Raw genomic sequence first — 57671 nt, forward strand, 5'->3', positions numbered from 1 at the left:
AGCTTGTTTTGCTTATAAGGGCTCAGTCGACTTTTTTTCATGGGATTTATTCTAAATGATTTTGAATAAATCTAGTTATCTAGTACAGCCCCTTAAATTTTCCAGCCATATGCCGGCTGTTTTTCAGACGGCCTCAGATAAACATAAAGGACAAACATGATAAAAGCCGTACTCTTCGATCTCGACGGCACATTGGCCGATACCGCCTTGGATTTAGGCGGCGCACTCAACGCATTGCTGCGCAAACACGGTTTGCCGGAAAAAAGCATGGCCGACATCCGCCCGTATGCCAGCCACGGCACCAACGGCCTGTTGAAAATCGGCGCCGGTATCACTACCGGCCACCCCGACCATGCCCAATGGCGGCAAGAATACTTGGCCGAATACGGCCGCCGTTATGCCGACGATACCGTTTTGTTTGACGGCATTAACGATTTATTGCGCGAATTGGACAAGCGCGGCCTCAAATGGGGCATTATTACCAACAAACCCGCGCAGTTTACCGACCAACTCGTGCCCAAACTCGGCTTTGCCGTGCCGCCGTCGGTGGTGGTCAGCGGAGACACCTGCGATGAAGCCAAGCCCAGCACCAAACCCATGTTTTACGCCTGCGAGCAAATCGGCGTAAATGCCGCCGACTGCGTGTATCTGGGCGATGCCGAACGCGATATGCTGGCGGCAAAAAACGCCGGTATGCAGGCCGTGTTGGTGGATTGGGGCTATATCTCGGCAGAAGACGATACCGAATCTTGGTTGCAGGATTCGCGTATTGCCACGCCATTGGCATTGTTGGATATAGTAGAATCACTAAAAAAACAAACTGAGTAGGTTGGGATTTCGTCCCAACCTACATCGGTTGGATTGACTGTCATTTTTGATGGATAACCAGCCGGAAGGCCGTACCACGGGCAGGCTGCGCACTCTGAAAACGGTATCATTGCCGCCACGCATTTTCCCATATCGGCCGCACCGCCGAAGGCGGGAATATCGGGGTAAAGATGATGTTTTCAGACGGCATGAAACGGCGTAAAATCCAAGCGTTTGACCCGTTTCCCTATTTTCCGTTTTGAAAGCGAATATCATGTTTTTTGACCACATCGAAGCTGCGCCGGCCGATCCGATTTTAGGCTTGGGCGAAGCATTTAAAGCCGAAACCCGTCCTGAAAAAGTCAACTTGGGCATTGGCGTATATAAAGATGCCACCGGCGCGACCCCGATTGTCAAAGCCGTCAAAGAGGCCGAAAAACGCCTCTTAGTCAGCGAGACCACTAAAAACTACCTGACCATCGACGGTGTGGCCGAATACAATGAGCAAACGCAAATCCTGCTGTTTGGCGCAAATCATGAAATTATCGCCAGCAAGCGCGCCAAAACCGCGCAGAGTCTAGGCGGTACCGGCGCCTTGCGCATTGCCTTGGAGTTTGCAAAACGCCAGATCGGTGTTAAAAACGTGTGGATTTCCAATCCGACCTGGCCGAACCACAACGCCATCTGCAAAGCCGTCGGCCTGACCGATAAGCTTTACCGCTATTACAACGCCGCACAACACGGCTTGGATTGGGACGGTATGTTAGAAGACTTGGCGCAGGTGGAAAAAGGCGATGTGGTGCTGCTGCACGGCTGCTGCCACAACCCGACCGGTATCGACCCGACCCCCGCGCAATGGGAAACGCTGGCGAAAATGGCGGCCGAAAAAGGCTGGCTGCCGCTGTTTGACTTCGCCTACCAAGGTTTCGGCAACGGCTTGGAAGAAGACGCCGTCGGCCTGCGCACCTTCCTGCAATACAACCGCGAGCTGCTGATTGCCAGCTCCTATTCCAAAAACTTCGGCATGTACAACGAGCGCGTGGGCGCGTTTACGCTGGTGGCCGAAGACGAAGCCACAGCTAACCGTGCGCACAGCCAAATTAAAACCATCATCCGCACGCTCTACTCCAACCCCGCCAGCCACGGCGCAGCCACCATCGCGCTGGTGTTGCAAGACGAAGCCCTCAAAGCGCAATGGATTGCCGAGTTGGACGAAATGCGCGGCCGCATTAAAGCCATGCGCGAGCGTTTTGTTGCCCTGTTGAAAGAAAAAGGTGCAACGCAGGATTTTGATTTTATTATCGAGCAAAACGGTATGTTCTCTTTCAGCGGCCTTACACCTGAACAGGTTGACCGCTTGAAAAACGAATTTGCCATTTACATCGTGCGCTCCGGCCGTATTAATGTGGCGGGTATTACGGCGGATAATATTGATTATCTGTGCGAGAGTATTGTGAAGGTGCTGTAACCGTTTTGGTTTTTTAAATACGAATGCCGTCTGAAAATGATTTTTTCAGACGGCATTTGTATCGGGTAAGCCTACGGTCTAAGACCTTTGCAAAATTCTAAAAATACGTTTGAAATCCCGCAGTCGTCATTCCCGCGCAGGCGGGAATCCAGAAGCCCGGCATTTCTGCAATGTTTTAAGGCATCAGAAGCTCAAACGTCTGGATTCCCGCCTGCGCGGGAATGACGGCGATGGGTATTTAAACTTTTTTGCAAAGGTCTCGGCCTATTCAAAACCTATGGCGAAAAAAAGCCACCTATACAAGGGGAAGGTATAGATGGCCAAACACATTACGGGGGAAAACGTCTTACTCACTCCTAGGAGTGGCTACTTAGATGATTGAATTATATAAGATTTTGCTATTTATGACGTTAAGTTATGTTAATCTCGGGGGGGGGGAGGGGTAATATCTGCTTGATATTTAAATATTTTTATATTCAGTGCAGTAACTATCAGGTGTGATTTTTAAACCCAAGCGGACACTCCCCATCCGATAAGCGCATAACGCAGCATTTTCCCCGCCACCAACATGACCGCGCATTTGCGCCAGTCCAAGCGCAGCCAGCCGGCGGCCAAGGGCAGGGCATCGCCGATAATCGGCAGCCAGGCCAAGAGCAGCAACCATGTGCCGTAGCGTTGCTGGTAGCGTAAGGTTTTTTCAGACGGCCTTTTCTTGTCCGGCAGCAAGCGCCCCATTGCATAGGAAACCATGCTGCCCAAGCCGTTGAGCAATCCGGCGCAGAGCCATGCACCCCAAATCTGTTGCGGGTAACGGTAGATAAAAGCGGCAAAGGCCGCTTCGGATGTGCCGGGCAGCAGGGTGGCGGAGGTAAAGGCGGAAAACGCCAGCGCGATATAGGCGTAAATCAGGGTCATAACGTCAAACGAAACACAAAGGTGGCTATGGTAGCAGAAAAGGGCGGAAAGGCGGTTGGCGGCGTGTGTAAGATTCCTGCTTGTTTGAAGCGGCGGTGTTAATTAATTACACAGGACGACGGGCAGCAATATGGGCAACGGACATGCTGCGATACGCCATCTTGCCGCGCGGGAAATGATGACCGGATGGGGCAGCGAAATGGCGGAAAATCCCCGCCGATACGCCGGATTCGGATGGTGAACGGCGTGGCAGCCAACCGGCAGACCATGAAAAATTTTCCGTCAGGCAGCAGCAGATGCCGGAATGTTTTGCAACTGACAGAGAAAATGTTGGGCAAAAGTGAGGAAATGACAGTTTGCGTTAAGTCAAAAGGCCGTCTGAAAATTACAACGGTGTGAAAAAAAGTTTTTGGGCATTTGCCTAGGTTTGATACGGGATACGCCGGATATTGGGGGTTTGCGCAGATGACACCGATGTCAGAAATGTAATTTTATATCTTGCAAAAGTGGAAAATATCAGTATCATTCGGTTTGTCCCGCGTTAATGTAAGTTAAGCGAAAAATTTTTTTCCATTGTTTCATCTTCAGAAAGGCACACAATGTCTACGCAAACACAACAGCCAAACCACACCCCCGCGTTGGTTGTGCTGACTTCGTTGTTCTTCATGATGGGTTTCATTACCTGCATGAACGATATTCTGATTCCGCATTTGAAAGCGATTTTCGACCTGACTTATGTACAGGCCATGCTGATTCAGTTCTGTTTCTTTACCGCTTACGCCATCATGTCGATTCCGATGGGTCATGTGGTGCAAAAATTAGGCTATAAAAACGGCGTGATTGGCGGCTTTTTGCTGACCGCCATCGGTTGTTTGCTGTTTTATCCGGCTGCCGGCAGCCATTCTTACGCCATTTTCTTGGGCGCGTTGTTTATCCTGGCTTCAGGCATTACCCTGCTGCAAGTGGCGGGTAATCCGTATGTGACTTTGTTGTCCAAACCGGGCAAAGAGTCCGCCACCCTGACTTTGGTACAGGCGTTCAACTCTTTGGGTACGACCATTGCTCCGCAAATCGGCGCGTTCCTGATTTTGGCCGACGCCACCCAAACCGCCAGCAAAGCCGAGCAGATTTCTTCCGTACAAATCCCGTATTTGGGCTTGGCCGGTCTGCTGATTCTGCTGGCATTGGCCGTGAAAATGATTCGTCTGCCCGACGCGCGTAAAATCGCCGAGGCGGAAACCGAAGCCAACCACGACGGCAAAGAAAGCGTATGGCAATACCGCCATCTGGTTTTGGGCGCAGCCGGTCTGTTTTGCTACGTGGGTGCGGAAGTGTCTATCGGCTCGCTGCTGGTAAGCGTGATGGGCGAACTGAAAAACCTGGATCATGCCAGCGCCGCGAAATACCTGTCGTTCTACTGGGGCGGTGCGATGGTCGGCCGTTTCTTGGGCTCTGCTGTGATGGCGAAAATCGCGCCGAACAAATGCCTGGCCTTTAACGCTTCTGTTGCCGTAGCCCTGATTTTGGTGGCGATGATGGCAACCAACGGCGATGTGGCAATGTGGGCACTGCTGCTGATCGGTTTGTTCAACTCCATTATGTTCCCGACCATCTTCTCCCTTTCGACCAAAGGTTTGGGTCGATTTACCAGTACCGCTTCCGGCGTATTGTGTACTGCGATTGTGGGCGGTGCGGTGGTACCGGTGGTTCAAGGTTGGGCTGCCGACAACTACGGCCTGCTGAACTCTTTCATCGTATCAGCCATCTGCTACCTATATATCGTGTTCTTCGCGGTTAAAGGTTACAAAGCCGACGAAGCATAAGCTGCATACAGCCTGAGGCCGTCTGAAAACCCGTTGTGGGTTTTCAGACGGCCTTTGCTTTGGCTAAAATAAGATCATCTGTCTGTTTAGGGAGTATTTATGGAACGCGTGATTTTATTGCACGGCCTGCACATGCATGCTTGGGCGATGAAGCCGTTTGCCCGCATGCTGGCGCAATACGGCTTTGACACCACGGTGTTCGGCTATTACAGCCTGATAAACACCCTGCCGCAACACGCGGCGGCATTGGCGCAGGCAGTGACGCGGCTGAATCAGTCGGGTGAAGCCTTGCATTTTGTCGGACACAGCTTGGGCGGTTTGGTTTTGCGTCATTTTGCCGCCGCGTATCCTGAGAAGATAAGCGGCCGTATCGTGACCTTGGGCGCGCCGCATCAGGGTAGCTCGGCGGCGCAGCGCATTGATGGCATGGGTTTGCGTACCCCCTTGTTGGGTGGTTCCTACGCCTCGGCGCTCGACGGCCATGCGCCATCCTTGCCGGTGAATATTGCCTTGGGAAGTTTGGCTGGCAACAAACCGCAAGGTTTGGGGCGGATATTGGGTTTGTCCGGCGAACATGACGGTACGGTCAAAGTTGCCGAAACCGTTTGCCCGCATATGCGCGACCATGTGGTTTTGCCGGTCAGTCACACCGGCATGCTGTGGAATCCAGTTGCGGCCTTGCAGACGGCCGAATTTTTACAGCATAGATATTTTCGGCATGATATGGCGTAATTACGGTCTGATATTTTATTTAATAGCATAAAATATCAATAATTATTAAAAATTCCACATATTCATGCCTTTGGTGTGTCTAGGATAAAATGCCTAACTAAATTTAACAAATCCTGCCCATGGCGGTTTTTCAGACGGCCTAAAACAGATAGAATGCGGTGTCTCGATAAAAACGGCGGCAGGAGCAATATCCGTCCGCAGGCCGTCTGAAAAAATAAAAAGGAAATCCGATGTTCAGTTTCAAATCCTTGTTGGACATGCCGCGCGGCGAAGCGCTGGCGGTCGCGCTGGTGATTATCGCCGGAATGGGCTACTCGATTATCTCGCTCGGCTGGCTGCCGCATATGTCGATTATTACCGCCATCGTCGTGCTGGTGTTATACGGCCTGTGTCGCGGCCTGAAATACAACGACATGCAAAGCGGCATGATAGGCGCGGTCGGGCAGGGCATGGGCGCGGTGTATCTGTTTTTTTTTATCGGCCTGATGGTGTCGGCGCTGATGATGAGTGGCGCAATTCCCACGCTGATGTATTACGGGTTCGGCCTGATTTCGCCGACTTACTTTTACTTTTCCGCCTTCGCCCTCAGCTCGGTCATCGGTATCGCCATCGGCAGCAGCCTGAGCACCTGCGCCACCGTAGGCGTGGCCTTTATGGGCATGGCGGCGGCTTTTCATGCAGATTTGGCGATGACCGCCGGCTCTGTGGTTTCGGGCGCGTTTTTCGGTGACAAAATGTCGCCGCTCTCCGACACCACCGGCATTGCCGCCTCGATTGTCGGCATTGATTTGTTTGAACACATCCGCAACATGATGTACACCACCGTCCCTGCCTGGCTCATCAGCGCGGCCTTGATGTTGTGGCTGCTGCCCAATGTCGCCGCCCACGATTTAAACAGCGTGGACATCTTCCGCACCCAGCTCGAAGCCACAGGGCTGGTGCACGGCTATGCGCTGATACCGTTTGCCTTATTGGTCATTTTGGCCTTATTGCGCGTGAATGCTGTGGTGGCCATGCTGTTTACCGTGATTGCCGGTTTGGTGGTCACGTATTTCCACAGCTCGCCCGATTTGCAGCAGCTGGGCAACTGGTTTTACGGCGGCTACAAGCTGGAAGGCGAAGGCTTTAAAGATATTGCGCGGCTGGTGTCACGCGGTGGTCTGGAATCCATGTTTTTCACCCAAACCATCGTAATTCTCGGCATGAGCTTGGGCGGCCTGCTGTTTGCGCTGGGCGTGATTCCCGCGCTTTTGGACGCGGTCAAATCCTTCCTCACCACTGCCGGACGCGCCACTGCCAGCGTTGCCGCCACCTCCGTGGGCGTAAACTTCTTGATTGGCGAGCAGTATTTGAGCATTCTGCTTTCGGGCGAAACCTTCAAACCCGTTTACGACAAACTCGGCCTGCATCCGCGCAACCTGTCGCGCACCCTAGAAGACGCGGGTACGGTCATCAACCCCTTAGTCCCCTGGAGCGTCTGCGGCGTATTCATCAGCCAGGCGCTGGGCGTGCCGGTATGGGAGTATGCGCCGTATGCGTTTTTCTGTTACCTCAGCCTGATTCTGACCCTGATTTTCGGCTGGACAGGGTTGACTTTGAGTAAGCAATAAACGGCAAAAAAGGCCGTCTGAAACGGATTTACCCAATCCGTTTCAGACGGCCTTTTTGTTGGAAGTAAATTTCGCGGGTAGGGTCTGTTCGGTACACGCGCAGTTTCCCAAACATCAAAAATAGCTGTTTTCAGACGGCATAGACTAGACAGGGAAAACGCGTGCGTCTATGCCGCTAAACACAGGCCTTAAGCCGCCGCTTTCAAACCGATTTTGACTTGAAACTGCTTTTCGCCGTTGGCTGGGACAAACTGCATGTCATCGGCCGGGTGCATAAAGCCGTAGCCTTCGGCGGTCGGCTCGACGCAGGTGTAAGAGCCGTTGCGGTCGCTCCACAGCGCGTAAACCGGCAGGTTTTCGGTGTGGATGTTGATTCTCAGGCGGTCAAAGGCTACATTGCTTTCAAGTGGCGAAGTGACGAATTCGGTTTGAGAAATTTTATTACCATCGTAATCGTGGCCGTTGAAATCGAAGCAGTTGTGTTCGGCGGAAAAGTAGGGATGGAAGCCGGGCGAGGTGCGGATGGGCTGGTCGCCGCGATTGCGCACGGTTAAAGTGGCGACGGCTTCTTTTTCATCGGGCAGGCTGTAATCGAGCTGCCACTCCACATGCTCGTAGCCGGGCGTTTGCGCTTGCAAGGTCAGGCTGAGGCTGTTTTCGCTTTGCGCGGCAATCTGCCAATCGGAGGTGCGGCCGAAACCGTGTTGCGCCAGATGTTCGCCCGCGTCGGGGCCGAATTGCGGCAGGCAGACGTGCATGCCGCCGCGCAGTTTGCGGCTGCCGTTGATGTTGAGTTCGGTTTTGGGGAAAAACACGGTTTCACCATTGAGGTGAAGTGTGTTGACGTAAGCGCCGAAGGTATCGACTTGCATGGAAGCGTTTTTGTTTTGTAGTAAAATTTCTGACATAGTCTAAAAACACAGAGTTTGTCTAAAAACGAGTAGGATTATAACAGTGTAGTATTAAGTAGGGCGGTTCACGCAAATGCGCGGCGGCGGGCAAAAAATGTTAGAATGGCAGGCCTTTATGCGGTTGGATATGCGGCGGAATCTGCCGTGCGGCGGCAATGTTGCCGTAAGGTGCACCGCGCCGCCTGAAAATTGCGACCGCTCTTGCGGAAAAATTTATTGATATACATCAGCCAATCGGCTGATTTTAAAAAGAGAAGTGTTGCAGACGGCAGACAGTGTCAGGCCGTCTGAAAGATGGAAAAAGATTATGGCCTATCAAGTTCTTGCCCGAAAATGGCGCCCGAAAACCTTTGCCGATTTGGTCGGTCAGGAACATGTCGTTAAAGCCCTGCGCAACGCGCTCGACGAAGGCCGTCTGCACCATGCCTATTTATTGACCGGCACGCGCGGCGTGGGCAAAACCACCATTGCGCGGATTCTGGCCAAAAGCCTCAACTGCGAACACCCCGACCACGGCGAACCGTGCGGCGAGTGTCAGAGCTGTACCCAAATCGACGCGGGGCGCTATGTGGATTTGCTGGAAATCGACGCGGCCTCGAATACCGGTATCGACAACATCCGCGAGGTGTTGGAAAACGCGCAATACGCGCCGACGGCGGGCAAATACAAAGTCTATATCATCGACGAAGTGCACATGCTCTCCAAAAGCGCGTTCAATGCCATGCTCAAAACGCTGGAAGAGCCGCCCGAACACGTTAAATTTATTCTCGCGACCACCGATCCGCACAAAGTGCCGATTACCGTCTTGAGCCGTTGCTTGCAATTTGTGTTACGCAACATGACCACGCAGCAGGTAGCGGAGCATTTGGCCAAAGTATTGGATAAGGAACAAATCGCTTATGAGCCTGCCGCCCTGCAATTATTGGGACGCGCCGCCGCCGGCTCCATGCGCGACGCGCTGAGTCTGCTCGATCAGGCGATTGCGATGGGTTCGGGCAGCGTGGCCGAGCAGGATGTGCGCCAGATGATAGGCGCGGTCGATAAACAATATTTATATGAACTGTTAAACGGCATAGTGGCGCAGGACGGCGCGGCCTTGCTCGATAAAGCGCAGGAAATGGCCGCGCGCGCCATCGGCTTTGACAGCGCGTTGGCGGATTTGGCCATGCTGTTGCAACGCTTGGCGCTGATTCAGGCCGTGCCTTCCGCCTTGGCAAACGACGACCCCGAACGCGATGCGCTGCTGGCCTTGAGCCAAGGCTTGAGCGGCGAGCAGATTCAGCTGTATTACCAATGCGTGATACACGGCAAAAAAGATTTGCCCCTCGCGCCTGACGAGTATGGGGGCTTTGTGATGACGCTCTTGCGTATGCTGGCGTTTGCGCCGATGGCGGCGGCTGTCGTACCCGCCGACGGGGTAATTGAACATACTCAGTTGCACGACGGCGCACAGGTGGCGGCAAAAAAGCCTGAAGCAGCAGCGCGGCCGTCTGAAACAGCGGCAGTTGGCACGGCTGTTGCGCCGCCAAAAGCGGATATGCCGAAAACGCCCATACAGACAGGGGCGCAAGCCGCTATTGCTGAGGCAGCGGCTGCTCCGCAGGAAAGCGTTGCGGAAACAGCCGTGACATCGCCGGATGTGCCGCCGACTGCCGCCGCAGCAACAGTTGTGGCGCAAGATAGCGATGTGCCGCCGTGGGAAGATTTGGCGCAGGCACAAAATGCGGTTGAACCGAAAGCCGCCGATATTCAGACGGCCTCTGCAAGCTCCGAAAACACGGCGGCTGCGCCCGCTGTGCCGTCTGAAAAAACGATAGATATATCAGCCCCGACCGTGCCATTTGTTGAATCCATGACAGAAGTGCCGAAGCAAACGGATGACAACCGGTACGCAGAAGATGAGTGCGTCTATGCCGATGAGCCGCCCGCCGCATTCGCCGATTATTCAGACGGCGTGACTTATGACACCGATGACGATGAATACGCCGATGTACCGCCGCCTCCCGATTTTGCCGCCGCCACCCTTGCGGCAGAGGATGAAGATGAGGAGGCTGGCGACGATGAACCGCAGTTCGCGCCCTTGCCCGAATTTGCGCCGGAAAACTGGGCGGCGGTGGTGCAGCGTTTTGCGCACAAGCTCGGCGCGGCGCAGATGTTGGCGCAAAATGCGGCGTGGACGCGTTATGATGATGCCAATCACCTGATGGTATTGGCCTTGACCGAAGAAGCGCGCAAAACCACCAATAAAGAGCGTTTGGACAAAATCCAATCCGTCTTGGCCGACGCTTACGGCCTGCCGCTGGTGTTGCAGACCGAAGCCTGGCGCGATGAGGCAGGCTGGGAAACGCCGGTCATGCGCCGTCAGCGTTTGCAGCGGGAAGGCCGCCAGCAGGCGCAGGATTTTTTGGAAGCCGACCCCACCGCGCAGCAGATTATGCAGGCGTTTGACGCGCACTGGCAGCCGGATACGCTGGAATTGCTGGAAAACCGGTAGCGGTATGAGCGGTAGGCCGCGCTACATCAGATTCAACCGTATGATTATTGTCAGACGGCCTCAATGTTTTTATGTCGTCTGAAAAACCTTTTGATTTTTAAACCCCACACTTTTAGGAGTACACCGATGTTCGGAAAAGCCGGATTGGGCGGCCTGATGAAACAGGCGCAGCAAATGCAGGAAAACATGAAAAAGGCGCAGGCTAAATTGGCCGAAACCGAGGTTGAAGGCGAAGCCGGCAACGGCTTGGTTAAAGTCACCATGACTTGCGCCCATGTCGTGCGTAAATTGGAAATCAGCCAAGACCTGATTGCCGAAGCCGCCGATGATAAAGAAATGCTGGAAGATTTGGTATTGGCCGCCGTTAATGCCGCATCCGCCAAAGCCGAGGAAACCAGCAATAAAACCATGGGCGCGTTTACCCAAGGTTTGCCGGCCGGTATGGGCGATTTCTTTAAATAATCCTGTTACATCATCAAGAGGCCGTCTGGAAAATGTATTTTCAGACGGCCTCTTTATATTTAATCTATTGATTAGTCATGAAATTATAGAGTTTAATTCCGTTTGGGCAGCAGCCACTGCCATTGCTCGCGCAAGGTGTTTTCCAGCGCTTTTTGTTTTTCCTGCGGCGTGTTCAGGCCGTCGGTCAGGCGTTGGTAGTCGATGGTGACGGAGGGGTTGAGTACCGCGCCGCTGATTTTGAGCGGGATGGGTTTAATTTGGGGATTGCGTGCGTTGTGAATCAACAGCGCTTCCGACAATTCCTGTTTGTTTAAATCGGTGTAGCCGCTGCTGATGACACGCAGGCTGTCCGACAGCAATTCGGTATTGCTGTGGCGGCTGACGCCTTCGCTGATGGTGCTGTGGAGGGTAAAGCGGCGGAACGGCGTTTGCAGATGTTGCCCGTTTTGCTTGTCGGTGCGGCCGCTGCGCAGGATGTTGTCGATGTCGATGCCGTACCACATGCCGTCTGAAACATTGAGCGAAAGCGTGCCGCCGAGCGTTCGGGTCAGACTTTGGCGGTCGTTGCCTTTGGCGGAGAGGTCGATAACGGCGTCGCCGCGTCCGCTCAGGCTGTGGTAGCCGAACAAATCTTGCAGCAGCGGGCGGATGCTGACGCCGATGGTGTTTTGCTGCAAACGGTAGGAGAGCGGTTCGGTATTGGCCATCACCATGCCGCCTTCGGTGCGGCCGCCGTAAAGCCCAGCGCGGAAGTTGCTCAGGGCGACGTAGCGGCGGTCGGCATGCAGCAGGGCGGCGACGTCGTCCAACTGCAAACCGGGCATTTGGATGCTGCCGATTTCAATCTGCGCGGCGATGTCGGGCAGGTCTTCACGGTTGAGAAAATCGGGATAAATATGGCCGGATTGCGCCTGCAGGTCTTCCCAATAAGGGACGAGCGACAGTTTCTGCAAGGCGATACCGGCTTCCAGCTTGGCTTTTTGTTTGGGTTCGGCGGTGTAGCGCAGTACGATGGCAGTGGGCTGTTTATCGAAAAAACCGTTGAAACTGCCCTGCCAGTGGCCGCTGTCGCGCAGAGCAAATTTGCCTTGCAGCGAGGTGGCAAAACGCGGCTGCGGCGCACGCCCCGGGGCTTCTTGCAGCGCACTCAGGCGCAGCGGTTCGGATTGGAGGCCTTCGTTATGCTGCCAAATCAGCGGGCCGGAAGCGGTCAGGCTGGTTTGGCGGTCGGCATTCTTGTGGCTGGCATTAAATTCGAAACTGCCGATGGTGGCGACGCGCGAACGCAGGCTGGCTTTGTCGATTTTCACCGCGCCGTCCCAGTTTTGCCCGTCTTCTCCGGCGGTGAAGGCGCTGTTGAGGGCGGGAATGTCGAGGCGGTTGTTTTGAAAAACAAATTGCGGGATTTGCGCGGTCAGGTGCAGACTGCGGTAGCTGCTGTCGGCGCGTAGTTCGGTATTGCGGGCGCTTAAGCGGGCATGTTGCGGCTGCCAGTCAAGTATGCTGTCGGCGCGGACGGTCAGGGTCTGCCCGTTCAGACGGCCTTGCGCCTCCAAGCGGAAAGCGGGAATGCGCCAATGTGTGCCGTCGGTTTGGAATGTGCCTTTGCCCTGCCAGGTCAGCGGAATGGCGGCATGGCTGAACGCGCCGCTGATTTGAAACGGCCGCCCGTCGGCGACGGGCGCTTTGATGTTGAGGCCGAAGGCTTCGATGGTGTAGCTGCCTTGCGCGGAGCGCAGGCGCAGGGTGCTGTTTTCCACCACCAGCCGGTTGACGGCGGATTCGCCGCTGTTTTGCCGCCATAAATCGCGCAGGCTCCAACCTTTGTCGGAATGCTCAAGCAGGGCGTCCGCGCCTTTGACAACCCATTTTTCAATCATGGGTTTGCCCGTCCACAGGCTTTTCCAAGCCAGTCCGATTTGGGTTTTGCGGATAAGGAGCGCGGCTTGCGGGCTGTTTGGCTGTGTGATTACGATATTTCTCAGCGTCAGGGTGGGGCGCGGAAACCAGTTGCGGCTGATGTCTTTGTCGTAGCGAATACTGAGGCCGCTGCCGTCAACGATGGCCCCGGCAAAACGGCTGACGCGTTCCGGGCTGAACAGGCGGTAGGTCAAGGCAGACAGGCCGACCACCAGCAAAAGCAGCACCAGCAGGCTGTAACACACCAGTTTCAGCCAGAATTTCCCTGAATTGAGCAGACGGATCATAATCGGAACGCGGTTTCAAACGGCTGTCAGTATAACACAGGCCGTCTGAAAGCCTGCGATGGCTTTTCAGACGGCCTGTGTGCTAATATGGCCGCATACGGAAATTCAGCAATCAAGGAGTGTCGCCATGATTATTATCATGCGCAAGCAGGCAACAAAAGCAGCGGTGGCGCGGGTGGTTGAAACCATCCGCAGTAAGGGTTTGCAAGAACATATTTCGCGCGGCGAAGAACGCACGATTATCGGCGCGGTCGGCGACGAGCGCGTGTTCTGTCCGAATGATTTGGAAAACCTGCCCGAGGTGGAACGCGTGGTGCGGGTGTTGAACGATTGGAAAATCATCAGCCGCGAAACACAGCCGCAAGACAGCGTGATACAGGTGCGCGGCGTGGCTTTCGGCGGCGAAAAAATGCTGGATATTACCACTTTGCCGCAAAAGGCGGATAAGGCCGACGCGGTGTTTCTCGATCCGTTTTTCCTGTCGGTACGCCCGTATGCCGCCGTCGATACCAGCAGCGAAAAAGCGCAGATTAGCAGCATGAAAACCGAGCTGACGCGCTTGCACGCAGCGGGCAAACCGGTGTTGGTGCGTATCCGCGACGTGCGCCAAATTGAAGCGGCGTTGGCGGCGGAGGCCGATATTCTGTATCTCGGCGGCGAACAGATGAGCAACCGCGCCCTGCAAGACGAAGTAGGCCGTTTGAATACGCCGGTGGTGTTGTGCAAAGACAAGCACCACCGCGTTGATGATTGGCTGGTCGCAGCGGAACACATCGCGCTGGGCGGCAACCGCCATATCATCTTGGGCGAGGCCGGCACACTCAGTTTCGAGCCGGAACACGCCTACCGTTTGGATGTGGACGCCATCGTGCGCGTGCGCATTGAAACGCGCCTGCCTGTGATGGCCAATATTACCCGCTTGTGGCACAACGATATGCCGCAGGAGGTGCTGTATAAACTGGCGGCAGCGGCTGGGGCAAACGGGGTAATCAGCAGTTTGGCATAAGGTTTTCAGACGGCCTTGTTCTTTTCTGAGGACAAGGCAATAAAGCAAAAAGCGCACCAAATGGTGCGCTTTTTTTTGAGGGAGGGGGTAAATGTTTAGAATTTACCGCCGGATTGGTTCACCATGTAATCCACGGCAGCCATAACATCGGCGTCGCTCAGGCTGGTGTTGCCGCCTTTGGCCGGCATCATGCCGGTTTTGCCGGTAAAGCCTTCGATTGCATGCTTGTGGACAGTATCTTTACCTTGGGTGATACGCGCTTTCCAATCGGCAGCATCACCTGTTTTTGGTGCACCGGCTACACCGGCGCCGTGGCAGGCCATACACAGGCTGTCGTACACTTCTTTTCCTTTACCGGCAGCGGGTGCGGCGGCCGCGGTTTCCGTTGCAGGAGCGGCAGCAGCCGGTGCAGCGGCGTTATCGGCGGCAGGAGTTGCGCCGGAAGCGGCGGCGTCAGAAGCAGCACCTTCGGCAGGCGCAGCACCGACAGCAGGGGCTTCAAAGTTACCGCCTGCGCTGTTGGCCATAAAAGCAATGGCGCGTTTGAGTTCATCGTCGGTCAGATCGGCGGCGCCGCCTTTTGCCGGCATGGCGTTAAAGCCGTTTAAAGCGTGTTGGAACAGGGTGTCGAAACCTTTGGCAATGCGCGGCGCCCAGTCGCTGGCGTGTTCAAATTTTGGCGCATTGGGGACAACGCTGTCTGCCGCGTGACATTGGATACAGATTTTTTTGAAGATTTGTTCGCCGGTACGCTCGCCAACCGGCGTGCCGTCGCCCAAAGTGAGCTGGCCGGTCGGCTGGATACGGGTTTGGGTGGCGGATTCGGTGGTTTCGGCAACATCGCTGAAGGAGCTGCTGCCGGCCAGTTTAATCAGGAAGAAAACGACTGCGAGCAAAATAACGATACCGCTCACAAGGGTGAACAATGCCGAGCCTTGGGCTTTGTTGTTACTGAGTTGTTTCATTTTGGTAGGCCTCGCCGTTAGGTTGGGTTGTGCTTTGGTTATAGGTATTGAGTTTGTTAATCGTAGTTAACAATATTTTGCTGGATTATACTGAATTTACAGGGGCTTTCCAATCATTGCGGCTGAAAATCTGTGAAAAAACTGTCATCTTGCCTCAATTGTCGGGTGTAATATGTTGTAATCAATAAAGTATTTGTCATGCGGGTAAATCGGCGGCGGTGTGGCCTTTCCCGCACTTGCCAGATAAACTTTGCCAAAATCGGCGAAATACGTTAACCTTACGCCCTTACGCACCCATAGCTCAGTTGGAAGAGCGTCAGTTTCCGAAGCTGGAGGCCACAGGTTCGATCCCTGTTGGGTGCGCCATATTTGAAAAGGCCGTCTGAAAAATATTCAGACGGCCTTTTACTTTGCGCGAAGCAAATCCGGTTATTTCAACACTTCGGCAAACGCATTGGCAACGTATTCGATGTTGGACGGATTCAATCCCGCTACACACATGCGGCCGGAATCGAGCAGATACACGGCAAATTCATTGCGCAGGCGGTGTACTTGCGCCACGGTCAGACCGGTGTAGCTGAACATGCCGCGCTGCTTGATGAAGTAGTCGAAATTTTTGTTCGGAATCTTGGCGGCCAACACTTCGTGCAGACGTTGCCGCATGGCGCGGATACGGTCGCGCATGGCATAGACTTCGCTTGTCCACAAGGCAAAATGCGCGCTGTCGTTCATCACGCCGTCGGCGAGAAAAGCGCCGTGGGCGGGCGGACTGGAATAAATGCGGCGCACGGTAAATTTCATCTGGCCGAATACGATATCCGCTTCTTCTTTATTCGGGCACACCGCGCTCAAGCCGCCGACGCGCTCGCCGTAGAGCGACAGGTTTTTGGAGAATGAGTTGCTGACAAACAGTGGCAAGCCCATTGCGGCGGCTTTGCGGATGGCGTAGGCATCGCTGTCCAAATCGCCGCCGAAGCCTTGGTAGGCGATGTCCATAAACGGAATCAGCCCCCGCGTTTGGATAATGGTTAAAACTTCATCCCATTGCTCGGGCGACAAATCCACGCCGGTCGGGTTGTGGCAGCAGGGGTGTAAAATCAGCACGCTGTTTTGCGGCAGGCTGTTGAAAAACGCCGTCATCTCATCGAATTTTACGCCGACGGTGGCTGGGTCGTAATAGGGATAAGTGCCGACTTCAAAACCCGCGCCTTCAAAAATGCTGCGGTGGTTGTCCCAAGTCGGGTCGCTGACATAGGCTTTGGTTTCGGGAAACCAGCGGTGTAAGAAATCTGCGCCGACTTTCAAAGCGCCCGAGCCGCCGAGGGTTTGGATGGTGGCGATACGGCCTTCTTTCAACAGCGGATTGTCTGCGCCGAATAATAAATGCTGCACCGCTGCGCGGTAGGGCGCATAGCCTTCCATCGGCAGATACGGGCTGAGGTGCGGCTCGGCAGCCAGCGCGGTTTCGACTTGGTGCACGGAATCCAACACCGGCATTTTGCCGTTTTCATCAAAATAAATGCCGATACCGAGGTTGACTTTTTCGGCACGCGCATCGTTGTTATAGACTTCGACCAGACTCAAAATCGGGTCGCCCGGATAAAATTCGACGTGTTGGTACATGGTGCTCCTTTGCTGGGCGGGAATAGACAAACAGACGGATTATTGTGGCATAAAGCGGAATTGTTGACAATCATGCCAATCGGTAAGGCAGGCCGTCTGAATACGGAATACGAAGGCGCACAAAGCCACCGGTAAACGCTATAATCAAGCTGTTTTTTAAGATATGAACAATCATACAGGAGATAAAATGAACCATTCCCCCGTTTGGCAGGCCGGCCGTTTTCAAATTGATTTGAGCGAGCCGAAAATCATGGGTATCGTGAACATTACCCCCGACTCGTTTTCCGACGGCGGTACGTATTCGCACGATATTCAGACGGCCTTAAACCATGCCGAGCAATTATTGAAAGACGGCGCCGACATCCTCGACATCGGCGGCGAATCCACCCGCCCGGGTTCGGATTTCGTGTCGCCCGAAGCGGAGTGGGCGCGTGTCGAGCCGGTATTGGCGGAAATCGGCAAATGGAACGTGCCCGTCAGTTTGGATACGCGCCGCACGGTTGTGATGGAAAAAGCGCTGGCGCAGGGCTGTACCGACATCATCAACGACGTGGCCGGTTTGAGCGATGAAGGCGCGGTGGAACTGTTGGCGCGTTACCCTCAAGCCGGGATTTGCGTCATGCACATGCAGGGTTTGCCCGAAACCATGCAGGACAACCCCAGCTATCAAGACGTGGTCGGCGAAGTGACGCGTTATCTGAACGAGCGCGTGAAAGCATGCGAAGCGGCGGGCATTGACAAACAGCGCCTGACACTCGACCCCGGTTTCGGTTTCGGCAAAACGCTGCAACACAACATCCTGCTGATGCAGCACTTGGGCGAACTGATGGCTGATACCGGCCTGCCCTTCCTTATCGGCGTATCGCGCAAACGCATGATTGGCGAGCTGACCGGTGTGGATACGCCGTCTGAACGGGTGTTCGGCAGCGTGGCCGCAGCCTTGGCTTCCGTGGCACGCGGTGCGCAAGTGATTCGCGTGCATGATGTGAAAGCCACGGCGGACGCGGTAAAAGTATGGCAGGCGTTGGGCGTGTTTGAAAATTAATGCCTTGCCATAGGCTTTGGCCGTCTGAAAACCAGCAACTGCTTGGGTTTTCAGACGGCCATTGTCTTAAATGAGAATATGAACAAGGGGATAATACGAGCGGATATTAGGGTCTGTTGACATTTCATCACGCGGCATCTTTTCGGCAAAAAAAACGCGTCTGCTGCGTTAAAAATGCTTGCAAGGTGTCCAACCTTGCTGCGCTTTTTGCCTTACATCCGCATTTTTTCACTCGAAAATCTGCTTCGCGGATGACACCGCTTCGCTGTCAACAGCCCCTAGGTAAGTTCCGAAATATTTGTTATTATGCAAATTGCAATCTATTTGCAATTTATTTGTAATATAAATTTAAGTATCTGCTCTAAATATTTTTCAGTATTGTCATTTGCTTAACATTTTTCTTCCGTAAAAGGGAAACCAAACCGGCTTCTCCGGGTCAAACAGCCTAACTGCGTTTGCGGCGGTTTACGGCAGATTCTGGGACTGCCGGCCGAAGCGTAAAGGCATGGGCTGCCCCACGGTAAACAGAATAGAAAATGGCAGCTATGCGATGATGATAACAATAGGAAAAAAAATGAACTTGTCTTTTATTGTCCCGATTTATAACGGCAGCCGTTTTATCGACGGTTTGGGACAAAATATCCTTGACTTCCATCAAGCGGTTGAGGGCGTTGAATTTATCTTTGTGAATGACGGTTCGACTGACGACAGTTCTGAAAAATTGCGGCAATTTTTGGCAGAACACGACCAATCGGGCTTGACGTATAAAATCATTGATACTGCAAACGGCGGCGTCAGCCGTGCGCGCAATACTGCTTTGGCAGTAGCCACGGGCGATTATGCCATGTTTATGGATCATGACGACAATATCGACGCGGCGAAATTTGCCGGATTGTGGCGGCAGTTTGTACAAAGCGGTGCCGATTTGATGCATTTCGGTTGCAATGAAAAATATCCGGCAGGCGATAAAGTTTTTACGCGCGATGAGTTTATTACCGATTTTCCATTCATGTCGTATGTGTGGGCGTATGTGTACCGCCGCAGCCTGATGGAAGAGCCTAAACTGCGTTTTACCGAAGGCATGAAATATTTGGAAGATGGCGTTTTTCTGTTGGATTACATTTTGAGAACCCAACAGGTTTTTGTCAGCAACCAAAAAATTTACGATTATGTGGATAACCCCGATTCGGCCATGCGTGCGGGGCGCAATCCCGAGCAGAACCGCCAATTCTTAGACGACATCGGCTTGGCCGTGCGCAGTTACAACCGTTTGGCAGCCACGCCCGCGCCCGCAGCGGTGCAGAAGCGTTTGCGCGAAATCCGCGATTCGTTTGTGTTTATCTATATCGTGAATATGCTGAAAACCCGTACCGACCGCAAAACCCTGTTTGCCCGCTTAAACGAAGCCGGATACGATTTCAAGTTGGCGGATTATCCGAGCAAATTCAACCAACGCCGTCAGGTAAAGGTGTTGTGCGCTTTGTTCCGCAGCCGTTGCGCCTTGTCGCTGCTGGCGAAAACAGGCTTGTTAAACCGAGTCGCTTAAAGAAAATATTGATTCCATGCCGTCTGAAAGACCGCCTTTCAGACGGCATTTAAACACGTTTGGCAGCAGCCGGATTGACCGCAGATAAATCCTGTTATCATGCTGCCCAACAGTATCCAAACGGAGCATTTGATTATGGCTAAAAAATATTTCGGCACCGACGGCGTGCGCGGCGAAGTGGGGCAATTCCCGATTACCCCGGATTTTGTGTTGAAACTGGGCTATGCCGCCGGGCAAGTATTGGTGCAGCATGACGCGGAGCAGCGCCCGACCGTGTTAATCGGCAAAGACACGCGTATTTCCGGCTATATGCTGGAAGCGGCGCTGGTGGCCGGTTTTACCGCTGCGGGTGTAAACGTGGTGCAGACCGGCCCGCTGCCGACACCGGGCGTGGCTTATCTGACCAAAGCGCTGCGCCTTTCGGCCGGCGTGATGATTTCCGCCTCGCACAATGTCTATTCCGACAACGGCATTAAATTCTTCGCCGAAGGCGGCGTTAAATTGTCGGACGAAATCGAGCTGGAAATCGAAGCCAAAATCGACGAAGAAATGAAAACCCAGCCGTCTGACCGCTTGGGGCGCGCCCGCCGCATCAACGGTTCGGACGACCGCTATATCGAGTTTTGCAAATCTACTTTCCCCGCCCATCTGGACTTGCGCGGTTTGAAATTGGTGGTGGATACCGCCAACGGCGCAGGCTATGCCGTTGCGCCGAAAGTGTTCCACGAACTCGGCGCGAGTGTCGTGACCATCGGCGATGAGCCCAACGGCTACAACATCAATGAAAAATGCGGCGCGACCCATCCGAAAGCGCTGCAAGCGGCGGTGTTGCAAAACGAAGCTGATTACGGTATCGCGCTTGACGGCGACGGCGACCGCCTGATGATGGTCGATCGCAACGGCAAAGTGTATGACGGCGACAACCTGATTTATGTGATTGCCAAAGCGCGTGCGCACGAAGGCATTCAAATCGGCGGCGTGGTCGGTACAGTCATGACCAATATGGCGATGGAAATCGCACTCAAAGAGCAGGGCGTAGCTTTTTGCCGCGCCAAAGTCGGTGACCGCTATGTGTTGGAACAGTTGCACCAGCGCGGCTGGCTGATTGGCGGCGAAGCCAGCGGCCATATTTTGTGCATGGATAAACACAATACCGGCGACGGCATTATCTCCGCTTTGCAGGTATTGGCCGCTTTGCAGGTATTGGGTCAGGATTTGGCGACCGTGTGCGCCGACTGGCAGCCGTTCCCGCAAACCATGATTAACGTGCGCATCCAAAAAGGCCAAAACTGGCAGGAAGCCTCCAAAGAGGTATTGGCCGAAGTGGAAAAAGAGCTGGAAGGCAAAGGCCGCGTGGTCTTGCGTGCTTCGGGCACCGAGCCGGTGGTGCGCGTGATGGTGGAAGCCAAGCAGTCCGACTGGGCGAAAAAAGGCGCGGAACGCATTGCCGCCGCCATTACCGGTGCGAAAAAATAAGCCGTATCGTCTGAATCTGAGAAAAAGCGGACTGTTTCAGTCCGCTTTTTTGTTTATGGGCAAAACAATGACGAATATTTGCTGATTCGGTCTTGTTATGCTTTCAGACGGCCTTATCTGTTGGTAAAATACCGTTGTATCAATATTTAAAGGCCGTCTGAAAAATCAGGCGGCATATTCGTTATCTTATTCTGGAACGCCTGCCGATGTATGCATTTTTGGAAGCCTTTTTCGTCCAATACGGTTACGCCGCCGTATTTCTCGTGTTGGTGGCGTGCGGTTTCGGCGTGCCGATTCCGGAGGACATTACGCTGGTAACCGGCGGCGTCATTTCCGGCCTCGGTTATACCAATGTTCATGTCATGGTGGTGGTCGGCATGCTCGGCGTATTGGCCGGCGACGGCCTGATGTTTGTTGCCGGACGCATTTGGGGGCACAAAATCCTCAATTTCCGCCCGATTGCCCGCGTGATGACGCCCAAGCGCTATGCGCAAGTGCAGGAAAAATTTGATAAATACGGCAACTGGGTGTTGTTTGTCGCCCGTTTCCTGCCCGGTTTGCGCACGCCGATTTACATTACCGCCGGTATCAGCCGCAAAGTTTCTTACTTGCGCTTTGTCTTGATGGACGGCTTGGCTTCGCTGATTTCCGTGCCGATTTGGATTTATTTGGGCGAATACGGTGCGAAAAATACCGATTGGCTGATGCAGAAGGTGCACCAATTCCAATCCGGCCTGTTTGTCGCCATCGGCATCGGCGCGGCGGTATTGATTTGGTTTTGGTGGCGCAAACACCAGCGTATCCGTTTTTACCACGAGCGTTTGCGTGAATTACGCGCCCAGCGCAAAGCGGCGCGGGTGGAAAAAGCCGCCGCCAAAAAAGCCGAAAAAGCGCAATCGGCCAAAGATTAATTCGATATAAGGCCGTCTGAAAGCAGACTGACAGTACTGTTTCAGACGGCCTTTTCCCTTATCCGTTTTCTTCCGACTCATCATGAAACAAAAAATCTTCGTTCTCTACACCGGCGGTACCATAGGCATGAGCCAAAGCAGCGACGGCCTGCGCCCCGATACCGCGCTGGCGGGCAAAGCGCTGCAACCGTTTGCCGACCGCCTCGATTTCGACTGGCACATCTGCCAACCGCTGATTGATTCCTCCGCCGTTACCCTGCAAAACTGGTGCGACTGGCTGGCTGTCCTTACTGAAAAAATCCCGCATTACGACGGTATTCTGATTTTGCACGGCACCGATACGTTGGCCTACACCGTCAATCTGCTGGCTTTGGCTTTGCAGGGCTTGGACAAACCGGTGATATTGACCGGTTCGCAATGGCCGTATGACGCGGCAAACAGCGACGCGCCGCTAAACTTGGCCACCGCCGTAGCCGCATTTGAGCTTGGTTTGCAAGAAGTGGCGGTTGCCTTTAACGGCATGCTGTTTCCCGCCGTCGGCAGCCGCAAAGTCAGCACCGAAACTGCCGCCGGTTTTGCCAATCCGCATTCCGGCGCCATCGCCGAATGGAACGCGGCAGCAGGTTGGCAGCACATCGCACCGCGTCCGCAAATCAGAGTCGAAACGCAAGGTTTGCAAACATTGCCGCTAAACCCGCAAGCCAAAGTCGTCTGCCATACCCTGATTCCTGGTTTCAGCACGCAAAACCTTTCAGACGGCCTTGCGCATACGGCCGCCCAAGCTGTGATTTTGCAAAGCTACGGCCACGGCAACGCGCCGAATACGCCTGAATTTATCGCCGCCGTGCAAGCCTTTACTGCTCGCGGCGGCCTGCTGCTCAACATCAGCCAAGTGATGCAGGGTTGCGCGGCGGCGGTGTATGCTCAGGGCAGCGCCTTGCGGCAGGCGGGTGTCATCAACGGCGGTAAATGCAATTTGGAAACCGCTACCGCCTTATTGACGCTGGCAGTTTCCAACGGTTGGACGGCCGCCGAGATACAGCAAAAATTGGCGGAGAACGGGTTGGCGTAATGGAGGAAATCCGCCTGACCGACACCCATTGCCACCTGACCGACCCGGCCTTGCAAGCCGACTTGCCGCGTATTGTGCAAGAGGCGGCGGCGCAGGGCGTGCGGCGCTTTATCGTACCGGCTACGCAGCGCGGCGATTGGCAGCAGGCGATTGGTTTAATGCAACAAAGGCCGTCTGAAAATGCGGCTGTCCATTGCGCCATCGGCATTCATCCGTGGTATGCGCAAGAAGCGGCGGAGCAGGATTTTGCCGAACTTGAAACACTGTTGCACCGCTATCCGCAAATCTGGCTGGGCGAAACCGGCTTGGATTTTTACAACAAAAACCAAACCCAAGCGCAGCGCGAATGGCAGATTGCCGTGTTTGCCCGCCAGCTCGCCATCGCGCAAAAGCTGCAACGGCGCGTGATTGTGCACAATTTACGCGCGACGCAGCAAATCGTCGCAGCGGTGAAACAGCAAAAGTTCACTGGCGGCGGCATTGCGCACGCCTTTTCCGGCAGCATAGAAGAAGCCGAATCGCTGATACGCTGCGGTTTCTACATCGGTATCGGCTCGCTGCTGCTCAATCCCACAGCCAAAAAAGTCCGCCTTGCCGCCGCCGCTTTGCCTTTGGACAAAATCGTCTTGGAAACCGACAGCCCGTTTATGCTGGGCAATACGGTCAATACCCCCGCCAATGTGCGCAAAATTGCCGGAATCGTGGCGGATTTGCGCGGGATAACGGTTGCAGAAGTGGCGCGGCAGATGGAAGACAATGTCAACCGCTTACTGGCAGCGGTTTAGCCGCTTGCGCTTATCTTTTTGAATTATAGGATCTGTTGACATTTCATCACGCGCCATCTTTTCGGCAAAAAAATATGGCTGCTGCGTTGAAATTGCTCGCAAGGTGTTCAACCTTGCGAGCAATTTCGCCTTGTATCCGCACTTTTTTACTCGCAAATCTGCTTTGCGGCTGAAATGTCAACAGACCCTGAAAAAACCTTTATAATAGCGCCCATCAATGCCGTCTGAAAAGTGTTATGCCTGTCCGCTTACGCGAAGGGTAGCGTATTGCCTTATTTTTCAGACGGCCTTTCTTGTGGAAACTTTATGAAACCCTCAATTTTAGAAAAATTACAACAACTTGCCGACCGCTTGGAAGAGGTCACGCACCTGCTCGGACAGCCCGAAGCCACCGAGGATATGGACAACTACCGCAAGCTCACGCGCGAACATGCCGAGCTGACGCCGGTGGTAGAGGTGTTCCAGCAATACATCTTGGCGCAGAGCGATTTGGCCGACGCCGAAGGAATGCTGCACGATCCGGAAATGAAAGATTTTGCCGCCGAGGAAATCGAAGCGGCCAAAACCAAAATCGACACGCTGGATACCGAGCTGCAAAAGCTGCTGCTGCCCAAAGATGCCGACGACGATAAAAACATTTTTATCGAGGTGCGCGCGGGTACGGGTGGCGACGAAGCGGCGCTGTTTGCCGGTGATTTGCTGCGCATGTACAGCCGCTATGCCGAGCGCAACCGCTGGCAGGTGGAAATCGTGTCGGCCAACGAGAGCGAGCTGGGCGGGTATAAGGAAGTTATCGCCCGCATTGTCGGCCTCGGCGCATATAGCCGTCTGAAATTCGAATCAGGCGGCCACCGTGTGCAGCGTGTCCCGGCCACCGAAAGCCAGGGGCGTATCCATACTTCGGCTTGCACCGTCGCCGTAATGCCGGAAGCGGACGAATTGGAAGACATCGAGTTGAACGCTGCCGATTTGCGTATCGACACCTTCCGCGCCTCCGGTGCGGGCGGCCAGCACATCAACAAAACCGATTCCGCCGTGCGCATTACCCACCTGCCGACTGGCATGGTGGTGGAATGTCAGGACGGCCGCAGCCAGCACGCCAACAAAGCGCAGGCGATGAAGGTATTGGCGGCGCGTTTGAACGATGCGCAAAAACGCGAAGCGCAGGCCAAAGAAGCGGCCGAACGCAAATCGCTTATCGGCAGCGGCGACCGTAGCGAGCGCATCCGCACCTACAATTACCCGCAAGGCCGCGTCACCGACCACCGTATCAATTTAACCCTGCACAAGCTGGATTTTATTATGGACGGCGATTTGGAAGAATTAACCAATGCGCTGATTGCCGAACATCAGGCCGAGCTGCTGGCGGCGATGGGTGATTAAATAATCTATTAATGATTTAGCGCAAAGGCCGTCTGAAAAAAGCGGGTTGATGATGAGTCCGCCCTTTTCAGACGGCCTTTTCATGTATAAACTAACGATGTTAAAAATACGGCGGTAGGTAGCGGTATTTACCGGCTCAAGCCGTTGGTGCAGGTTGGGCATTTTGCATAACAGGCGCAAAGCATTGCTTTGGCAGATGAAAATGCTAGAATAGCCCTGCTCGGAGAAAATAAGCTGCCCCTGCTTTCGAGGCGGTGCCGAGAGGTGAAAAATCTAAAATTCTTAAAAAATCAACTGATAAGGATATGACGATATGGCAAATGTATTGATTGTTCCGGTATCTACCGATACCGACAGCGCAGCCGTGACCCAAGCGGTTGCCAAAGCCCTGAATGCGCAGACTTTCCGCGCTTTGGATGAAAACGGCAATGCCGAGCGCCTGATTGCGCAAGGCAAAGGCGATGACTGGTTTGACCAGGTGGTCGGTCAGGTTGCCGCGCTGAACGCGGACAATCTGGTGGTGGAAGGCATCCGCCCCGAGCCGGAAAAACTGTTTTTGGCCACCAAAAACGTCGAGCTGGCGCTGTCTTTAGACGCGGCGGTGGTGTTGGCGGCTTACACCTGCGACAACGACATTGCCTATATGGTAAATAAATTAAACTTGTCCAAACAGGCTTATATTACCGCGCCGGGCGTATTGGCCGGTTTCACTTTGGACAACGCCGAAGCCGGTGTCGGCGAAGCCGTGGCCGAGCAGACCGGCCTGACTTTCTTCGGTTCGACCGCTGATTTGCGCAACACCGACGAATTGGTCAACCGCCCGCACAGCCGCCTGTCCCCGGCGCAATTCCGTTACAACATGATTGAAACCGCCCGCAATGCCGACAAACGCATTGTGTTGCCGGAAGGCGCAGAGCCGCGTACCGTGCAGGCCGCTGCGATTTGCCATGAAAAAGGCATTGTCCGCTGCGTCTTGCTGGCGCCGCGTGCCGAAGTGGAAGCCGTGGCCAAAGAGCGCCACATCAATCTGCCGGATTCTCTGGAAATCATCGATCCCGCTTCTTTGGTGGACCAATACGTTGCGCCGATGTGCGAGCTGCGCAAATCCAAAGGCCTGACGCCCGAGCAGGCGCGTGAGCAGTTGAAAGATACCGTGGTTTTGGGCACTATGATGATGGCGCAAAACGATGTGGACGGCTTGGTATCCGGCGCGGTTCACACCACCGCCAACACCATCCGTCCGGCCTTGCAGCTGATTAAAACCGCCCCGGGTGCGAGCTTGGTATCCAGCGTGTTCTTCATGTTGCTGCCCAACCAAGTGGTTGCTTTCGCCGACTGCGCCGTTAACCCGAATCCCGATGCCGCGCAGTTGGCCGACATCGCCATCCAAACCGCCGATTCTGCCAAAGCCTTCGGTATCGACCCGAAAGTGGCGATGATTTCTTATTCGACTTTGGGTTCAGGCAGCGGCCCGGATGTGGATGTTGTGGTTGAAGCCACCAAAATCGCGCAGGAAAAACGCCCTGATTTGGCGATTGATGGCCCGTTGCAATACGATGCCGCCACCGTGCCGAGCGTAGCCAAATCCAAAGCGCCGAACAGCCCCGTCGCCGGTCAAGCCACTGTGATGGTGTTCCCGGATTTGAATACCGGCAACTGTACCTACAAAGCGGTACAGCGCAACGCCAACGTATTGAGCGTCGGCCCGATGTTGCAAGGCCTGCGCAAACCGGTCAACGACCTGTCTCGCGGCGCTTTGGTGGACGACATCGTGTACACCATCGCCCTGACCGCCATCCAAGCCAAACAAATGGAAGCGTAATGCGCGGATAATTTGAGGCTTGAGGCCGTCTGAAAGCCGTTGGGGTTTTCAGACGGCCTTTGTTTTACCGCTCTTGAAATGTATGCAAAATAGCGTTTCTTCGTTTTATCCCAGTCCGCCGTGTGCGGTATTGTGTACCGCTTGTGGGTAACTTCGCTTTCCCCTTGAAAGCAAAATAAAAAAGCATAATGCTTAAAATTTAAGCAATGAAAAATCCGTTCCCCCCATTATCCCAAAGAATTTTCAAACAATCTGTGCAAGCCTTGTGGATAAGATATCTGACTGATTGAAAAGACAAGAAAAAATCAAAATGCCTAAAAAATAAGCAGAGGCCGTCTGAAAAAATACGTTTTTCAGACGGCCTATACTATAATACCGCCTGATAAAACAACGAGTACCACCATGAGCGCTTACCAACAGCAATTAAACGACAAGCAACGCTATCTGCACGACCTGTTTCAAGGGCTGGACATGCCTGAAATCGAGGTATTTGAATCGCCCGAACAGCATTACCGCATGCGCGCGGAGTTTCGCGTGTGGCACGAAGGCGATGAGATTTTTTACGCCATGTTTGAGCGCGGGCAGAAAGCGAGCGGGGCGAGTTTGGTGCGCTGCGACCAATTTGTGGCGGCAGACGGAGCGATTAACGCCTTAATGCCCAAGCTGATTGCCGCAGTGAAGACGCAGCCGCTGTTGAAAAACCGCTGGTACGCCGTCGAATTTCTCGCCACTTTAAGCGGCGAAATGCTGGTGACGATGATTTACCACAAGAAATTAGACGGCGAATGGGAAACCGCCGCCCGTAAGCTGCAAGATGAGTTGGGTATATGGATAATCGGCCGCAGCCGTGGGCAGAAAGTGGTGTTGGCGCAGGATTTTGTGACCGAAACGCTGCATGTGGACGGGCAGCCGTTCCGCTACCGCCAAATCGAGGGCAGTTTTACCCAGCCCAATGCCTGCGTGTGCGAAAAAATGCTGGTGTGGGCATGCGGCGCGGCAGAAGGTTTGGGCGGCGATTTGCTGGAGCTGTATTGCGGCAACGGCAACTTTACCCTGCCGCTGGCACGCAAATTCGACAAGGTATTGGCGACCGAAGTGTCCAAAACCTCGGTTCACGCCGCGCAGTGGAACATCGAGGTCAATGACAGCCGCAACGTCAAAATTGCCCGCCTGTCGGCCGAAGAGTTTACCGAAGCCTACACGCAAAACCGCGCCTTCCGCCGTTTGGAAGAGCAGGGCATTGCGCTGGCGGATTACCGTTTTTCCACCATTTTCGTCGATCCGCCGCGTGCCGGTGTGGATGATGAAACGCTGAAACTGGTGGCGCGTTTCGATAATGTGATTTACATTTCCTGCAATCCTGAAACCTTACGCGCCAATTTGGATGTCCTGACGCAAACGCACAGCGTCGAACGCGCCGCGCTATTTGATCAGTTTCCGTTTACCCATCATATTGAAAGCGGGGTATTGCTCAAACGCAAATAAGCAAATGGAAACAAACATAAGGCCGTCTGAAAATGCAAAATTTTCAGACGGCCTTTTGATATTTCATATATTTTATTTCGCCAACACCGGCATGGTGCCGTTGAGCAGATATTGGATGGTTTCTTTCACATTGCGGATGGCGTGGCCGAAGGGCAGAGGGTCTTTACCTCGGAAAAACAAGCCTTTATCTACTTCGCCACGGAATGCGGCGGAAAGCTGGATGTCGATACAGAATTGTCCGGCCTTAGCCAAGCCGTCGCGCAGGCCGCAGCTGGTGAGGCAGTTCATGCCTTGGGTGCAGCGGCGCGGGTCGGCTTTGGCAACGGATTGCAGCTTGGCCTCGCGCTTGATGTAGCTATCGAGGAATTTGGTGCGCACACCACGTGCGGGCAAACCAGCAACCGACATAAATTCAACCACTTGCTCGGTTTCCGCACCGGCGAGGGTTTTTTTGAAATTTTCATGCGCGTCGCATTCTTCGGTAACGGCAAAGGCCGTGCCGATTTGTACGGCGTTGGCACCCCAATTTTTCAGCGCGGTGGTGACTTTTTCAAAATTCGCCATGCCGCCGGCGACGATTAAGGGGATTTTTTCGCTTTCCAAACCGAGGTTTTTAAACACTTCCAGCGTTTCTTCAATCACGCGTTTAAATTCAAATTTTGAGTCGTATAAACCTTCGATGGTGTTCGAGCCCAAGTGTCCGGCAGCGTGGCCGGGGTGTTCGATGACCACGGCGTCGGGCAGAATGCCTTTTTTCATCCAGCGTTTCAACACGATGTTAATCCCGCGTGATTCGGACAAAATCGGGAAAAGGGCGACGTCTTTGTGGAAACCTTCGGTCATTTCCGGCAAATCCAACGGCAGACCGGCGCCCATCACAATCGCGTCCGCACCCGATTCGCAGGCCTGGCGCACATAGGCGGCGTGGTCTTTGACCGCTTTCATGACGTTGACGGCAATCAGCCCTTTGCCTTCCGAGTCGGCTTTGGCTTTTTGGATTTCGCGGTCGAGGGCGATTTTGTTTAACTCGGTGTATTTTTCTTCGCTCGGGTTGATTTTGGACTCGGCTAAAAGGTCGTCATGCAGGTGGCGCAAGTCGATGCTGGCGATGGTGCCGATACCGTTTTCACGGGCAACGGCGCTGGAGAGGCGGGAGGCGGAAATGCCCACGCCCATGCCGCCTTGTACGACGGGAATCAATGATTTGTCACGGATCACCAGAGGGTCGAAATTGTGTTGCATGTGTGGAAACGTCCTTGCAGATTTGGAAATCGGGTGTGTGTTAGAAATTCATCTTTTTAGAATTTTAGGAATTATACTCTAAATATCGGCAAAATTAGAGTAAAACTACAGTTTTTGCACAAGTTAGCAGAAATTGATAGAAAAAAACATCAGATTAAAAATACGACAAGACCGTCTGAAAGGGTTTTCAGACGGTCTTTTAGGTAAATCGGTCGGCTTTATTTCAATGCGGTTTTCCAATCCAAGCCGTTGATGGCGGCCACTTGGGTGATTTCCTGATTGGCCAGATTGATGGCGGTCAGCTCGCCGCCCCACAAAGCGCCGGTGTCGAGTGAAATCACACCGTTGCCGTTGGTGTAGCCCAGCGACGACCAATGGCCGAACACGATGGTGTGGTCGAGGTTTTGCCGGTTGGCGGCTTTAAACCACGGGCGCAGGTAGAGCGGCATTTTGTCGAGCGTGGCTTTGAAATCGTAGTCCAATTCATTGGTGTAGGTCAGCGCGCGCATACGGGTGAACACGTTGACAATCAGGCGCAGGCGGTCGTAGCCTTCCAAATCTTCGCGCCATGCGGCGGGCTTGTTGCCGTACATTTTGCCGAAGAATTTTTTGTATTTGCGGCCGCGCAGCTCGGCCTCGGCTTCGTGCGCCAATTCCTGCGCTTGGGCAACCGTCCATTGCGGCAGAATACCGGCATGTACCATCACATAATGATTTTCGCCCTGTACCATCAAGGGCTGCATACGCAGCCAATCGAGCATTTTGGCGCAATCGGGGTGGTTGAGAATCGGCGTGATGGTGTCGCTGCGCTTAACCGTGCCGTGGCCGCAGCCGACGGCGAGCAGGTGCAGGTCGTGGTTGCCGAGGATGATTTGTACGCTACTTTCGTGCTGCATGACAAATTGCAAGGCTTGCAGCGATTTGGGGCCGCGGTTGACGATGTCGCCGGTGAGCCAGAGCGTGTCTGTGCCGTGGTTGAAACTGATTTTGTGTAAGAGGGCATCCAGCTCGTCGTAGCAGCCTTGGATGTCGCCGATTGCGTAGTGTGCCATGATTTGGGTTGTTTTATGGATTGTATTTGAGGGTGTCGGCAGAATGGTTTGAGACCGCCGCAAAGAAAAGGGAATAGGATTTAGACGGCCTCAAATTCATTATCGAGGCCGTCTGAACAGCAGATGGGGTTTAGCGCGTGAAAACCGTTACGCTTTCAATACCAACACGGCTTCCGCTTCCATCTGTACGCCTTTTGGCAGCGAGGCCACGCCGACGGCGGCGCGGGCGGGGAAGGGTTGGGTAAAAAATTCGCCCATCACTTCGTTGAACGTGCCGAAGTTGGCCAAATCGGTCAGGTAAGCGTTGACTTTGACGATGTCATCGAGCGAGCCGCCCGCCGCTTCCGCCATGGCTTGCAGGTTTTTAAACACCTGCACCGCTTCGGCGCGGAAATCGCCGCCGCCGACCACGGTCATGCTGGCGGGGTCAAGCGGAATCTGGCCGCTCAGGTAAACGGTATCGCCCGCGCGCACAGCTTGGCTGTAAGCACCGATGGCGGCAGGGGCTTTATCGGTATGGATAATGTCTTTAGCCATGAAGGTTCTCCTAATCTGTTGCAGATAATAAGCAAGATTGATTATCGTACAAATCGCCGGCTTTGGGTAGGTTTCAGACGGCCTGAAACAGTAGGATAGGCCGTCTGAAAGGTTAATCGGGTAGGAAACACTGCAACAAATCGTTTAAAAACAGACGACCTTTTTCGGTCGGGCGGAACAGCGTCGGATTGGTATCCAGCAGCCCCATTTGGCGTGCGCTTTCGATTTGCGCCATGATTTTGGCACTCGGCACGCCGGTGCGCTCCTGCAGCATGGCGGCGGGCACGCCGTCGCTCAGGCGCAGCGCGTTCATCATAAATTCAAACGGCAAATCTTCGGCGGCAACAGGTTTGCGCTCGATGGCGGCGGCAGGGCTGCTTTGCATGGCATTGAGGTATTCCGTGGGATGGCGGCGGCGAGTGGTGCGCTCGATACGGTCGGGGTAGGAAATCTTGCCGTGCGCCCCCGCGCCTATGCCGAGATAATCGCCAAACTGCCAATAATTCAGATTATGCAGGCACTGCTTGCCCGCTTGGGCAAAGGCTGAGGTTTCGTAATGCAGAAAACCGGCTGCGCTTAAGGCGGCGTGTACCGCGTCTTCAATATCCAGCGCCGCTTCGTCTTGCGGCAGACCTTGCGGCGGGGTGTGGCCGAATACGGTATTCGGCTCCATCGTCAGATGGTAGGCGCTGATGTGGCTCGCGCCGGTGGCGATGGCGGTGTTGACATCATTTAAGGCCGTCTGAACCGTCTGTTGCGGCAGCGCGTACATCAAATCAATATTCACTTTGTCAAACAAATTCAAAGCCGTATCAATCGCTGTCAACGCTTCTTTGCCGTTGTGCACCCGCCCCAAACGCGCCAGCATATCATCGTTGAAACTCTGCACGCCGATGGATAAGCGCGTAATGCCTGCGTCTTTGAAACCGCGAAACTTCTCGATTTCAAACGTGCCCGGATTGGCCTCCAGCGTGATTTCTGCCTGCGGCTGCAAATTCACCAGCGCACGCACACCGCTCAACAGACGGTCTATCGCTTTTGCCGAAAACAGGCTGGGGGTGCCGCCGCCGATAAACACGGTTTCCACCGGCCGCCCCCAGATATTCGGCAGCTCGGTTTGCAAATCGGTCAATAATGTGTCAACGTATTCCGCTTCGGGCAGGCCGTTTTGCTGATTTTTTATGCTGTGGGAATTGAAGTCGCAATAGGGGCATTTTTTGATGCACCACGGGATATGGATATAAAGCGATAAAGGCGGCAGGGCGATAAGCTTGCCTGCCTGTGGGAAGGTAATGGCGGTCATGTGTTTGTTTTTCATTCAGGAGTGAGGCCGTCTGAACGGGTGTAAAAGTGCAATCGAAGATTTTTGTCGAATCGCGCCGTGCTGTGTAGGTTGGGTTGAAAACCCAACATTCTTCTTAAATTTCGTTGGAATTTTATCCCAACTGACACCGCGTTGCTTATGCTGAATGTACGTTTTAAGGAATAAGGCCGTCTGAATAAAACGGTATTTCAGACGGCCTGCACAGTATAGGTTGGGTTGGGCAAACCAGACGGCACTTACGCAAAAGCGGCCATTTTTTTCAACAATTCCTGCAAGGCCTGCCCCCTGTGGCTGACGGCATTTTTGATTTCGGCGTCAAGTTCGGCGGCGGTGCAGCCGTATTCGGGCAGGTAGAAATGCGGGTCGTAGCCGAAGCCGTGCTCGCCCGCCGCTTCGTTTTGCCATTGACCGCGCCAAATGCCTTCGGCGATGACGGGTTGCGGGTCGTGTTCGTGGCGCACGAAGACCAACACGCAGACGTAGTAGCAGCTTTGGTTGTTTTTGCCGCTCAAATCGGCGGAGAGTTTGGCGTTGTTGGCGGCATCGGATTTGGGATTGTCGCCGGCATAGCGGGCGGAGAGTACGCCCGGTGCGCCGCCTAAGGTGTTGGCGCAGATGCCGGAATCGTCGGCCAAGGCGGGCAGGCCGCTGTGTTTGGCGGCGTGGCGGGCTTTGGCGAGGGCGTTTTCAATAAAGGTGAAATACGGCTCGGGGCATTCGGGTACGTCAAACTGTGATTGCGGCAGGATTTGGATATTGCGTTCGGCAAACAGGCGGGAAAATTCGCGCAGTTTGCCCGCGTTGCCGCTGGCTAAGACGATTTTTTCAAACATTTTGTTTTCCTTGTTGTTGCCGGTAGAGCTGCAATTTAGCTTTGTGGCGGATATACAGCGCGAGGCTGGCGATTTGGCCGAAGATGGCGGCGAAGGCAAACAGGAAGGCGGCCACGGCGTATTGTTTGCTGTCTACGCTCAAGAGATAGCTGCCGAGCAAGACCAAAGCCATAAACAGCAGGGTAAAGAAGACAATCAGCAGCAGATAGGTTTTGCGGGTGTTCATAAGGAAGTAAACGCGGGCAAATGGGAATGCTGCTTATTATAACGGTAAAGGACGAGGTCGTCTGAAAACATTGTGTGTTTCAGACGGCCTCTGGCATATCGGCAAACAAAACAGCTTCCGGAAAAATACCCGGAAGCTGTTGTCTGGTTAAATTGCGGTTTAACGCAATTCCGAATGCAGACGGCCGATGATGGTGGAGAGGTCGCTGCCTTTGTAGGCGCTGCCGTCTTTGTTGAGCAGGGTAATGCGCGAACCTTCGCGCAGCGGCTCGACATAAACAATCAGCTCCGGTTTTTCTGCTGGTTTGCCTTCTTGCTTGTCTTTGCCCAAACCGAACCATTTTTTCATTTTGCTCGGTTTTTTCTCGCTCACGGCTTCGCTTTCGGTCGGCGCTTGTTTCACCAAGAAAGCGTGGCGTTCGACGTTTTGACCCAAAACGGTCAGGCCGACGCGGTCAAGCGCGAGAGCGGTGCGGCGCCAGTTGCGGTCGTAATCGCCGCTCAAGAGCAAGGTATTGCCTTCGATTTTGGCCAAATCGCCGGAAGCATTGCCGACTTTGTCGATTTTTTGTTTGGCGACGCTCTGACCCAAGGCTTTTTCGGCTTGCGCGGAATCTACGCCCAAGTATTGCATAAAGCGGGCGAGGAATGCGGCTTCCAGATTCGGGTCGTTCGGACGCGGCTGCCACATGGTGGTGTCTTTGTTTTTGTCGCCATAGACTTCTTCCATGCCTTTGTGGGCAAAGAAGACGTCGGTCGCGCCGTTTTTATCGCGCTCGACGCGGATGATGAATTTGTCGCGTTCGCTGGTGGAATAAACACCGCCCAAGCCGACTTTATCCAATAGGCGGCGCAGGCTGTCTTGCGGGATTTTGGCGCGGTTTTCCGCCCATTCGGTTTCCATTTGGCCGATGGCCGGTTCTTCCGATTTGATGTCGAAACCGTTTTCCTGCCAGAAGGCTTTCAGCAGCGGCCAAATTTCGGCGGGGTCTTTGCCTTCGACCACCAACCAGCGTTGGTTGCCGTCGCGCTCCAATTTCACGCCTTTAACCGATTGCAATACGGCGGGATTGGCAGACTGCTGCACTTCCGGCGTACGCGCACGGCGGCGGTTTTCCAAATCGCTGGCACGAACCGCGCCGGAATTGGCCGGCAGCTGGTAAAGGTTGCCTTCGTTCGGGTTGGTCAAATCGGGGGGGACTTCCAAATTGACGATTTTGCGGTTTTGGCTTTGGTAATCCAGTTTGGGCTGGTCTTTTTTACCGCTGGAACAGGCGGTCAGGCTAATCAGGGCGACAGCCAATACTGCCGGTTTGATATAGGTCATATCGGTTTCCTGTGAAGTAAAATCTGAGGCCGTCTGAAAATGACGGTATCGTTTTCAGACGGCATTGGGGTTAATCCGCTTAGAGTTGTCCGGCGGCCTGCAATGCGGCGCGTACTTTGGCTTGACCGGCTTCGGTCAAACTTACCAGCGGCAGGCGCACATGGGCTTCGCATTTGCCCAGCGCGGCAGCACCCCATTTGGGCGCGGCGGGGCTGGGTTCGCAGAACATCACGTTGTAAATCGGAATCAGCTGCTCGTTTAAACGGCGCGCTTCGGCAATATCGCCGCCCAAGGCCGCACGGCACATGTCGGCAAACAATTTGGGCGCGACGTTGGCGGCAACGGTAATCACGCCGTGTCCGCCGCACAGCATAAACGGTAGGCCGGTAGGGTCGTCGCCGGAAAATACCATAAAGCCTTCGGGCACTTGGTTAAGCAATTCGATGTCGCGGGCAACGTCGCCGCTGGCTTCTTTCACACCGACGATGTTGGGAATCTCGGCCAGACGCAGGATGGTTTCGTTGGTCATGTTGACCACGGTACGGCCGGGCACGTTATACACAATCATCGGAATCGAAGTGGCTTCGGCGATGGTTTTGAAATGGCGGTAAATGCCTTCTTGCGACGGTTTGTTGTAGTAGGGGACGACCGACAGGGTGTAATCTGCACCGGCTTTTTCCGCCGAATGCGACAGCTCGATGGCTTCCAAGGTATTGTTGGCGCCGGTACCGGCAATCACGGGCACGCGCTTGGCAACGTGTTTGACGGTTTCGGCGATGACGGACATGTGTTCGTCCATAGACAAAGTCGCACTCTCGCCGGTGGTGCCGACGGAGACGATGGCGTCGGTACCGTTTTCGATATGCCAGTCAATGAGGGTGCGCAGTTGTTGGTAATTGACGCTGCCGTCTTGATTCATCGGGGTAATCAGGGCAACCAGACTGCCTTTTAACATGATGGAAACCTCTTCGCGGTTAATGCCTGCCGGTATCTTGAAACAAACAGGCAAATGGGGTCGGTAATGATTATCGGATTGTAGCTTACTTTGTTGTCAGTGTGAAACACCCGTTTCAGACGGCCTGACGCCGCCTTTTGCGTTTGGGAAATAGGGTAAAAAGGATACTGTTTGAAATCAGTGGTTTGAATGATAATCCAAGCGGGATGGATGTCAAGATTAAAAAGTGTTAAACCTGCTGTATCCTATGGCAGCGGCGTATAAAAACGGTGTCAGGCCGTCTGAAAATTGCGTAGGTGCGTTGCTTTCGATACAATCGCGCCCTTACAAAAATTATCTTTTCATTACCCGTTTCATAATCTTTTAGGAATTTTTGATGGCTGAACCGATGGAACAACGCGCCGACGCGCCCGATTTGGTGTACGGTTTGGAAGACAAACCGCCGTTTTTTAATGCTTTGTTGAGTGCGGTGACGCACCTTTTGGCGATTTTTGTGCCAATGATTACGCCGGCGCTGATTGTCGGCGGGGCGCTGAACCTGCCGGTGGAAATGACGGCTTACTTGGTGTCGATGGCGATGGTCGCTTCAGGTATCGGCACATATTTGCAGGTCAACCGCTTCGGGCCGGTCGGTTCGGGCATGCTGTCGATTCAGTCGGTGAATTTTTCGTTTGTCACCGTGATGATTGCGCTGGGTACGGGCATGAAAGAAGGCGGCATGGATGAAAACGCCATGATTTCCACGCTCTTGGGCGTGTCGTTTGTCGGCGCGTTTTTGGTGTGTTTTTCCGCCTTTTTGCTGCCGTATCTGAAAAAAGTGATTACGCCGACGGTGAGCGGCGTGGTAGTGATGTTGATCGGCTTGAGCCTGATTCACGTCGGCATTACCGATTTCGGCGGCGGCTATGCGGCCAAGGCGGAAGGTACGTTCGGCTCGATGGAAAATCTGGGCTTGGCTTCGCTGGTGTTGCTGATTGTGTTGCTGTTCAACTGCATGAAAAACCCGCTTTTGCGCATGAGCGGGATTGCCATCGGCTTGGTGGTGGGCTACATCGTGGCGCTGTTTTTGGGTAAGGTGGATTTTTCCGCGCTGCACAATCTGCCGGTGATTACCATCCCCGTGCCGTTTAAATACGGTTTTGCTTTTGATTGGCACGCCTTTATTGTGGCGGGTGCGATTTTTCTTTTAAGCGTGTTTGAAGCGGTGGGCGATTTGACTGCGACGGCGATGGTGTCCGGCCGTCCGATTGAGGGCGAGGAATACACAGGCCGTCTGAAAGGCGGCGTGATGGCCGACGGGCTGGTGTCGGTGATTGCCACTGCGCTCGGTTCGCTGCCGCTGACCACGTTTGCGCAAAACAACGGCGTGATTCAGATGACCGGCGTGGCTTCGCGGCATGTGGGCAAATATATTGCGGTAATTCTGGTATTGTTGGGGCTGTTTCCCGTAATCGGGCGCGTGTTTACCACGATTCCGAGCCCGGTCTTGGGCGGCGCGATGGTGTTGATGTTCGGCCTGATTGCGATTGCGGGCGTACGCATTTTGGTTAGCAACGGTATCCGCCGCCGCGAAGCGGTGATTGCGGCGACTTCGGTCGGCTTGGGTTTGGGCGTGGCGTTTGAGCCGGAAGTGTTTAAAAACCTGCCGGTGTTGTTCCAAAACTCAATTTCGGCAGGCGGCATTATGGCGGTGGTTTTAAACTTGGTCTTGCCGCACGATAAGAGCGATGTGGCGGTTAAAGTGAATACCGACAGCTTGGAGCATTAACCGCTCCCTCTGAATTTTAGATAACAGGCCGTCTGAACAGTCAAACGATTGTTCAGACGGCCTTTTTGTCGGCATTTTATGAATATGAAATTAGTGTTTATTAATGATGTAAATTAAAAACAGCTATAACCTGCTTAAATCGGATAAAAACTAAAAAATACCATATTTAGTGTTTTTATGTTTTAATTCATACCAAATCTAGTATCTAAGCAAGAAAACATGCAACCGCTCCGCTTTACAACCGAACAAATCGTCTGGCAGGAAGTCCCCAACGAAGTATCGTTGGCCTTTTTATTTTCCGGCTGCCCGTTGCGCTGCCCGGGCTGCCACAGCGCGGATACTTGGAAAGTAGGTATCGGCAAGGAATTGACGCGGGAATACCTGCAAGGCCGTCTGAAACGCTATCGCGGTTTGATTAGCTGCGTATTGTTTATGGGTGGCGAATGGCAGCCCGAGGCCTTGAGGGCGATGCTCGAAGCGGTAAAAGCGGCGGGTTTGAAAACCTGCTTATACACCGGCTTGGAGCGGCGGGAGCTGGAAGCGCTTTCAGACGGCCTCGTTCCCTTGCTGGATTATTTAAAAACCGGCCGCTGGCAGGCAGATTTGGGCGGTTTGGACAGCCCGGCCACCAATCAGAAATTGGTGAACGTCCACACCGGCGAAGTATTAAACCGATTGTTTTTTAAACAGATTCCGATTGTTCAGACGGCCTGAACAGTCATCCGATAAGGCAAAGCGCACCGCGCGAACAACATCATCAACCATCAGGAGAGCAACATGATTCGGCTCAATTCCGAACAGCTAAACGGCAAACTCAATTTCATCCACGATTACATCTCGGCCACCAATGCCGCCGACGGTTCGAAAATGGACGCCAACGCCAACGTGACGCAGAAAAACATCGCCACGATGGAAACCGAGTTGATGAAAGACTTTTTCGTGCAGGTCAACCGCGCCCAAGTGTCGCGCAAAATCGCCGAATTGTTTGACCAGGCCACTGCCGACGAATACATCCGCCAAATCGAAGCGCACGAGATTTATGTGCACGATGAAACCAGCCTGAAACCGTATTGCGTATCCGCCACGCTGTATCCGTTTTTGCTCGACGGCTTGAGCAAACTCGGCGGCGAATCCAAAGCGCCGCAGCATTTGGCTTCGTTTTGCGGCTCGTTTATCAATTTGGTGTTTGCCATCAGCGCACAATTTGCCGGCGCAGTGGCGACCGTGGAATTTCTGACCTATTTCGACTACTTCGCCCGCAAAGATTATGGTGACGATTACCTGAATACCCACGCCTCTGAAATTGCCAACCATATGCAGCAGGTGGTGTACAGCATCAACCAGCCTGCCGCCGCGCGTGGTTATCAGAGCGTGTTTTGGAATATTTCCGTGTATGACCGCCATTATTTCGAGGCCATGTTTGGCGATTTCGTGTTCCCCGATTTCAGCCAGCCGGTGTGGGAGAGCGTGGAAAAATTGCAGCTCTTTTTCCTGAAATGGTTTAACCAAGAGCGCACCAAAGCGATTTTGACCTTCCCCGTGGTCACCGCCGCCATGCTGACCGAAAACGGCAAATGCAAAGACACCCGCTTCGCCGACCAAATGGCGCAAGAGCTGGCCGAAGGCAATTCCTTCTTTATGTATCTTTCCGATAACCCCGATTCGCTGGCTTCCTGCTGCCGTTTGCGCAACGCCATCGAAGACCGCACCTTCTCTTATACTTTAGGCGCGGGCGGCGTGGCGACCGGCTCGATAAATGTGATTACCCTCAACATGAACCGCTTGGAGCAAGACGGCCGCGATTTGGGCGAGGAAGTGGCGAAAATCCACAAATACCAATACGCCTACCGCAAGCTGATGGAGCAATACCAAGCCGCCGGTATGCTACCTGTATATGACGCGGGCTTTATTACGCTGGACAAGCAGTTCCTCACCATCGGCATCAACGGCATGGCGGAAGCGGTGGAATACCACGGCATCCAAGTCGGCTACAACGAAGATTATGTTGATTTTGTACAAGGCCGTCTGAAAACCATTTTCGAGGCCAACCAAGAAGCAACAAAACATTACGGCGTGAAATTCAATACCGAATTTGTGCCCGCCGAAAATCTGGGCGTGAAAAACGCCAAATGGGATAAGGAAGACGGCTATCAGGTCAACCGCGACTGCTACAATTCCTATTTCTATGTGGTGGAAGACGAAGAAACCAACGCGCTGGACAAATTCCTGCTGCACGGCAAAGAATTGGTCGATTGGCTCGACGGCGGCTCGGCGCTGCATTTGAATTTGGACGAAGCCCTGAGCCAGTCCGGTTACCGATCCTTGCTCGACATCGCCGCGACAACCGGTTGCAACTACTTCTGCGTCAACGTGCGCATTACCATTTGCAACGAGTGCAGCCACATCGACAAGCGCACGCTGACCGCATGCAGCGCCTGCGGTTCGCACGACATCGACTACGGCACGCGCGTCATCGGCTACCTCAAACGCGTCTCCGCTTTCAGCAGCGGCCGCCGCAAAGAGCACGCCTTGCGCCATTACCACCGCCAGCATGAGGGCGGCAAGCGCGAAGCAGCGTAAGGTGTATGCCGCATGCCACGCACGCATTTTCTCTTAATGCGAAAAGGCTGTCTGAAACTGCATTCAGATGGCCTTTACATTATAATAAGCGGCAAAACACTCTAACTCAATCCCAACACACATGAAAACCTTACCCGCCTTCATACTGGCCGCGCTACTGCCTGCCGCCCACGCCGCCGATAACTACGGCTACATTGCCTTTTGGCAAAACCCCGACCGCCCCGAAGTGGTAACGGTCACGAAAACCACGCAGGAAGGCGCGGATAAAGCCGCAGCGCAGGCCGAAGTAGATGATTTTTGCCGCGAACAAGACCGCAATCTGGCGACGGGCGGCAAAGTGCCCACCGGCTGCCTGAGCATTACCGCGCTGAAAAACACCTGCGCCGCCGCCGCATGGCCGCGTGCGCAAGGTCTGCTCAAATACGATAATGTGGTGGTGGTGCAAAACACCGAGTTTAAAAAAACCGGCAAAGCGGCTTTGGCGCAATGCCGTCTGAAATACGGCGAAGCGGCAGGTTGCGAAGTAGAAACCGTATTTTGCACCTCGGCGCAGGCTTACGGCAGTCATAGCGGCTGGTCGAAATTTTGGCGCAAAGTAGGCGGGCGATAGCGGTATCCGTTATGCGGAAAACACCCTCGCTATCTTGAAAATAGGCCGTCTGAAACCCATGATACATTCAGACGGCCTTTGCTTTATAATAGGCTAACCCTATATAGATATAATGACAGTCGGCTCTTGATAACCGGGATGAGATGATGAAAAAAATACTTTGCGCATTATTAGTGAGCACGCTGGCAGCCACGGCCTGCGCAGCGGATACCTACGGCTATCTGGCTTTTTGGCAGAATCCGAATGACGGCAGCGACAGCATTCAAGTCAAAACCACCAAAGAAAATGCCAGCCAGATTGAAGCAGCCGCCGAATTGGAATCGTTTTGCAAAGGCGAAGATGCGCTGGCGGGCGTGGCAGGCGGCAAAGGCACCGGCTGCCAAAGCGTGATGGCGCTCAACAATACCTGCGTGGCCTTGGCTTATCCGAAAGCCGCCGGCAAACTCTCGCCTGATAACGCCGTGGTGATTACCTCGCCGTATTTCAAAAAAGTGCACCAAATCGCGCTCAACCAATGCGTGAAAAAATACGGCTCGGCCGGACAATGCGCGCTGGAAACCGTGTATTGTACCGACAGCAGCTATTACGGCGGCACGGTCAAAACCATTTGGAACCGCTTGAAATCTAAATAAAGATTGAAGCATGACAAAGGCTGTCTGAAAAGTATCTTTGCTTTTCAGACGGCCTTTCTGATTATTTTATCCTGTTCGGCGCAATCAGGCTTTGCCCGTGCTGCCGAAACCGCCTTCGCCGCGTTCGCTGGCGGCAAATTCGTCCACCACCTTAAACGCCGCCTGCATCACGGGCACAATTACCATCTGCGCAATGCGTTCCAGCGGCTCGATGACAAATGCTTCTTTACCTCGGTTCCACAGCGAGACTTTTAGTTCGCCCTGATAATCCGAGTCGATCAGGCCGACCAGATTGCCCAACACAATCCCGTGTTTGTGACCCAAGCCCGAGCGCGGCAGCAATACGGCGGCGTAGGCCGGATTGCCCAAATGCACCGCCAAGCCGGTCGGCACTAAATAGGTATCGCCCGGTTGCAGCGTGACCGCTTCGTCCAAACAGGCGCGCAAGTCCAATCCGGCCGAGCCGGGCGTGGCGTAGGCAGGCAGCAAATCGGCCATTTTCGGGTTTAAAATTTTCAATTCCACTTCGGTTTGCATGGTTTGATCCGTTTGTTTGATTTAATGCCGCATTATACACAATCAGGGCTTGAGGCCGTCTGAAAAACACGTGTATGATATTAATGATTCTCTAATCAGGAGGTTGAAATGGATTTGCACAATATCCGTCAGGATTACAGCAAGCAGGAATTATCGGAAGTCGAATGCGATGCCAACCCGATTACCCAGTTTGAAAAATGGATGAACGAAGCCATGCATTCGGCGGTCAACGAGCCGACCGCAGTCAACGTGGCCGCCGTTGGCGAAGACGGCCGCCCCAACAGCCGCGTTTTGCTGCTCAAAGAAGTCAACCCTCAGGGTTTTGTGTTTTTCAGCAATTACCAAAGCCGCAAAGGGCGCTCGTTTGCCGCGCACCCGTTTGCCGCGCTGACCTTCTTTTGGCCGGAATTGGAACGCTCCGTGCGCGTGGAAGGGCGGATTGAGAAATTAGACGAAGCCGCATCGGACGAATATTTCGACAGCCGCCCCTATACCAGCCGGATTGGGGCATGGGCGAGTGCGCAGAGTGAAGTGTTATCGAGCAAAGCCGCGTTGGTGGCCAAAGCCGCTGCCGTCGGCGCGCGCCATCCGCTGCACGTACCGCGTCCGCCGCATTGGGGCGGCTATATCGTGCACCCCGACCGCATCGAATTTTGGCAAGGCCGTCCCAGCCGTCTGCACGACCGTATCCAATACCGCTTAGTCGATGGCAACTGGATTAAAGAGCGGCTGTCGCCTTAATCTTTGCCAAAAAATACACGCGGATTCAATAAAATAAGGTAAAATGCCGCCTAAGTTTCAGGCCGTCTGAAAAACACCGTTTTCAGACGGCCTTGTTATCGTGAGAAAACAGGAAACCAAGAAAAGTAGGGTGGGTCTTGACCCACCATTTTATGACAATGAATGTTTTGGTGGGTTGAAACCCACCCTACGAAATTCCCAAACCGTTTAACCCCACCTGCCGCACCTGCCGCAGAAGAACCGTTTTCCGTTTCAAATAAACAAGAAAGCGCGTTAGGAGAACTCAAATGGCCAAAGCCAAACAACCCACCAGCAAACGCGAATGGCGCGACGGCGCGTCTTCAACTTCAAACGCCAAAAAGCCCGCCGCCAAACGCGGTGTCACCTTTAAAACCAAAGCAAGCGGCAGCGGCAAGCCGTCTGAAAAAAACTATCAAGCCAAGTCCCCGAAAAAACCTTTTTCAGACGGCCTGAATAAAGCCGACGGCGCACCAGCCGAACGCGCACCGAAACAGCGTGCTACCAAAGCCAAAAAACTCATCGTGCGCAATCCCAACCAAAAAATCATGGAACACGCCCGCGATTTGAAAGAACGCCGCAGCGATTTGTCGCGCTTCGAGCCGGAGCGCCTGCAAAAAGTGCTGGCCGCTTCAGGCGTCGGTTCGCGCCGCGAAATGGAAGAGTGGATTACCAACGGCTGGGTTACGGTCAACGGACGTGTGGCACAGTTGGGCGAAAAAGTCACGCCCGATGACCACGTGACCGTCAAAGGCAACATCATCAAGCTCAAATGGGCCGACCGCCTGCCGCGCATTATCCTGTATTACAAGCAGGAAGGCGAAATCGTGTCGCGCGATGACCCGCAAGGCCGTGTTAGCATTTTCGACCGTCTGCCGCAGGCGGCGAGCAGCCGCTGGGTAGCCATCGGCCGTCTCGACATCAATACCAGCGGCCTCTTGATTCTGACTACGTCGGGCGAATTGGTGCAGCGCTTTGCCCACCCCAGCTTTGAAGTGGAGCGCGAATACGCCGTGCGCGTGTTGGGCGAACTGACCACCGAGCAAATGCGCATGCTGACCGAAGAAGGCGTCATGCTGGAAGACGGTTTGGCTAAAGTGGAACGCATTTGGGAGCAAGGTGGCGAGGGCGTTAACAAATGGTACAATGTCGTGATTAAAGAAGGCCGCAACCGCGAAGTACGCCGTATTTTTGAAAGCCAAGGCCTGACCGTCAGCCGCTTGGTGCGTGTCGGCTTCGGCCCCATCGGTTTGCCCAACCGCCTCAAGCGCGGCCAGTTTTACGAACTCAATCCGGCGGAAGTGGCCAATATCGTCAAATGGGCGGACATGGGTTTGCCGGGCGAACGCCGCCGCCGGAAAGCGTAATTTTGTAAAGCACATTGCGGTTATCAGATATGGAATGTTTCGTAAGACCAAAAATGTTGAAATGAATTATTTTGAATAGAAGTAAAATCAATTTATAGCAATCTGTTATCCATTATTATTGACAAAAATATTCAAATTCAAAAGGCCGTCTGAAAAATTTTCAGACGGCCTTTTTATATGGATACGCACATAGTGTTGTATGTGGCCTACACAAAATTTAACAATGAAAATTGCTTCAATCGCAACAAAGCGACATCCCGTTGCTAAAAATTCGAGGTGGGTGGGGGAAATCCCGATAATTCAAATATTTAGTAATTAAGTTTTATGCATTTATATTAATAATACATTAATAAAATAAAAAAACGGCACTTTGTGATTATTTACGTAAGTAAGTGGTCGGATAAATGGTTGTAAAGGAATACTGAAAGGCGTTTTAGGGGTGTTTTAGAAAGCGTATAATCTACCGCCTATTATCTTGGGTGGTGTGCGTAAAACGATTCCGTTTGATTTCAAATAATAAGTTTGCCGCCAACAAGCATTAGCCGTACAAACAAAAAATAATCAGAATACTGAGTGCATATAAATGTCAAATATCATCCTGAAAATTAACGACTCAAAAGAAACCATCCGTATCGTTGACTTTAATACCGACGGCAAAAACGCCGTTCGTATCGCAGCCCAGGCAAACGTCAACTACGAATTTGTTGACCAAGCCACAGGCTACGGCCCGGAAAACATCATGACCAAACGCGTTGGTCAAGACCTGTATATCGCATTCGAAGGCGAAGACATCGCCACCCCCGATCTGATTATTGAAAATTACTACGCAGCCAATGGCGAAATTGGCTATGCCGACGGCGATAGCAACCTGCTGGTCGGCTTGCACGAAAACGGCAATTACTACGCCTATGTACCCGAAAGCGGTCAACTGAATGACGCTGTCAGCATGCTGGCGGAAGAAATGTTTGCCGGTCAAGCATTGGGCGGAACGGAAGCCTCTGCCTTGGCAGCGGCGCTGTGGTGCTTTAATCCGTGGTGGCTGGTTGGGTCTGGCTGCTTTGGCGGGTGGTATTGCGGCATTGGCAGCAGCCTCAGGTGAAAATGGCAGCCATAAAACCAATACCAACGATACCTCTGTCGGTGCAGTTGATTCTGTTGCAGCAACTCCTGATGTTAATACTGATTCTGTGGCCATTACCGGTTCGACCACCGATGTGGCCGCCGGCACCACTGTGACTCTGACCTTGACTGACAGCGAAGGTAATACGGTAACGGCTACCGCCACCGTGGCGAGCGACGGCACCTATGCCGTCACTGCGGGTACCGAAAGCCTGACCGACGGTGAAATCACCATTGATAGCGAGACCACCGACAACAACGGCAATACGGTGACCGATACGGACACGGTAGAAATCGACCAGGTGGCAGGTGCGACCGATACGACTTTTGTTGATGTAGATGGTTATACCGATAGCGTCACTGGTAGCACGACTGATGTGGCGGCGGGCAGTACCGTGACGGTGACGCTGACTGACAGCGAAGGCAATACGGTGACGGCTACCACTGCTGTGGCTTCAGACGGCACTTATTCGGTAACGGTTGATACCAGCAGCTTGGTTGACGGTTCGGTAACTTTGGACACGCAAACCACTGATAACAACGGTAATACCGTAACAGACGTTGATGAAACCAGCTTAGACAACATTACCGACGCGATTGATGTTAATGCATCGGTGGCGGACTACACCGTAGGTACGGTAACGGTTGACGGCTCAACTACCGGTGTTTCTTCGGGTGCAACGGTGACGGTAACGATTGCGGATACCGACGGCAATACGGTAACGGCAACCGCTATGGTAGATGCCGGTGGTACGTACACCGTGGAAGTTGATGTGACCGGTTTAGAGAGCTGGGATGATTTGACTGCAAGCGTGAGCGTGACCGGCGTGAACAGCACGGTTTCAGCGAGCGATACTGTGAGCTATGTGGATACGGTATTGACGGAGGCTTATACCAGCAGTGATTCAGTGGGTTATCAGATAACTGGCCAAACCACCGGTGTCAGTGAAGGTGCGACTGTAACGGTTGTACTGACCGACAGTGAAGGTAATACGGTTACGGCTACCGCAACGGTAACTTCTACGGGTTCGTATAGCGTGTCCAGCGTTGTTGACGTCAGCTCGCTTGCTGGAGGCGACCTAACCGCCACCACTACCGCAACGGACAGTGACGGCAATACGCTGACTGATACGGATGAGGTAGCAGTGGTGACGCAGATTATCTCGATTGTCATCAGCGATGATGAAGATAGCGATGTGACTGCGCTGTACAGCACGCTTGCGGCAAAAGGCACAACTGTCAGCTATTTGGCTGATGGCTCGGGCGAGTACACTGGCGATGTGGCCGATGGCGGAGCAAGCTATATTGATAACGATGGTACGGATGCTTCGACCAGCGGCACATTGAGTAACGACAATACGCCGACGGTAACTGTGACCTTGGAAAACGCCTTGGAAAGCGATGAAACGCTGACCATCGTCATTACCGACAGTGACGGCAATACGGTGGACACTATTACCATCTCTTCAGACGGCACTGCGAAAAACAGCGCCGGCAACAGCGTATCGGTAACGGTGGGTACGGATAGCGATGGTTATACAGCCTATACCTTTACCAACAGCCTCAGCGATGACACGACCTACACTTATGCCGCGACTGTCAGCAGCACCAGCACGCTGACCACGGATACCGAGTCTGCCGATATTACTTTGGATACCGAAGTCAGCTTGGACATTACCGGCGGTAATGTGTCAGGCAGCACGCTGACCCTGACCGGTACAACAGATGCTAATGCAACGGTATTTATCGTTTATACCGACAGCACAGGGGCGACGGTAACAGTCAGTACGACTGCAAGCTCAACCGGTTCATTTACCCTGACCTTGAGCAACTGGTCGTGGAAAACCAGCCTGGATATGACCATCTATGCTGTTGATCCTGCGGGTAATACTTTGTCGCTGAATATGATTGATAACATTACTGGAGGTACCATCAGCGACTCTACGACCATCGCCTATACTGACGGTGAAACCGGTACGGATGAAGGTTATAACGACACCACGCCGACCACTGGTGTGACGAATCAGACAACAGACAGCAGTTTGGGTTATGCCACCAGTGATGCCGATGACGTTATTATCATTCGCGGCTCGGTTTACGGTAGTAGCACAGTAGGAACTTCCTCTATCGCGACTTATGCTGGTAACGACAGCGTCTTTATTGGCGGGTATGTATCGGGAACCGGCTCGGCGGCAATGAATACCATTGACCTAGGCGAAGGTAGCGATACTTTAGGTATTGGCAGCTATGTTTGCGCCACCGTGATTGATACGGGTGATGGTAGTGATGATGTGGAAATTGGTACTTACGTCAATGCTTCAACAATCAGCTTGGGTAATGCTAATGACACCTTGACGATTGGGGCTAATGTCAGCAATTCGACGATTGACGCGGGTAACGGCAACGATACGGTAACCATTGCGACCAATATAACCGGTAATTCATCGGTGAATCTGGGTAGTGGCGATGATATCCTGACGGTTGGCGGCAACGTGACCGGTTCGTCAAGCTTGTATGTGACGATTACGGCCGGTGCAGGTAATGATACGGTGAGTATTTCCGGTAATGCCAACTACACAAGCATATCGGCCGGAGACGGTAACGATACGGTATCTGTTGGCGGTAATATGGTTTATTCCACCATCAACTCTGGCAATGGTAATGATAATGTGACCGTGAGCGGTAATGTGACCGGTGTCAGCAGCATTTATGCTGGAGAAGGTAATGATACGGTAACGGTAGGCGGTTCGGTCAACGGTACCACAACCATTGATTTGGGTAACGGGGAAAATACCTTGACGGTTGGTAGTTTTGTTCAAGGTTCAACGACCACTTCTGTTGTGGTTACCTCTGGAGCCGGTGACGATACCATGATTTTCGGTTCGACCGTTCGTTATACCAATATTTCAGCTGGTGATGGTGACAACAGCATTTCCGTTGACGTCAACTTGACCGAGTCTAACGTCACAACGGGTGAGGGCGATGACACGATTACGGTAGGTTCATCCGTAGCCAGTTCAACCCTCAGCACCGGCGATGGTAATGATACGGTAACAGTTGGTTCAGCAATCAGCGGTACCAGTAACATTGATTTAGGTAATGGTACGAATATCCTGACAGCTACCAGCATTAGCGGTACCAGCAATAGTTCCGGTGTGGTTATTAGTTCAGGAACTGATGACGATACGATTACGATTAGCGGTGCAGTAACTAATGTGACTGTTTCTACTTCAGACGGCGCAGATGTAATGACGGTTAGAAGCTCGCTCAATTATGCCAATATTTCCATGGGTGCCGATGATGATACCCTGAGTATTGGCAGTATCGGTACGGAAGCCGTGATTGATATGGGTACGGGTAATGATACGATAACCATTTCCGGTAACGTTGCAGTTGGTAACTATTCAACGGCAACCATTACAACCGGGGAGGGTAACGATACCGTTACCATTAGCGGCGCAGTCGGCACGACTTCTTCGAACATATCCATCAGTACCGGAACGGGCGATGATATTGTGACCATCACCAAAACGGTAACTGCAACGACGATTGATACCGGCACGGGTAACGATACGGTTAGCCTTGGTTCAACCAATTCGACTCATACGATTAATAGCACGGTGTCAACAGGCGACGGCGATGATGTGGTAACGATTGCTGGTGTGTTCTATGGTGGCAATACCAGCGATTTGGCGAGTGTTTTGACTACAGGTAGCGGCAACGATACCATTACCTTTACCTATGATGTAGGTTGGAACAATACGCGCTTGGCTTATGTGGATGCGGGTGATGGCGACGATACCATGACCATCGTCCGTAACCTTGCCAACCTAAGTACTGTTAACATGGGTAGCGGTGACGATACCCTGACTATTGGTAACTGGACCCACGGTTCGGTTTATATGGGTGATGGTGACGATACGCTGACGGTTGTTTACGTTGCCAAAACCGCAACAATTAGCTTGGGCGATGGTGATGATAGTTTGTATGTCACCACCAGTGTGCCGCAAAGCGGTGCAGTGGTTAATGGTGGTGATGGTACGGATACCTTGTATCTGTCTGCTTCAGGTCAGAATCTAACACTTGCGTATATCAGCGATTTTGAAGAAATTGACTTGACCGGCACAGGCAACAATACCTTGAGCGGTGTCAACGAAACAACGCTTGCTAATACCACAGGCTCTGTTACTCTTGATAATGGCACTACGGTAACTGGCTTGTTTGTTACCGGCGATAGCGGCGATAAGGTTGATTTGTCAGTAGTGAATGCAACGGGTACGTCGGTGGCGTATAACGGCGAGACCTACTACGCTTATACCGTTGGCAGCTATACCGTGTATATCGACCAGGATATTGTCAATACCAGCGGCGGGGTGTTCTAAGCCGTGCTTTGCGGGCAGTATTTTCCGCGAGTAGGCTAATGTAAGCCACGCCAACAAGCAACGCCATAAGGGGGAACCTTATGGCGTTTTTATTGGGCAAAAAGGCCGTCTGAAACATTCAGACGGCCTTATGATGTCATTACGCATTACTTTATGAAAATGAAAAACGCCTTCTTTAAGAAGGCGTTTTGCTTAACAGCGTTTAGGCTTTTTTATTGCTCAACGCGGCTTTGACAAAGGCAGTAAACAGCGGATGGCCTTTGCGCGGGTTGGAGGTAAATTCCGGATGGAACTGGCAGGCGAAAAACCACGGGTGGTTCGGCAGCTCGATGGTTTCTACCAAACGCTCGCGACCGGCAGATACGCCGCCGATGACCAAACCGGCTGCTTCCAGCTGCGGCAGGAAGTTGTTGTTGACCTCGTAGCGGTGGCGGTGGCGCTCGCGGATGTGTTCGCTGCCGTAGATTTTGGCGGCGAGGCTGCCCGGTTTGAGCTCGACATCTTGCGCACCCAGACGCATGGTGCCGCCCAAATCGGCGTTGGCGTCGCGGGTTTCCACGCTGCCGTCGGCGGTTTGCCATTCGTCAATCAGGGCGATGACCGGATATTTGGTTTTCAGGTCAAACTCGGTAGAAGTTGCGCCTTCCATACCGGCCACGTCGCGGGCGTATTCAATCAGCGCGATTTGCATGCCCAGGCAGATACCCAGATATGGAACATTGTTTTCGCGCGCATAGCGCACGGCGGCGATTTTGCCTTCCACGCCGCGCACGCCGAAGCCGCCCGGCACCAAGATCGCGTCAAAACCTTTCAGCTTGTCGGTACCTTCGGTTTCCAGCGATTCGCTGTCGATATAGGTAATCTGCACATCGGTTTCGGTGTGGATACCGGCGTGTTTCAGCGCCTCGGTCAGCGATTTGTAAGACTCGGTCAGATCGACATATTTGCCGACCATAGCGATTTTGGCAGTATGTTTCGGATTTTTAATCGCGTAAACGATTTTTTTCCATTCGGTCAAATCGGCTTGCTGCACGTTCAACTGCAACTGCTCGGTAATAATGCTGTCGATACCTTGGTTGTGCAGCATTTCGGGAATTTCGTAAATGCTGTCGGCATCGTAGCTGCCGACCACGGCGCGCTCTTCCACGTTACAGAAAAGGGCGATTTTGCGGCGCTCGTCTTCCGGCAGAATGCGATCCATGCGGCAGATTAAAATGTCCGGCTGGATACCGATACTGCGCATTTCTTTCACGGAATGCTGGGTCGGCTTGGTTTTGATTTCGCCTGCCGCAGCGATATAGGGTACATAGCTCAAATGGGCAAACAAAGTATTGCTGCGACCCAGCTGGCTGCGCATTTGGCGGATGGCTTCCAAAAACGGCAGCGATTCGATGTCGCCGATGGTGCCGCCGATTTCTACAATCGCCACATCGAAACCTGCCGCGCCTTCGTGAATGCGGCGTTTGATTTCGTCGGTAATATGCGGAATCACCTGCACCGTGCCGCCCAAATAATCGCCGCGACGCTCTTTGGCAATTACGTTTTCATACACTTGACCGGCGGAGAAGCTGTTGCGGCGGTTCATGGTGGCGTGGATAAAGCGCTCGTAGTGACCCAAATCCAAATCGGTTTCCGCGCCGTCGTCGGTAACGAACACCTCGCCGTGTTGGAACGGGCTCATGGTACCCGGATCGACGTTGATATACGGATCGAGCTTGAGCATGGTCACATTCAGGCCGCGCGATTCGAGTATGGTGGCAATAGAAGCGGCGGCGATACCTTTACCCAATGAAGATACGACGCCGCCGGTTACGAAAATAAATTTAGTCATGATGTGCTACCCATGTTGGAATACGTGATTTTACCTTGAAGCGGCTGGGCTGGCAAACGGCAATCGGGGGCGCTGTTGACATCTCATCACGCGACATTTCTTCGGTAAAAAACGCGCCTGCTGCGTTGCAACTGATCGCAAGGTGTCCAACCTTGCTGCGCGTTGCGCCTTGCATCCGTGCTTTTTTACTCGAAAATTTGTTTCGCGGATGAAATGCCAACAGCCCCAGTGAAATGAAAAGGCCGTCTGAAAAATGCTTGTTTTTCAGACGGCCTTTGTGTGTCTAAGCTATTTGCTTTTGACCTCGTTGCGCAATTCGCGACGCAGGATTTTGCCGACGTTGGATTTGGGCAACTCGTCGCGGAATTCGATGTCTTTGGGCACTTTGTAGCCGGTCAGCTCGGTGCGGCAGAAGGCGGTGAGCTCTTCGGCGGTCAGCGACGGGTCTTTTTTGACGACGAAGACTTTGAGCGCTTCGCCGGTTTTTTCGTTGGGTACGCCGATACAGGCGACTTCCAGCACTTTGTCGTTGTGGGCGATGACTTCTTCGATTTCGTTGGGATAGACGTTGAAGCCGGAGACGACGATCAGGTCTTTTTTGCGGTCAACCAGTTTGAAGAAGCCTTGCGCGTCCATCACGGCGATGTCGCCGGTTTCCAGCCAGTCGTTTTTGTCGATGGCTTTGGCGGTGTCTTCGGGGCGGTTCCAGTAGCCTTTCATCACTTGCGGGCCGCGTACCCACATTTCGCCGGCTTCGCCCTGCGCGACTTCTTTTCCGTCGGCATCGCGCAGCTCGACTTCGGTGGAGGGGACGGGCAGGCCGATGCCCCGGCTGTATGTGTCGGTAGATAAGGGGTTGCAGCAGACGCCGGGGCTGGCTTCGGTGAGGCCGTAGGCTTCGATGATGGATGTGCCGGTAATGGCTTTCCAGCGTTCGGCCACGGCTTTTTGCGTGGCCATGCCGCCGCCGAGGGTGAGTTTCAAATGGGAGAAATCGACTTGGGCGAAATCGGGGCGGTTGGCAAGGGCGTTAAACAGGGTGTTGACGCCGGCGAAAATGCTGATTTTTTCTTTTTTCAGCTTGTTCACAAAGCCTTTCATGTCGCGCGGGTTGGTAATCAGCAGCAGCTTGGAACCTATGCTGGTGAAAATCATGACGTTGATGGTGAGCGCGAAAATATGGTAGAGCGGCAGGGCGGCGACCACGGTTTCTTCGCCGGGTTTGAGCAGGTTTTTAATCCATTCTTCGCCTTGCATCATGTTGGCGCAGATGTTGCCGTGGCTTAACACGGCGCCTTTGGCCACGCCGGTGGTGCCGCCGGTGTATTGCAGGAGGGCGGTGTCGTCGCGGCTGAGGGCGACGGGGTTGAAGCGGTGCGCTGCGCCTTGTTTCAAGGCTGTCTGAAAGGTAACAGTATCGGCAATGCGGTATTCGGGTACCATTTTTTTGACTTTGCGGATGACAAAGTCCGTCAGGCGGCCTTTGACTGCGCCGAACATTTCGCCGATGGAGGCGGTGATGACGTGTTTGATGTCGGTGCGCGGGAGCACCATTTCCAGCGTGTTGGCGAAGTTTTCCAAGACGATGATGGTGGTTGCTCCGCTGTCTTTAAGCTGGTGTTCCAGCTCGCGGGGGGTGTAGAGCGGGTTGGTGTTGACCGCAACCATACCGGCTTGCAGTATGCCGAAAAGGGCAATGGGGTATTGCAACACGTTGGGCAGCATGATGGCAATGCACTCGCCGCGCGGCAGTTTTAAGATGTTTTGCAGGTAGGAGGCAAAATCGGTGGCGAGCTTGGCGGTTTCGGCGTAGGTCAGCTCTTTGCCCATGTTTTCAAACGCGGGCTTGTCGGCGAATTTCTGTACGCTTTGGGCGAAAACGTCGTTGATGGATTGGTAGCGGGTCAGGTCGATTTCGTGGGTAACGCCCGCGTCGTAGCTTTGCAGCCAGGGTTTTTCCAGAGTGGACATAATATCAAATTCAGATGGTTGGGTTTGGATATTCTTGAGGATTATAACAGAGTGTTGTAAAGACGCTGTAATAGGGTGTTGCTTATTGCGGGTATGCCAAAGCAGGCCGTCTGAAAATCAGAAGATTTTTCAGACGGCCTGTTGCCGTTTAAACCAATTCTAGCTTTTTCAATAAGGCGGCGCTGCCGGCATTGACCAAGCGGTAGGTTTCTTCAAAATCGCCGGTGTACCACGGATCGGGAACATGCTTGTAACCGCTCTCGGGAATCAAATCGGTCAGCTTGAAGATTTTGTCGGGGTGTTTGCCGAATAGTTTTTCTAAATCTTTCAGGTTGTTATCATCCATCGCAATAATGAAGTCATAGTCGTCGATGTCGGTTTTTTTGACCTTGCTGCTGGTAAACCCGAGCGGGCGGATACAGTGTGCGGATAAGACTTTGCGTGTGCCTTGGTGCATGTTTTCGCCGTCGTGCCAGCCGGATGTGCCTGAGCTGGCGACTTGGATGCGGTCGCCGACGCCGGCTTGGTTGGCGCGGTGGCGCAACACGAATTCCGCCATCGGCGAGCGGCAGATGTTGCCGAGGCAGACAAACAAAACATGGTAGGTTTTCATGGGCTTATCTTTCTTCAAGAGGGCTGAAAAACGGATTGAGGCCGTCTGATTTCAAGGCTTGCGCATAAGTTGGCAGCTCGGCGTTTTCGGGCAGGACGTCGCGTAGCAGGTAAATATGTTCGACGCGGCATTCGGCCATCAAATCCAAGAAATTCTGCTGCACCGTGCCGACGTGGTCGGTAGGGGAGAAAGTCCAAGTAAAAATCTGCGGTGCGAGTTCAAACGCGCTGTCGGTGGCGTTGAAACCGAACAGGATTTTGCCGCCCTGTTGCGCGGCGGCCACCACGCCCACGCGCGGACTTTGCAGGCGGATGGCGCGGATGGCGTTGGTGGAGAAAACGTCCATCGCCATGCGCTGGCGGGTGTGGCTGCCTTCGGTCAGCGCGTGTAGTGGTGTGGCAGGGGAGAGCGGGTTGACAAATAAGGTAACGCCCGCAGCAGACAGCGCTTCCTGCCACACCTGCATCAGCGGCAAACCGGCTTTTTGCAGGTTTTGATTGAGCGCCGTGCGGATTTCGGCGTTTCCATAACCGAGCGCGAATACGACATGCACGGATTGGCCGTCGGGCAGGTTTAATTCAGACGGCGTAAACTGCGCGGCAAAATCGGCCGCAGCCTGAGCGTTTTGTTTGGCTTGAAACCACTCGCCTGCTTTAATGCTGCTGACGGTGGTGGAAGGCAGCAAAAACGGCAGCCATGTTGCCCGATTCAAGGGGCGCAAATGTGGGTGCTGTTCCAAGCAGGCCGATAATGCGGCGGCTGGTACGGGTAGCGGCAGATTCTGCGCCTGATTACAACCGGCTACCAATACCAGCGGCATGGCAAACCATTGTACTTCATCATCGTTTTCCGCCGATAATACGCTGTCGAGATGGTTTAGCAGAACGCGGTAGCTGTCGGCGTCCGCCGCCATGCTCATGGCGACCGACAAGCCGAGGTAATGGTTTTGCTGCAACATGCCGCGAATCTCGGTTTGCAGCGATTCGGCAGCCAGTTTGCGCTGGGCAGGGGAGGTGCTGTGCGCCAAGCTGGAGGCGTTGAGCAGCAGGGTGTTTTTGACCGGCGTTTCGGGATAGGGGCGGGTATCGGGTAAGATGAATGTGGTGTTCATTAGGCTGCCTGCGGCGGTTATTGTTATCGGCTAAGGTTATCACAATAAATGGGTCGGCGGGTAGGGTACGGCGGCAAAGATTCTTTGGGCGTAAAGGAGCGGGGGCGGACAGACGAAAAAAAGCACCGGAAATCCGGTGCTTTTAAGAAGTGGCGCGGCGGACGGGGCTCGAACCCGCGACCCCCGGCGTGACAGGCCGGTACTCTAACCAACTGAGCTACCACCGCGCAATGCTGTTCAACCAAACAATAAAAGGAAACTTGGTGGGTGATGACGGAGTCGAACCGCCGACATTCTGCTTGTAAGGCAGACGCTCTACCAACTGAGCTAATCACCCTGAGAAGTCGAAATTAAACCAAAGAACGGCGCTGTATGCAAGTCATTTTTGCATATGCGGGTTTATCATTTTGAAATATCATAAAAATAATTTCAGACGGCCTGTCGGTAAAAGGCAGGCCGTCTGAAAAACAAATAGTGGGTTTGCCTTTAATCTTCAAACAGCATATGCCCCATTTTGTCTGCTTTGGTGTGCAGATAACGCTCGTTTTCCGCATTCTCGCCCACTTGCAGCGCAATCCGTTGCACCACATTAATCCCGGCGGCTTGCAAAGTCTCGACTTTTGCCGGATTGTTGGTCAGCAGTTTGACGGCATGAACGCCCAAGTATTCGTAGATTTGCTGCGCCAGCGTGAAATCGCGCGCATCGACCGGCAAACCCAGTTGCAGATTGGCCTCGACAGTATCCAAACCCTGATCCTGCAAATGATAGGCACGGATTTTGTTAATCAGGCCGATACCGCGCCCCTCTTGGCGCAGATAGACAATCACGCCGCGCCCTTCGGCTTGAACCGCTTGCATGGCCGCTTTCAACTGCGAGCCACAATCGCATTTTTGCGAAAACAACGCATCGCCGGTCAGACACTCGGAATGTACGCGTGACAAAACCGGCAGGCCGTCTGAAACTTCGCCCATCACCAGTGCGACATGTTCTTGTCCGCTCTCTTCTTCAAAACCATGCATGGTAAACACGCCCCATTCGGTCGGCAGGCGGCAGGAAGCGATAAATTTTAATTTATTCATGCGGTTCGTCCTCAGGATTAGGGATGCCCAGCAAGGTTTGCAGAGGTTCGGCCAAAGCCAACGCCAAAGCTACCCACTCGGCTTGCGCCGCTTCATCGGCCTGATTCGGTTCGGCAAACTCAATATGTACCACGCCTAAGACCGTGCCGTTTTCCATGCAGATGGGAGCGGAGATTTGGCTTTTACCGCCTTCATTACGCTCGCCGTGGATTTCACCCAGCGACAACCAGTAGGGAATATCGTTGGCAATGTTCATCCAACCGCTTTGCGCCGTGCGGCAGGCTAAGAAAATCCGGCTGTTGTCGTCATCGACTGCCAATTTAGGCTCGATTACCTCGCCCTGATGGGTCAGTCGCACCAGCTGCGGCATTAGGTTTTCAGTGTTTTTAGTCTCTCCGTGGGACGGCATGTGCGCATACACCACCGCGCTTTTTACGCCTTTGGCGCGGCTGTAAGTGGAATCCAAAGCCATGAAAATCTGTTTCAATAAAGCTTCGTTTTGCGGATTTTGACTGATATGTTCGGCCAATTTAACGCCGTCGTGGTCGTACCACAACACTTCCTGTTCCACCGCAGCCTGCCCCATGTTCATCACCGCCTGCGCCGCGACATACGCCACGCGCACATCATCGGCCGGTAGCTTCAGCCCTTGGGTTTGCAGATAATCTTTAATCAAAGCAACAGGCATCTGCCCATCCTTTCCAAATATGAAGGCCGTCTGAACGGTTCAAACGGCCGGATTTTTAATGTGTGCGGCCATTATATGGGGAATAACGGGCGTATTTCAAGAATCCGCCTTTGCACTCTGGCAGATTCCCTGTATAATCCGCTTTCTTATGCGGATGTGGCGAAATTGGTAGACGCACCAGATTTAGGTTCTGGCGCCGTAAGGTGTGAGAGTTCGAGTCTCTCCATCCGCACCAAACTGAAAAATTAAGCAGCTTTATTGCTGCTTTTTTTACGTCTATACGAATCTACGGGAATCTACAAAACCTATATCAGTAAAGGCTTTCAGCCGTTTCATATTTTGCTTTGCTTTTAATTTTTCGTCTATCCGCCTTCATGGGGATACACCCGAATCAACATCTTTTTGTTGGTGCTTTTGTTGGTTCGTTGCAAAATGATGGCGAAAAGCACCAACAAAACGCCCGCAAAACCTTTGGGGCTGGTGTTTTGCCGATTGTCTTGGTTTTCCTCCTATCTGCGTCTTATGCTGTTTTAATGATTGATACATAAAAAGCGAAAACTCAGAAAGGCCGTCTGAAAAT

The 57671-nt window shown here is 53.4% G+C and carries 46 protein-coding genes and 4 tRNA genes; 28 read left to right on the forward strand and 22 right to left on the reverse strand.

The window, feature by feature from the left end; translation table 11 throughout:
• Positions 1-156: 156 nt before the first annotated feature.
• Positions 157-828 carry an HAD family hydrolase gene (locus tag J2T37_RS06340; protein WP_253354633.1) on the forward strand — a complete coding sequence of 224 codons (672 nt, stop codon included), beginning with the start codon at positions 157-159 and terminating at the stop codon, positions 826-828.
• Between the two features lie 253 nt (positions 829-1081).
• Positions 1082-2275 (forward strand): amino acid aminotransferase, encoded by a 1194-nt coding sequence (locus tag J2T37_RS06345; RefSeq protein ID WP_253354635.1) that lies wholly within the window; start codon positions 1082-1084, stop codon positions 2273-2275.
• 504 nt (positions 2276-2779) lie between these two features.
• On the opposite strand, the gene J2T37_RS06350 is transcribed toward J2T37_RS06345, so the two are convergent.
• Positions 2780-3190, reverse strand: a complete 411-nt coding sequence (locus tag J2T37_RS06350; protein ID WP_253354637.1) for a YqaA family protein — start codon at positions 3188-3190, stop codon at positions 2780-2782.
• A gap of 599 nt (positions 3191-3789) precedes the next feature.
• Between J2T37_RS06350 and J2T37_RS06355 the strand changes: the two genes are divergently transcribed.
• The 3 genes from J2T37_RS06355 to nhaC all read left to right on the forward strand — a co-directional run bounded on the left by J2T37_RS06355 (position 3790) and on the right by nhaC (position 7355).
• Entirely contained in the window at positions 3790-5013 is a 1224-nt protein-coding gene (locus J2T37_RS06355) for a sugar MFS transporter (RefSeq protein ID WP_253354639.1), read from the forward strand.
• 99 nt (positions 5014-5112) lie between these two features.
• Positions 5113-5745 carry a serine aminopeptidase domain-containing protein gene (locus tag J2T37_RS06360; protein ID WP_253354641.1) on the forward strand — a complete coding sequence of 211 codons (633 nt, stop codon included), beginning with the start codon at positions 5113-5115 and terminating at the stop codon, positions 5743-5745.
• A gap of 230 nt (positions 5746-5975) precedes the next feature.
• Positions 5976-7355, forward strand: a complete 1380-nt coding sequence (nhaC, locus tag J2T37_RS06365) for a Na+/H+ antiporter NhaC (RefSeq protein WP_253354643.1) — start codon at positions 5976-5978, stop codon at positions 7353-7355.
• Between the two features lie 188 nt (positions 7356-7543).
• On the opposite strand, the gene J2T37_RS06370 is transcribed toward nhaC, so the two are convergent.
• Positions 7544-8263 (reverse strand): aldose epimerase, encoded by a 720-nt coding sequence (locus J2T37_RS06370; RefSeq protein WP_301286361.1) that lies wholly within the window; start codon positions 8261-8263, stop codon positions 7544-7546.
• Positions 8264-8573: 310 nt separating this feature from the next.
• Between J2T37_RS06370 and dnaX the strand changes: the two genes are divergently transcribed.
• Positions 8574-10760, forward strand: a complete 2187-nt coding sequence (gene dnaX, locus J2T37_RS06375) for a DNA polymerase III subunit gamma/tau (RefSeq protein ID WP_253354647.1) — start codon at positions 8574-8576, stop codon at positions 10758-10760.
• Positions 10761-10886: 126 nt separating this feature from the next.
• Positions 10887-11222: a YbaB/EbfC family nucleoid-associated protein gene (locus J2T37_RS06380; RefSeq protein ID WP_253354649.1), complete on the forward strand. Its 336-nt coding sequence runs from the start codon at positions 10887-10889 to the stop codon at positions 11220-11222.
• Between the two features lie 92 nt (positions 11223-11314).
• Here J2T37_RS06380 and J2T37_RS06385 read toward each other — a convergent pair whose 3' ends face one another.
• Entirely contained in the window at positions 11315-13429 is a 2115-nt protein-coding gene (locus J2T37_RS06385; RefSeq protein ID WP_253354650.1) for an AsmA family protein, read from the reverse strand.
• Between the two features lie 127 nt (positions 13430-13556).
• On the opposite strand from J2T37_RS06385, the gene J2T37_RS06390 reads away from it, so the two are divergent.
• Positions 13557-14435: a chorismate mutase gene (locus J2T37_RS06390; RefSeq protein ID WP_253354651.1), complete on the forward strand. Its 879-nt coding sequence runs from the start codon at positions 13557-13559 to the stop codon at positions 14433-14435.
• Between the two features lie 95 nt (positions 14436-14530).
• On the opposite strand, the gene J2T37_RS06395 is transcribed toward J2T37_RS06390, so the two are convergent.
• Positions 14531-15400, reverse strand: coding sequence for a c-type cytochrome (locus J2T37_RS06395; protein WP_253354652.1), 870 nt, complete (start codon positions 15398-15400; stop codon positions 14531-14533).
• 290 nt (positions 15401-15690) lie between these two features.
• On the opposite strand from J2T37_RS06395, the gene J2T37_RS06400 reads away from it, so the two are divergent.
• Positions 15691-15766 (forward strand) — tRNA-Arg (locus tag J2T37_RS06400).
• Between the two features lie 63 nt (positions 15767-15829).
• Here the strand turns inward: J2T37_RS06400 and J2T37_RS06405 are convergent.
• Positions 15830-17023, reverse strand: a complete 1194-nt coding sequence (locus tag J2T37_RS06405; RefSeq protein WP_253354653.1) for an aromatic amino acid transaminase — start codon at positions 17021-17023, stop codon at positions 15830-15832.
• 187 nt (positions 17024-17210) lie between these two features.
• Between J2T37_RS06405 and folP the strand changes: the two genes are divergently transcribed.
• The 9 genes from folP (at position 17211) to trmA (ending at position 28548) form a co-directional block, all read left to right on the forward strand.
• On the forward strand, positions 17211-18068 hold the full coding sequence (gene folP, locus J2T37_RS06410) for a dihydropteroate synthase (protein ID WP_253354655.1): 858 nt from the start codon (positions 17211-17213) through the stop codon (positions 18066-18068).
• Between the two features lie 574 nt (positions 18069-18642).
• Complete coding sequence (locus J2T37_RS06415) at positions 18643-19614, forward strand: glycosyltransferase (protein WP_253354657.1); 972 nt, start codon at positions 18643-18645, stop codon at positions 19612-19614.
• 135 nt (positions 19615-19749) lie between these two features.
• Complete coding sequence (gene glmM, locus J2T37_RS06420) at positions 19750-21090, forward strand: phosphoglucosamine mutase (protein WP_253354659.1); 1341 nt, start codon at positions 19750-19752, stop codon at positions 21088-21090.
• Positions 21091-21296: 206 nt separating this feature from the next.
• Positions 21297-22001 carry a DedA family protein gene (locus tag J2T37_RS06425; protein ID WP_253354661.1) on the forward strand — a complete coding sequence of 235 codons (705 nt, stop codon included), beginning with the start codon at positions 21297-21299 and terminating at the stop codon, positions 21999-22001.
• An 82-nt stretch (positions 22002-22083) separates the two neighbouring features.
• Positions 22084-23073, forward strand: coding sequence for an asparaginase (locus J2T37_RS06430; RefSeq protein WP_253354663.1), 990 nt, complete (start codon positions 22084-22086; stop codon positions 23071-23073).
• A gap of 8 nt (positions 23074-23081) precedes the next feature.
• Positions 23082-23858 (forward strand): TatD family hydrolase, encoded by a 777-nt coding sequence (locus J2T37_RS06435; protein ID WP_253354728.1) that lies wholly within the window; start codon positions 23082-23084, stop codon positions 23856-23858.
• Positions 23859-24164: 306 nt separating this feature from the next.
• Positions 24165-25241, forward strand: a complete 1077-nt coding sequence (prfA, locus tag J2T37_RS06440; protein ID WP_253354665.1) for a peptide chain release factor 1 — start codon at positions 24165-24167, stop codon at positions 25239-25241.
• A 313-nt stretch (positions 25242-25554) separates the two neighbouring features.
• Complete coding sequence (gene pta, locus J2T37_RS06445) at positions 25555-27063, forward strand: phosphate acetyltransferase (RefSeq protein ID WP_253354667.1); 1509 nt, start codon at positions 25555-25557, stop codon at positions 27061-27063.
• Positions 27064-27465: 402 nt separating this feature from the next.
• Positions 27466-28548 carry a tRNA (uridine(54)-C5)-methyltransferase TrmA gene (gene trmA / locus J2T37_RS06450; protein WP_253354669.1) on the forward strand — a complete coding sequence of 361 codons (1083 nt, stop codon included), beginning with the start codon at positions 27466-27468 and terminating at the stop codon, positions 28546-28548.
• A gap of 72 nt (positions 28549-28620) precedes the next feature.
• Here trmA and J2T37_RS06455 read toward each other — a convergent pair whose 3' ends face one another.
• The 8 genes from J2T37_RS06455 to dapA form a co-directional block, all read right to left on the reverse strand.
• Positions 28621-29790: an NAD(P)H-dependent flavin oxidoreductase gene (locus J2T37_RS06455; protein WP_253354671.1), complete on the reverse strand. Its 1170-nt coding sequence runs from the start codon at positions 29788-29790 to the stop codon at positions 28621-28623.
• 218 nt (positions 29791-30008) lie between these two features.
• Positions 30009-30842: a symmetrical bis(5'-nucleosyl)-tetraphosphatase gene (locus tag J2T37_RS06460; RefSeq protein ID WP_253354673.1), complete on the reverse strand. Its 834-nt coding sequence runs from the start codon at positions 30840-30842 to the stop codon at positions 30009-30011.
• Positions 30843-30989: 147 nt separating this feature from the next.
• Positions 30990-31379, reverse strand: a complete 390-nt coding sequence (locus J2T37_RS06465) for a RidA family protein (RefSeq protein WP_253354675.1) — start codon at positions 31377-31379, stop codon at positions 30990-30992.
• Positions 31380-31491: 112 nt separating this feature from the next.
• Positions 31492-32682: a radical SAM family heme chaperone HemW gene (gene hemW / locus J2T37_RS06470; protein ID WP_253354730.1), complete on the reverse strand. Its 1191-nt coding sequence runs from the start codon at positions 32680-32682 to the stop codon at positions 31492-31494.
• 257 nt (positions 32683-32939) lie between these two features.
• Positions 32940-33536, reverse strand: a complete 597-nt coding sequence (gene rdgB, locus J2T37_RS06475; RefSeq protein WP_253354677.1) for an RdgB/HAM1 family non-canonical purine NTP pyrophosphatase — start codon at positions 33534-33536, stop codon at positions 32940-32942.
• Positions 33529-33762: an NGO_0222 family membrane protein gene (locus J2T37_RS06480; protein WP_253354679.1), complete on the reverse strand. Its 234-nt coding sequence runs from the start codon at positions 33760-33762 to the stop codon at positions 33529-33531. The genes rdgB and J2T37_RS06480 overlap by 8 nt, the downstream gene beginning before the upstream one ends.
• 159 nt (positions 33763-33921) lie before the next feature.
• On the reverse strand, positions 33922-35088 hold the full coding sequence (bamC, locus tag J2T37_RS06485; protein ID WP_253354681.1) for an outer membrane protein assembly factor BamC: 1167 nt from the start codon (positions 35086-35088) through the stop codon (positions 33922-33924).
• Positions 35089-35167: 79 nt separating this feature from the next.
• Positions 35168-36043, reverse strand: coding sequence for a 4-hydroxy-tetrahydrodipicolinate synthase (gene dapA / locus J2T37_RS06490; RefSeq protein WP_253354683.1), 876 nt, complete (start codon positions 36041-36043; stop codon positions 35168-35170).
• Positions 36044-36419: 376 nt separating this feature from the next.
• Between dapA and J2T37_RS06495 the strand changes: the two genes are divergently transcribed.
• The 5 genes from J2T37_RS06495 (at position 36420) to J2T37_RS06515 (ending at position 41633) form a co-directional block, all read left to right on the forward strand.
• Complete coding sequence (locus J2T37_RS06495; RefSeq protein ID WP_253354685.1) at positions 36420-37811, forward strand: nucleobase:cation symporter-2 family protein; 1392 nt, start codon at positions 36420-36422, stop codon at positions 37809-37811.
• Between the two features lie 219 nt (positions 37812-38030).
• The gene (gene nrdG, locus J2T37_RS06500) at positions 38031-38525 is read left to right on the forward strand and encodes an anaerobic ribonucleoside-triphosphate reductase activating protein (RefSeq protein ID WP_253354687.1); all 495 of its coding nucleotides are present in this window, start codon (positions 38031-38033) and stop codon (positions 38523-38525) included.
• Between the two features lie 42 nt (positions 38526-38567).
• Complete coding sequence (gene nrdD / locus J2T37_RS06505) at positions 38568-40391, forward strand: anaerobic ribonucleoside-triphosphate reductase (RefSeq protein WP_367398808.1); 1824 nt, start codon at positions 38568-38570, stop codon at positions 40389-40391.
• A gap of 121 nt (positions 40392-40512) precedes the next feature.
• Positions 40513-41001: a DUF4189 domain-containing protein gene (locus J2T37_RS06510; protein ID WP_253354691.1), complete on the forward strand. Its 489-nt coding sequence runs from the start codon at positions 40513-40515 to the stop codon at positions 40999-41001.
• Between the two features lie 143 nt (positions 41002-41144).
• On the forward strand, positions 41145-41633 hold the full coding sequence (locus J2T37_RS06515; RefSeq protein WP_253354693.1) for a DUF4189 domain-containing protein: 489 nt from the start codon (positions 41145-41147) through the stop codon (positions 41631-41633).
• An 84-nt stretch (positions 41634-41717) separates the two neighbouring features.
• Here the strand turns inward: J2T37_RS06515 and dut are convergent, their stop codons facing one another.
• A complete protein-coding gene (dut, locus tag J2T37_RS06520) occupies positions 41718-42170 on the reverse strand; it encodes a dUTP diphosphatase (RefSeq protein ID WP_253354695.1) in 453 nt (150 codons plus the stop codon).
• A gap of 108 nt (positions 42171-42278) precedes the next feature.
• Here dut and pdxH point away from each other — a divergent pair, with 108 nt between their 5' ends.
• The 4 genes from pdxH to J2T37_RS06540 all read left to right on the forward strand — a co-directional run bounded on the left by pdxH (position 42279) and on the right by J2T37_RS06540 (position 49797).
• Positions 42279-42911: a pyridoxamine 5'-phosphate oxidase gene (pdxH, locus tag J2T37_RS06525; RefSeq protein WP_253354697.1), complete on the forward strand. Its 633-nt coding sequence runs from the start codon at positions 42279-42281 to the stop codon at positions 42909-42911.
• Between the two features lie 287 nt (positions 42912-43198).
• Complete coding sequence (locus J2T37_RS06530) at positions 43199-44296, forward strand: pseudouridine synthase (RefSeq protein WP_253354698.1); 1098 nt, start codon at positions 43199-43201, stop codon at positions 44294-44296.
• A 583-nt stretch (positions 44297-44879) separates the two neighbouring features.
• Positions 44880-45395, forward strand: coding sequence for a hypothetical protein (locus tag J2T37_RS06535; protein ID WP_253354699.1), 516 nt, complete (start codon positions 44880-44882; stop codon positions 45393-45395).
• The gene (locus J2T37_RS06540; protein ID WP_253354700.1) at positions 45340-49797 is read left to right on the forward strand and encodes a beta strand repeat-containing protein; all 4458 of its coding nucleotides are present in this window, start codon (positions 45340-45342) and stop codon (positions 49795-49797) included. The genes J2T37_RS06535 and J2T37_RS06540 overlap by 56 nt, the downstream gene beginning before the upstream one ends.
• 202 nt (positions 49798-49999) lie before the next feature.
• Here J2T37_RS06540 and J2T37_RS06545 read toward each other — a convergent pair whose 3' ends face one another.
• The 8 genes from J2T37_RS06545 to J2T37_RS06580 form a co-directional block, all read right to left on the reverse strand.
• Positions 50000-51628 carry a CTP synthase gene (locus J2T37_RS06545; protein ID WP_253354701.1) on the reverse strand — a complete coding sequence of 543 codons (1629 nt, stop codon included), beginning with the start codon at positions 51626-51628 and terminating at the stop codon, positions 50000-50002.
• Between the two features lie 288 nt (positions 51629-51916).
• Positions 51917-53590, reverse strand: a complete 1674-nt coding sequence (locus J2T37_RS06550; protein ID WP_253354732.1) for an AMP-binding protein — start codon at positions 53588-53590, stop codon at positions 51917-51919.
• A gap of 157 nt (positions 53591-53747) precedes the next feature.
• Positions 53748-54212 carry a low molecular weight protein-tyrosine-phosphatase gene (locus tag J2T37_RS06555; protein ID WP_253354702.1) on the reverse strand — a complete coding sequence of 155 codons (465 nt, stop codon included), beginning with the start codon at positions 54210-54212 and terminating at the stop codon, positions 53748-53750.
• A gap of 4 nt (positions 54213-54216) precedes the next feature.
• Positions 54217-55323: a conjugal transfer protein gene (locus J2T37_RS06560; RefSeq protein ID WP_253354704.1), complete on the reverse strand. Its 1107-nt coding sequence runs from the start codon at positions 55321-55323 to the stop codon at positions 54217-54219.
• A gap of 150 nt (positions 55324-55473) precedes the next feature.
• Positions 55474-55550 (reverse strand) — tRNA-Asp (locus J2T37_RS06565).
• Positions 55551-55584: 34 nt separating this feature from the next.
• Positions 55585-55660: transfer RNA gene (locus J2T37_RS06570), tRNA-Val, on the reverse strand.
• 149 nt (positions 55661-55809) lie between these two features.
• Positions 55810-56403, reverse strand: coding sequence for a GTP cyclohydrolase II (gene ribA / locus J2T37_RS06575; RefSeq protein WP_253354706.1), 594 nt, complete (start codon positions 56401-56403; stop codon positions 55810-55812).
• Positions 56396-57091, reverse strand: a complete 696-nt coding sequence (locus tag J2T37_RS06580) for a hypothetical protein (RefSeq protein WP_253354708.1) — start codon at positions 57089-57091, stop codon at positions 56396-56398. Before J2T37_RS06580 ends, ribA begins: the two co-directional genes overlap by 8 nt.
• 150 nt (positions 57092-57241) lie before the next feature.
• Here J2T37_RS06580 and J2T37_RS06585 point away from each other — a divergent pair.
• A tRNA-Leu gene (locus tag J2T37_RS06585) sits at positions 57242-57326 on the forward strand.
• Positions 57327-57671: the final 345 nt, after the last annotated feature.

This window comes from Neisseria perflava (genome assembly GCF_024170405.1).
Lineage (GTDB): Bacteria > Pseudomonadota > Gammaproteobacteria > Burkholderiales > Neisseriaceae > Neisseria > Neisseria perflava_B.

Excerpts from the sequence above, each read along its gene's own strand:
- hemW (WP_253354730.1), bottom strand. The coding sequence starts at position 32,682 with ATGACCGCCATTACCTTCCCACAGGCAGGCAAGCTTATCGCCCTGCCG.
- J2T37_RS06530 (WP_253354698.1), top strand. The coding sequence starts at position 43,199 with ATGGCCAAAGCCAAACAACCCACCAGCAAACGCGAATGGCGCGACGGC.
- dnaX (WP_253354647.1), top strand. The coding sequence starts at position 8,574 with ATGGCCTATCAAGTTCTTGCCCGAAAATGGCGCCCGAAAACCTTTGCC.
- J2T37_RS06545 (WP_253354701.1), bottom strand. The coding sequence starts at position 51,628 with ATGACTAAATTTATTTTCGTAACCGGCGGCGTCGTATCTTCATTGGGT.
- pdxH (WP_253354697.1), top strand. The coding sequence starts at position 42,279 with ATGGATTTGCACAATATCCGTCAGGATTACAGCAAGCAGGAATTATCG.
- J2T37_RS06380 (WP_253354649.1), top strand. The coding sequence starts at position 10,887 with ATGTTCGGAAAAGCCGGATTGGGCGGCCTGATGAAACAGGCGCAGCAA.
- J2T37_RS06405 (WP_253354653.1), bottom strand. The coding sequence starts at position 17,023 with ATGTACCAACACGTCGAATTTTATCCGGGCGACCCGATTTTGAGTCTG.
- J2T37_RS06430 (WP_253354663.1), top strand. The coding sequence starts at position 22,084 with ATGAAACAAAAAATCTTCGTTCTCTACACCGGCGGTACCATAGGCATG.
- J2T37_RS06515 (WP_253354693.1), top strand. The coding sequence starts at position 41,145 with ATGATGAAAAAAATACTTTGCGCATTATTAGTGAGCACGCTGGCAGCC.
- trmA (WP_253354669.1), top strand. The coding sequence starts at position 27,466 with ATGAGCGCTTACCAACAGCAATTAAACGACAAGCAACGCTATCTGCAC.
- J2T37_RS06350 (WP_253354637.1), bottom strand. The coding sequence starts at position 3,190 with ATGACCCTGATTTACGCCTATATCGCGCTGGCGTTTTCCGCCTTTACC.
- dapA (WP_253354683.1), bottom strand. The coding sequence starts at position 36,043 with ATGTTAAAAGGCAGTCTGGTTGCCCTGATTACCCCGATGAATCAAGAC.
- J2T37_RS06510 (WP_253354691.1), top strand. The coding sequence starts at position 40,513 with ATGAAAACCTTACCCGCCTTCATACTGGCCGCGCTACTGCCTGCCGCC.
- J2T37_RS06360 (WP_253354641.1), top strand. The coding sequence starts at position 5,113 with ATGGAACGCGTGATTTTATTGCACGGCCTGCACATGCATGCTTGGGCG.
- J2T37_RS06460 (WP_253354673.1), bottom strand. The coding sequence starts at position 30,842 with ATGGCACACTACGCAATCGGCGACATCCAAGGCTGCTACGACGAGCTG.
- J2T37_RS06425 (WP_253354661.1), top strand. The coding sequence starts at position 21,297 with ATGTATGCATTTTTGGAAGCCTTTTTCGTCCAATACGGTTACGCCGCC.
- ribA (WP_253354706.1), bottom strand. The coding sequence starts at position 56,403 with ATGAATAAATTAAAATTTATCGCTTCCTGCCGCCTGCCGACCGAATGG.
- J2T37_RS06555 (WP_253354702.1), bottom strand. The coding sequence starts at position 54,212 with ATGAAAACCTACCATGTTTTGTTTGTCTGCCTCGGCAACATCTGCCGC.
- J2T37_RS06345 (WP_253354635.1), top strand. The coding sequence starts at position 1,082 with ATGTTTTTTGACCACATCGAAGCTGCGCCGGCCGATCCGATTTTAGGC.
- J2T37_RS06580 (WP_253354708.1), bottom strand. The coding sequence starts at position 57,091 with ATGCCTGTTGCTTTGATTAAAGATTATCTGCAAACCCAAGGGCTGAAG.
- J2T37_RS06385 (WP_253354650.1), bottom strand. The coding sequence starts at position 13,429 with ATGATCCGTCTGCTCAATTCAGGGAAATTCTGGCTGAAACTGGTGTGT.
- dut (WP_253354695.1), bottom strand. The coding sequence starts at position 42,170 with ATGCAAACCGAAGTGGAATTGAAAATTTTAAACCCGAAAATGGCCGAT.
- pta (WP_253354667.1), top strand. The coding sequence starts at position 25,555 with ATGGCAAATGTATTGATTGTTCCGGTATCTACCGATACCGACAGCGCA.
- J2T37_RS06465 (WP_253354675.1), bottom strand. The coding sequence starts at position 31,379 with ATGGCTAAAGACATTATCCATACCGATAAAGCCCCTGCCGCCATCGGT.
- J2T37_RS06390 (WP_253354651.1), top strand. The coding sequence starts at position 13,557 with ATGATTATTATCATGCGCAAGCAGGCAACAAAAGCAGCGGTGGCGCGG.
- J2T37_RS06495 (WP_253354685.1), top strand. The coding sequence starts at position 36,420 with ATGGCTGAACCGATGGAACAACGCGCCGACGCGCCCGATTTGGTGTAC.
- J2T37_RS06340 (WP_253354633.1), top strand. The coding sequence starts at position 157 with ATGATAAAAGCCGTACTCTTCGATCTCGACGGCACATTGGCCGATACC.
- J2T37_RS06480 (WP_253354679.1), bottom strand. The coding sequence starts at position 33,762 with ATGAACACCCGCAAAACCTATCTGCTGCTGATTGTCTTCTTTACCCTG.
- J2T37_RS06355 (WP_253354639.1), top strand. The coding sequence starts at position 3,790 with ATGTCTACGCAAACACAACAGCCAAACCACACCCCCGCGTTGGTTGTG.
- J2T37_RS06395 (WP_253354652.1), bottom strand. The coding sequence starts at position 15,400 with ATGAAACAACTCAGTAACAACAAAGCCCAAGGCTCGGCATTGTTCACC.
- nrdG (WP_253354687.1), top strand. The coding sequence starts at position 38,031 with ATGCAACCGCTCCGCTTTACAACCGAACAAATCGTCTGGCAGGAAGTC.
- J2T37_RS06560 (WP_253354704.1), bottom strand. The coding sequence starts at position 55,323 with ATGAACACCACATTCATCTTACCCGATACCCGCCCCTATCCCGAAACG.
- bamC (WP_253354681.1), bottom strand. The coding sequence starts at position 35,088 with ATGACCTATATCAAACCGGCAGTATTGGCTGTCGCCCTGATTAGCCTG.
- rdgB (WP_253354677.1), bottom strand. The coding sequence starts at position 33,536 with ATGTTTGAAAAAATCGTCTTAGCCAGCGGCAACGCGGGCAAACTGCGC.
- J2T37_RS06535 (WP_253354699.1), top strand. The coding sequence starts at position 44,880 with ATGTCAAATATCATCCTGAAAATTAACGACTCAAAAGAAACCATCCGT.
- prfA (WP_253354665.1), top strand. The coding sequence starts at position 24,165 with ATGAAACCCTCAATTTTAGAAAAATTACAACAACTTGCCGACCGCTTG.
- folP (WP_253354655.1), top strand. The coding sequence starts at position 17,211 with ATGAACCATTCCCCCGTTTGGCAGGCCGGCCGTTTTCAAATTGATTTG.
- J2T37_RS06370 (WP_301286361.1), bottom strand. The coding sequence starts at position 8,263 with ATGTCAGAAATTTTACTACAAAACAAAAACGCTTCCATGCAAGTCGAT.
- glmM (WP_253354659.1), top strand. The coding sequence starts at position 19,750 with ATGGCTAAAAAATATTTCGGCACCGACGGCGTGCGCGGCGAAGTGGGG.
- nhaC (WP_253354643.1), top strand. The coding sequence starts at position 5,976 with ATGTTCAGTTTCAAATCCTTGTTGGACATGCCGCGCGGCGAAGCGCTG.
- J2T37_RS06415 (WP_253354657.1), top strand. The coding sequence starts at position 18,643 with ATGAACTTGTCTTTTATTGTCCCGATTTATAACGGCAGCCGTTTTATC.
- J2T37_RS06455 (WP_253354671.1), bottom strand. The coding sequence starts at position 29,790 with ATGCAACACAATTTCGACCCTCTGGTGATCCGTGACAAATCATTGATT.